The 57671-nt window shown below is 34.3% G+C and carries 60 protein-coding genes and 2 rRNA genes (1 of these 62 running past the window's edge); 31 read left to right on the top strand and 31 right to left on the bottom strand.

All coding sequences use genetic code 11. The features are described from left to right. From proS to A9G07_RS10320, 3 genes are all read left to right on the top strand, one after another. Positions 1-1518 carry the 3' portion of a proline--tRNA ligase gene (gene proS, locus A9G07_RS10330; protein ID WP_065735039.1) on the top strand. The gene continues 198 nt to the left of window position 1, outside the view, so only the last 1518 of its 1716 coding nucleotides appear in the window; its start codon lies beyond the left edge, outside the window; the stop codon is at positions 1516-1518. 33 nt (positions 1519-1551) lie between these two features. Continuing rightward, complete coding sequence (locus A9G07_RS10325) at positions 1552-2103, top strand: tyrosine-protein phosphatase (protein WP_065735038.1); 552 nt, start codon at positions 1552-1554, stop codon at positions 2101-2103. 134 nt (positions 2104-2237) lie between these two features. Then, positions 2238-3692: a M48 family metalloprotease gene (locus A9G07_RS10320; protein WP_065562019.1), complete on the top strand. Its 1455-nt coding sequence runs from the start codon at positions 2238-2240 to the stop codon at positions 3690-3692. Between the two features lie 61 nt (positions 3693-3753). Here A9G07_RS10320 and A9G07_RS10315 read toward each other — a convergent pair whose 3' ends face one another. Further along, on the bottom strand, positions 3754-4413 hold the full coding sequence (locus tag A9G07_RS10315; RefSeq protein ID WP_141677511.1) for a histidine phosphatase family protein: 660 nt from the start codon (positions 4411-4413) through the stop codon (positions 3754-3756). Positions 4414-4439: 26 nt separating this feature from the next. Continuing rightward, positions 4440-5414 carry a 23S rRNA pseudouridine(955/2504/2580) synthase RluC gene (gene rluC, locus A9G07_RS10310; RefSeq protein ID WP_065735036.1) on the bottom strand — a complete coding sequence of 325 codons (975 nt, stop codon included), beginning with the start codon at positions 5412-5414 and terminating at the stop codon, positions 4440-4442. Between the two features lie 148 nt (positions 5415-5562). On the opposite strand from rluC, the gene dsbB reads away from it, so the two are divergent. From dsbB to rapZ, 4 genes are all read left to right on the top strand, one after another. Next, complete coding sequence (gene dsbB / locus A9G07_RS10305) at positions 5563-6096, top strand: disulfide bond formation protein DsbB (RefSeq protein ID WP_065735035.1); 534 nt, start codon at positions 5563-5565, stop codon at positions 6094-6096. Positions 6097-6171: 75 nt separating this feature from the next. After that, positions 6172-6828, top strand: a complete 657-nt coding sequence (gene rluA / locus A9G07_RS10300; protein ID WP_065562015.1) for a bifunctional tRNA pseudouridine(32) synthase/23S rRNA pseudouridine(746) synthase RluA — start codon at positions 6172-6174, stop codon at positions 6826-6828. Between the two features lie 74 nt (positions 6829-6902). Next, on the top strand, positions 6903-7499 hold the full coding sequence (locus tag A9G07_RS10295) for an XTP/dITP diphosphatase (RefSeq protein ID WP_065735034.1): 597 nt from the start codon (positions 6903-6905) through the stop codon (positions 7497-7499). 93 nt (positions 7500-7592) lie between these two features. Continuing rightward, positions 7593-8441 carry an RNase adapter RapZ gene (rapZ, locus tag A9G07_RS10290; RefSeq protein WP_065735033.1) on the top strand — a complete coding sequence of 283 codons (849 nt, stop codon included), beginning with the start codon at positions 7593-7595 and terminating at the stop codon, positions 8439-8441. A 6-nt stretch (positions 8442-8447) separates the two neighbouring features. On the opposite strand, the gene A9G07_RS10285 is transcribed toward rapZ, so the two are convergent. Both A9G07_RS10285 and envC read right to left on the bottom strand, forming a co-directional pair. Then, positions 8448-9245: a divergent polysaccharide deacetylase family protein gene (locus A9G07_RS10285; protein WP_065735032.1), complete on the bottom strand. Its 798-nt coding sequence runs from the start codon at positions 9243-9245 to the stop codon at positions 8448-8450. Next, positions 9242-10405: a murein hydrolase activator EnvC gene (gene envC, locus A9G07_RS10280; RefSeq protein WP_176713971.1), complete on the bottom strand. Its 1164-nt coding sequence runs from the start codon at positions 10403-10405 to the stop codon at positions 9242-9244. Before envC ends, A9G07_RS10285 begins: the two co-directional genes overlap by 4 nt. Before the next feature lie 247 nt (positions 10406-10652). On the opposite strand from envC, the gene glyQ reads away from it, so the two are divergent. The 4 genes from glyQ to ybaK all read left to right on the top strand — a co-directional run bounded on the left by glyQ (position 10653) and on the right by ybaK (position 15136). Next, positions 10653-11585, top strand: a complete 933-nt coding sequence (gene glyQ, locus A9G07_RS10275; RefSeq protein ID WP_065562010.1) for a glycine--tRNA ligase subunit alpha — start codon at positions 10653-10655, stop codon at positions 11583-11585. A gap of 10 nt (positions 11586-11595) precedes the next feature. After that, entirely contained in the window at positions 11596-13668 is a 2073-nt protein-coding gene (glyS, locus tag A9G07_RS10270) for a glycine--tRNA ligase subunit beta (protein WP_065735030.1), read from the top strand. Between the two features lie 60 nt (positions 13669-13728). Then, positions 13729-14553: a hypothetical protein gene (locus tag A9G07_RS10265; protein ID WP_065735029.1), complete on the top strand. Its 825-nt coding sequence runs from the start codon at positions 13729-13731 to the stop codon at positions 14551-14553. Between the two features lie 97 nt (positions 14554-14650). After that, a complete protein-coding gene (gene ybaK / locus A9G07_RS10260) occupies positions 14651-15136 on the top strand; it encodes a Cys-tRNA(Pro) deacylase (RefSeq protein WP_065562007.1) in 486 nt (161 codons plus the stop codon). A gap of 120 nt (positions 15137-15256) precedes the next feature. On the opposite strand, the gene A9G07_RS10255 is transcribed toward ybaK, so the two are convergent. The 4 genes from A9G07_RS10255 to A9G07_RS10240 form a co-directional block, all read right to left on the bottom strand. Continuing rightward, a complete protein-coding gene (locus tag A9G07_RS10255) occupies positions 15257-15529 on the bottom strand; it encodes an HU family DNA-binding protein (RefSeq protein ID WP_065562006.1) in 273 nt (90 codons plus the stop codon). A gap of 175 nt (positions 15530-15704) precedes the next feature. After that, a complete protein-coding gene (locus A9G07_RS10250) occupies positions 15705-16298 on the bottom strand; it encodes a YjaG family protein (protein WP_065735028.1) in 594 nt (197 codons plus the stop codon). Beyond that, positions 16295-17365 carry a uroporphyrinogen decarboxylase gene (hemE, locus tag A9G07_RS10245; protein WP_065562004.1) on the bottom strand — a complete coding sequence of 357 codons (1071 nt, stop codon included), beginning with the start codon at positions 17363-17365 and terminating at the stop codon, positions 16295-16297. Before hemE ends, A9G07_RS10250 begins: the two co-directional genes overlap by 4 nt. A 76-nt stretch (positions 17366-17441) precedes the next feature. Continuing rightward, positions 17442-18347 carry a LysR family transcriptional regulator ArgP gene (locus A9G07_RS10240; RefSeq protein ID WP_065562003.1) on the bottom strand — a complete coding sequence of 302 codons (906 nt, stop codon included), beginning with the start codon at positions 18345-18347 and terminating at the stop codon, positions 17442-17444. 208 nt (positions 18348-18555) lie between these two features. Between A9G07_RS10240 and rpiA the strand changes: the two genes are divergently transcribed. Continuing rightward, positions 18556-19215 (top strand): ribose-5-phosphate isomerase RpiA, encoded by a 660-nt coding sequence (rpiA, locus tag A9G07_RS10235; protein ID WP_065562002.1) that lies wholly within the window; start codon positions 18556-18558, stop codon positions 19213-19215. 70 nt (positions 19216-19285) lie between these two features. Then, positions 19286-20527 carry a phosphoglycerate dehydrogenase gene (gene serA / locus A9G07_RS10230; protein ID WP_065735027.1) on the top strand — a complete coding sequence of 414 codons (1242 nt, stop codon included), beginning with the start codon at positions 19286-19288 and terminating at the stop codon, positions 20525-20527. 178 nt (positions 20528-20705) lie between these two features. Here serA and srlR read toward each other — a convergent pair whose 3' ends face one another. From srlR to srlA, 6 genes are all read right to left on the bottom strand, one after another. Next, positions 20706-21485 carry a glucitol operon DNA-binding transcriptional repressor SrlR gene (gene srlR, locus A9G07_RS10225; RefSeq protein ID WP_065735026.1) on the bottom strand — a complete coding sequence of 260 codons (780 nt, stop codon included), beginning with the start codon at positions 21483-21485 and terminating at the stop codon, positions 20706-20708. A gap of 100 nt (positions 21486-21585) precedes the next feature. After that, positions 21586-21954: a transcriptional regulator GutM gene (locus tag A9G07_RS10220; RefSeq protein WP_065561999.1), complete on the bottom strand. Its 369-nt coding sequence runs from the start codon at positions 21952-21954 to the stop codon at positions 21586-21588. Positions 21955-22028: 74 nt separating this feature from the next. Further along, positions 22029-22808 carry a sorbitol-6-phosphate dehydrogenase gene (gene srlD, locus A9G07_RS10215; RefSeq protein ID WP_065561998.1) on the bottom strand — a complete coding sequence of 260 codons (780 nt, stop codon included), beginning with the start codon at positions 22806-22808 and terminating at the stop codon, positions 22029-22031. A gap of 10 nt (positions 22809-22818) precedes the next feature. Next, the gene (srlB, locus tag A9G07_RS10210) at positions 22819-23187 is read right to left on the bottom strand and encodes a PTS glucitol/sorbitol transporter subunit IIA (protein ID WP_065561997.1); all 369 of its coding nucleotides are present in this window, start codon (positions 23185-23187) and stop codon (positions 22819-22821) included. A gap of 95 nt (positions 23188-23282) precedes the next feature. Then, the gene (gene srlE / locus A9G07_RS10205; RefSeq protein ID WP_065561996.1) at positions 23283-24272 is read right to left on the bottom strand and encodes a PTS glucitol/sorbitol transporter subunit IIB; all 990 of its coding nucleotides are present in this window, start codon (positions 24270-24272) and stop codon (positions 23283-23285) included. Between the two features lie 31 nt (positions 24273-24303). Continuing rightward, a complete protein-coding gene (srlA, locus tag A9G07_RS10200; protein ID WP_065561995.1) occupies positions 24304-24852 on the bottom strand; it encodes a PTS glucitol/sorbitol transporter subunit IIC in 549 nt (182 codons plus the stop codon). 268 nt (positions 24853-25120) lie between these two features. On the opposite strand from srlA, the gene A9G07_RS10195 reads away from it, so the two are divergent. From A9G07_RS10195 to A9G07_RS10145, 11 genes are all read left to right on the top strand, one after another. Then, positions 25121-25717 (top strand): Dps family protein, encoded by a 597-nt coding sequence (locus A9G07_RS10195; protein ID WP_081299444.1) that lies wholly within the window; start codon positions 25121-25123, stop codon positions 25715-25717. 79 nt (positions 25718-25796) lie between these two features. Continuing rightward, positions 25797-26345 (top strand): NADPH-dependent FMN reductase, encoded by a 549-nt coding sequence (locus A9G07_RS10190; RefSeq protein WP_065735025.1) that lies wholly within the window; start codon positions 25797-25799, stop codon positions 26343-26345. Positions 26346-26414: 69 nt separating this feature from the next. After that, a complete protein-coding gene (mutH, locus tag A9G07_RS10185; RefSeq protein WP_176701504.1) occupies positions 26415-27092 on the top strand; it encodes a DNA mismatch repair endonuclease MutH in 678 nt (225 codons plus the stop codon). A gap of 214 nt (positions 27093-27306) precedes the next feature. Then, a complete protein-coding gene (locus A9G07_RS10180; protein WP_065735024.1) occupies positions 27307-27726 on the top strand; it encodes a PTS sugar transporter subunit IIA in 420 nt (139 codons plus the stop codon). Next, positions 27727-28221, top strand: coding sequence for a PTS system mannose/fructose/N-acetylgalactosamine-transporter subunit IIB (locus A9G07_RS10175; RefSeq protein WP_065561991.1), 495 nt, complete (start codon positions 27727-27729; stop codon positions 28219-28221). Positions 28222-28245: 24 nt separating this feature from the next. Continuing rightward, entirely contained in the window at positions 28246-29052 is an 807-nt protein-coding gene (locus A9G07_RS10170; RefSeq protein ID WP_065561990.1) for a PTS mannose/fructose/sorbose transporter subunit IIC, read from the top strand. Positions 29053-29069: 17 nt separating this feature from the next. Further along, a complete protein-coding gene (locus A9G07_RS10165; protein ID WP_065561989.1) occupies positions 29070-29906 on the top strand; it encodes a mannose/fructose/sorbose PTS transporter subunit IID in 837 nt (278 codons plus the stop codon). Positions 29907-30063: 157 nt separating this feature from the next. Beyond that, positions 30064-31308, top strand: coding sequence for a zinc-binding dehydrogenase (locus A9G07_RS10160; protein ID WP_065735023.1), 1245 nt, complete (start codon positions 30064-30066; stop codon positions 31306-31308). 102 nt (positions 31309-31410) lie between these two features. Further along, on the top strand, positions 31411-32382 hold the full coding sequence (locus A9G07_RS10155) for a sugar-binding transcriptional regulator (RefSeq protein ID WP_065561987.1): 972 nt from the start codon (positions 31411-31413) through the stop codon (positions 32380-32382). A gap of 156 nt (positions 32383-32538) precedes the next feature. Continuing rightward, positions 32539-33951, top strand: coding sequence for a glycoside hydrolase family 28 protein (locus tag A9G07_RS10150; protein ID WP_081303421.1), 1413 nt, complete (start codon positions 32539-32541; stop codon positions 33949-33951). Positions 33952-34569: 618 nt separating this feature from the next. Next, a complete protein-coding gene (locus tag A9G07_RS10145) occupies positions 34570-35823 on the top strand; it encodes a PTS ascorbate transporter subunit IIC (protein ID WP_065735022.1) in 1254 nt (417 codons plus the stop codon). 41 nt (positions 35824-35864) lie between these two features. Here the strand turns inward: A9G07_RS10145 and argA are convergent, their stop codons facing one another. From argA to aroE, 4 genes are all read right to left on the bottom strand, one after another. Then, the gene (gene argA / locus A9G07_RS10140; RefSeq protein ID WP_065735021.1) at positions 35865-37193 is read right to left on the bottom strand and encodes an amino-acid N-acetyltransferase; all 1329 of its coding nucleotides are present in this window, start codon (positions 37191-37193) and stop codon (positions 35865-35867) included. Positions 37194-37359: 166 nt separating this feature from the next. Beyond that, positions 37360-37875: a shikimate kinase AroL gene (gene aroL / locus A9G07_RS10135; protein WP_065561984.1), complete on the bottom strand. Its 516-nt coding sequence runs from the start codon at positions 37873-37875 to the stop codon at positions 37360-37362. 201 nt (positions 37876-38076) lie between these two features. Continuing rightward, the gene (locus A9G07_RS10130) at positions 38077-38430 is read right to left on the bottom strand and encodes an Aca2/YdiL-like domain-containing protein (RefSeq protein ID WP_065561983.1); all 354 of its coding nucleotides are present in this window, start codon (positions 38428-38430) and stop codon (positions 38077-38079) included. A 133-nt stretch (positions 38431-38563) separates the two neighbouring features. After that, a complete protein-coding gene (aroE, locus tag A9G07_RS10125; RefSeq protein ID WP_065735020.1) occupies positions 38564-39394 on the bottom strand; it encodes a shikimate dehydrogenase in 831 nt (276 codons plus the stop codon). 382 nt (positions 39395-39776) lie between these two features. Between aroE and rpmB the strand changes: the two genes are divergently transcribed. From rpmB to A9G07_RS10090, 7 genes are all read left to right on the top strand, one after another. Further along, positions 39777-40013 (top strand): 50S ribosomal protein L28, encoded by a 237-nt coding sequence (rpmB, locus tag A9G07_RS10120; protein WP_025314527.1) that lies wholly within the window; start codon positions 39777-39779, stop codon positions 40011-40013. Between the two features lie 15 nt (positions 40014-40028). Then, positions 40029-40196 (top strand): 50S ribosomal protein L33, encoded by a 168-nt coding sequence (rpmG, locus tag A9G07_RS10115; RefSeq protein WP_034884348.1) that lies wholly within the window; start codon positions 40029-40031, stop codon positions 40194-40196. Between the two features lie 401 nt (positions 40197-40597). Beyond that, positions 40598-41386: a DeoR/GlpR family DNA-binding transcription regulator gene (locus A9G07_RS10110; protein WP_065735019.1), complete on the top strand. Its 789-nt coding sequence runs from the start codon at positions 40598-40600 to the stop codon at positions 41384-41386. A gap of 57 nt (positions 41387-41443) precedes the next feature. After that, on the top strand, positions 41444-42127 hold the full coding sequence (gene alsE / locus A9G07_RS10105; protein WP_065735018.1) for a D-allulose 6-phosphate 3-epimerase: 684 nt from the start codon (positions 41444-41446) through the stop codon (positions 42125-42127). 15 nt (positions 42128-42142) lie between these two features. Beyond that, positions 42143-43066 carry a ribokinase gene (locus A9G07_RS10100; protein ID WP_065735017.1) on the top strand — a complete coding sequence of 308 codons (924 nt, stop codon included), beginning with the start codon at positions 42143-42145 and terminating at the stop codon, positions 43064-43066. A gap of 39 nt (positions 43067-43105) precedes the next feature. Then, on the top strand, positions 43106-44407 hold the full coding sequence (gene fucP, locus A9G07_RS10095; RefSeq protein ID WP_081303420.1) for an L-fucose:H+ symporter permease: 1302 nt from the start codon (positions 43106-43108) through the stop codon (positions 44405-44407). Position 44408: 1 nt separating this feature from the next. Next, positions 44409-44822, top strand: coding sequence for a VOC family protein (locus A9G07_RS10090; RefSeq protein ID WP_065735016.1), 414 nt, complete (start codon positions 44409-44411; stop codon positions 44820-44822). Between the two features lie 87 nt (positions 44823-44909). Here A9G07_RS10090 and gltP read toward each other — a convergent pair whose 3' ends face one another. The 13 genes from gltP to A9G07_RS10025 form a co-directional block, all read right to left on the bottom strand. After that, positions 44910-46220, bottom strand: coding sequence for a glutamate/aspartate:proton symporter GltP (gltP, locus tag A9G07_RS10085; protein WP_176713972.1), 1311 nt, complete (start codon positions 46218-46220; stop codon positions 44910-44912). A gap of 91 nt (positions 46221-46311) precedes the next feature. Then, positions 46312-49005, bottom strand: coding sequence for a DNA topoisomerase (ATP-hydrolyzing) subunit A (gene gyrA, locus A9G07_RS10080; RefSeq protein ID WP_065735014.1), 2694 nt, complete (start codon positions 49003-49005; stop codon positions 46312-46314). A 97-nt stretch (positions 49006-49102) separates the two neighbouring features. Then, the gene (locus A9G07_RS10075) at positions 49103-49681 is read right to left on the bottom strand and encodes an SIS domain-containing protein (RefSeq protein WP_065561979.1); all 579 of its coding nucleotides are present in this window, start codon (positions 49679-49681) and stop codon (positions 49103-49105) included. Positions 49682-49697: 16 nt separating this feature from the next. Continuing rightward, a complete protein-coding gene (locus A9G07_RS10070; protein ID WP_065735146.1) occupies positions 49698-50072 on the bottom strand; it encodes a YraN family protein in 375 nt (124 codons plus the stop codon). Beyond that, on the bottom strand, positions 50035-51888 hold the full coding sequence (locus A9G07_RS10065; protein ID WP_176713970.1) for a penicillin-binding protein activator: 1854 nt from the start codon (positions 51886-51888) through the stop codon (positions 50035-50037). The genes A9G07_RS10070 and A9G07_RS10065 overlap by 38 nt, the downstream gene beginning before the upstream one ends. Positions 51889-51908: 20 nt before the next feature. After that, positions 51909-52991 carry a 23S rRNA (cytidine(2498)-2'-O)-methyltransferase RlmM gene (rlmM, locus tag A9G07_RS10060; RefSeq protein WP_065735012.1) on the bottom strand — a complete coding sequence of 361 codons (1083 nt, stop codon included), beginning with the start codon at positions 52989-52991 and terminating at the stop codon, positions 51909-51911. 38 nt (positions 52992-53029) lie between these two features. Beyond that, positions 53030-53974: an LpxL/LpxP family Kdo(2)-lipid IV(A) lauroyl/palmitoleoyl acyltransferase gene (gene lpxL, locus A9G07_RS10055; RefSeq protein WP_065735011.1), complete on the bottom strand. Its 945-nt coding sequence runs from the start codon at positions 53972-53974 to the stop codon at positions 53030-53032. Positions 53975-54214: 240 nt separating this feature from the next. Continuing rightward, positions 54215-55009 carry a thymidylate synthase gene (thyA, locus tag A9G07_RS10050; RefSeq protein WP_065735010.1) on the bottom strand — a complete coding sequence of 265 codons (795 nt, stop codon included), beginning with the start codon at positions 55007-55009 and terminating at the stop codon, positions 54215-54217. Continuing rightward, the gene (gene lgt, locus A9G07_RS10045; RefSeq protein ID WP_065735009.1) at positions 55006-55875 is read right to left on the bottom strand and encodes a prolipoprotein diacylglyceryl transferase; all 870 of its coding nucleotides are present in this window, start codon (positions 55873-55875) and stop codon (positions 55006-55008) included. The genes thyA and lgt overlap by 4 nt, the downstream gene beginning before the upstream one ends. After that, complete coding sequence (gene rppH, locus A9G07_RS10040) at positions 55872-56444, bottom strand: RNA pyrophosphohydrolase (RefSeq protein WP_065735008.1); 573 nt, start codon at positions 56442-56444, stop codon at positions 55872-55874. The genes lgt and rppH overlap by 4 nt, the downstream gene beginning before the upstream one ends. Positions 56445-56542: 98 nt before the next feature. Further along, complete coding sequence (locus A9G07_RS10035) at positions 56543-57103, bottom strand: YgjV family protein (RefSeq protein WP_065561971.1); 561 nt, start codon at positions 57101-57103, stop codon at positions 56543-56545. Between the two features lie 116 nt (positions 57104-57219). Next, positions 57220-57335 (bottom strand): 5S ribosomal RNA (gene rrf, locus A9G07_RS10030). A gap of 153 nt (positions 57336-57488) precedes the next feature. Further along, positions 57489-57671 (bottom strand): 23S ribosomal RNA (locus A9G07_RS10025); the annotation flags it as partial.

Here is a 57671-nt window from a genome sequence, read left to right as displayed (position 1 = left end):
ATTGAAGTGTTAATGCCAGTTGTGCAACCTGCTGATATTTGGCAAGAGAGTGGTCGTTGGGAACAATATGGTCCAGAGCTATTACGTATCAAAGACCGTGGCGACCGTGATTTTGTATTAGGCCCAACCCATGAGGAAGTGATCACTGACTTACTTCGTAATGAAGTCAGTTCGTATAAACAATTACCGCTTAATGTTTATCAAATTCAAACCAAATTCCGCGACGAAGTCCGCCCACGATTTGGGGTAATGCGTTCGCGTGAATTTATTATGAAAGATGCTTATTCGTTTCATACTTCACAAGAATCTTTACAAGAAACCTATGATGATATGTATAAGGCTTACAGTGCGGTATTTACTCGTGCTGGCTTAAATTTTAGAGCTGTGCGTGCTGATACGGGTTCTATTGGTGGCAACTGGTCGCATGAGTTCCAAGTATTAGCCGATAGTGGTGAAGATGATATTGTCTTTTCAACTGAATCTGATTACGCTGCTAATATTGAGATGGCACAAGCATTAGCACCAACGCAAAGCCGATCAGCACCAACTAAGGCAATGGAACTGGTTGATACACCTGATGCCAAAACAATTGATGAATTAGTTGCACAATTCAATTTACCGATTGAAAAAACAGTTAAAACACTCATGGTCAAGGCGACTAAAGAGAGTGGGCACCAACTTGTAGCTTTATTAGTCCGTGGTGATCACACGTTGAATGAAATCAAAGCGGAAAAAATTGATATTGTGGCATCACCGCTTGAATTTGCAACTGAAGAAGAAATTCGCGCGGTAGTGAATGCAGGACCTGGCTCTTTAGGACCAGTAAACCTTAATATGCCAATCATCATTGACCGTGATGTGGCAGTAATGAGTGATTTTAGTGCTGGCGCCAACATTGATCATAAACATTATTTCAATATCAATTGGGAAAGAGATGTCGCTTTACCTCGCATTGAAGATATTCGTAATGTGGTTGAAGGCGATATTAGCCCAGATGGTAAAGGGACATTACAAATTAAACGTGGTATTGAAGTTGGGCATATTTTCCAACTTGGTACTAAGTATTCAGAAGCAATGAAAGCAACTGTCCAAGGTGAAGATGGACAAAACCATGTGATGATCATGGGCTGTTATGGAATTGGGGTTAGCCGAATTGTTGCAGCTGCAATTGAACAATGCCATGACGATCGAGGGATTATTTGGCCAGAAGCGATTGCACCATTTAGTGTTGTCATTATTCCAATGAATATGCATAAATCAGAAAAAGTACAAGCCACTGCTGAAAAACTTTATGCCGATCTCCAAGCTCTGGGTATTGAAGTATTATTTGATGATCGTAAAGAGCGTCCAGGTGTGATGTTTGCAGATGCCGAACTTATTGGTATTCCTCATACTATCGTTATTGGTGAACGTAACCTTGATAATGGTGAAGTGGAATACAAACATCGTGCGGGTGGCGATAAAGAATTAATTAAAGTTGATGATATCGTTGAATTTATTAAAAAACGTCAACAATAAACTTAAGAATTAGATTTTAATATTGGAGCACAAATGGCCTGTAATAAAATATCCAAAATAACTAATATTTTCTTATTGTGTTACTTGTGCTTTATCATTAGTGGTTGCCAATCTAATATCAATTCTTTACATCTCCCCGATAATTTTTATCAAGTTTCTAATGATGTCTATCGCTCTGAGCAACCCAGTGTAGAGCAGATAGCGCAGCTTGATAAACTTGGCTTTAAAACCATTATAAATTTACGGCTATTTCACAGCGATCGAGAGTTAGTCGAAAATGCACAGATATCAGAAGTTTGGATTCGAATGCGGGCAGGTGATATTACTGATGAGAAAATGATCCAAGTAATGAAAGCGATTCATACCTCTCCTAAACCGATATTAATCCATTGTTGGCAAGGCAGTGATCGTACCGGCGTCACTATTGCTATGTACCGTTTGGTTTTTGAGAATTGGACTAAATCTCAAGCAATTAATGAGTTAATGCAAACTGAATTTGGTCATCACTACAATGTTTATCCTAACATACGAAAATACATTGAAAACGTTGATGTAGAATATATTCGCCATGCTGTATTTGAATAATTTCATTATTTAATTTAATAAACTAAATAGTCTTTATCAAATAAATAGCTCAATTTGATAAAAAATTCAAAGTGATATTGTCTTTTTTTTAAGCTAAAATGTTTCATAATCAAATTTTTTTATGAGTCATAAATATGTTAAAAAAAGCAATCGCATTGGTACTATCGACATCACTATTCTTACAAAATACACCTATTGTTTATGCAGCAGATAATATAACACTACCTGAGATGGGAACCGCAGCTGCAACCACATTAAGCATCGGGCAAGAAAAAGAGATGGGTGATTATTATGTGCGATTGTTACGAGGCAGTGCTCCTATAGCCAATGACCCTGTCTTAAATCAATATATTAATAATTTAGGAAAAAAATTAGTTTCTAAATCTGAATCAGTTCAAACCCCTTTCCATTTTTATATAATGAAAAGTAATGTGCTCAATGCCTTTGCTTTTTTTGGCGGTAATGTTGTCATTCATTCAAGAATAATTATGGATACTGATAATGAAAGCCAATTAGCTTCGGTTATGGCTCACGAAATTGGGCATGTTACTCAACGCCATTTAGCTCGCGCTATGGAGGCTCAAAATAAAAATAGTCCTTATGTTTGGGGGGGAGCCTTAGGTTCATTACTATTAACATTAGCTAATCCAGAAGCGGGTATGGCGGCAATGACAACCACCATGGCAAGTTCGACACAGAGTATGATTAGTTTTACTCAATCAAATGAACAAGAAGCCGATAGAGTTGGGCTTAGAACCATAGCAAAAGCCGGATTTGATCCTCATGCATCTTCTGAATTTTTACAAAAACTTGCTGATCAAAGTCGCTTCAGTAGTAAACCGCCTGAAATTTTAATGACTCACCCATTACCGAATAGCCGTTTATCGGATATGCGCAATCGCTCTTTGCAATATTCTAAAAAAAATGTACCTTCCTCATTAAGTTATTATTTAGCTAAGGCCCGAATAGCAATACTTATGGGAAATAATAATACCGCTAAACTATTACTTGATAATTATCGCAAATTGAATACCGATCAGGGTAAAAAGGCGCTAACCTATGCCGTCGCACTAAGTAATTACAAAAGTAAAAATCTTGTTCAAGCAAAAATTCAATTGCAACCGTTATTAGATAATGATCCAGATAATATTTGGTATATTGATTTAATGACAGATATCAATTTAGAAAGTAATAATAATAAAGAAGCCATAGCTCGTTTACAATCTGCCTTAAAACGATCACCTGATAATGCTGTATTACAATTAAATCTTGCTAATGCTTATATAAAAGATGGCCAATATCAGCAAGCGGTGAGTTTATTACATCGTTATACATTTGATCACAATGATGATACTAATGGTTGGGATTTACTGGTTACCGCTTATGGGGGAATAAAATCGAGAGCCCAAGAAATGAGTGCAAGGGCAGAATCAATCGCGCTTGAAGGACGTTTCCCTGAAGCAATTCAATTATTAACCAATGCTAGAGCTCAAGCTAAAGGTAATCAAACATTAATTTCAAAAATTGACGCAAGAATTAATCAATTGAAACAATTACAAAAACGTTACGCTGCTTATAGCAGAAGGTAGTCTGAATATTACTCGGCTAATAACTTAATTAGCCGAGTATACATGACAGAATTAACGGTAATTAATTATTTAAATGATCGACATTATTATAAAACTTAACTGAAAATTCCCCCTCAGGCTTATCATCAGTTTGCTTATAGTTAACTACACTTATACTGGTATTTAACACTCGTGGGAAATAATCTTCATCACGATGTCTACGCCAATCTCCACCATTTAAAACACAAAGTAATATTCTTAAAACCGTACCATGTGATACAACTAAAATATTTCCTTCATCTTGCGGTGCATTTTTTACGATAACATTTAAAGCTTCTTTCATACGAGAAAGTATATCAAGGTAGTTTTCACCTTGGTTAATAGATGAGTCAAAGTTTTCAGGGTCGGTTAAATAAGTCGTGAATTCAGGTATTTCTTTTCTTAATGAAGGGACATGTTTGCCTTCCCAAAGACCAAAATCCATTTCTCTTAGATTATCAAGTTCAAAAGTCGGAATGACATTGTCATTTTCATGAATGATATAATCTCGAGTCTCTTTAGCCCGTTGTTGTGGGCTTGAGTAGGCTTGTATAAAAGGTATATTTTTCAGATGCTTTCCAGTGATTTGAGCGCCTAAAACACCATTTTCTGTCAAAGGCGAATTTTTCGATCCTTGCATTTGATCTTTAATATTCCATTCGGTTTGACCATGTCTAATTAAATATAAATTAAGATCTTTCATTATTGTTGATTACCTTCTCATTTAAATCATTGTTGATATTTATCATTTCTAATCTGGATTAAACAGTTTTGCAATATATTATCCATCGGGGCATGTAATTGCATCTCTTGTAAAGTTTTTGGATGAATAAATTTCACATTAGCTGCATGTAAAAATAATCGATTAAGTTTGCTTTTAGCTAATAATTCATCAAATTGGCTATCTCCGTAACGATCATCAAATGCTATTGGATGATTAACATATTGAGTGTGTACACGAATTTGATGCGTTCGTCCAGTTACGGGACTAGCTTTTATTAATGTTGCAAAACCAAAGCGTTCTTCCACTTTGAATCGTGTCTCAGATGGCTTACCTTCTGTATTTACCTTAACCACGCGTTCACCACTTTTAAGTACATTTTTTAATAGTGGTGCTTGTACAACTTTACATTCAGAAGGCCAATTACCTTTCACTAAAGCTAAATAATTTTTTTGCATCTGTTTTAAACGAAGTTGTTCATGTAATGCTTTTAGTGCAGAACGTTTCTTAGCAATAAGTAAAACACCAGATGTTTCACGATCGATACGATGTACTAATTCTAAAAATTTGGCTTCAGGTCTTAATGCTCTTAATCCTTCAATAACGCCAAAACTTAAGCCACTTCCACCATGTACGGCAATGCCAGATGGTTTATTAATCGCAAGAATCACATCATCTTCATAAATAATTGATTTTTCTAAATCAGCAACTTTATTCAGTTTTTTTGAAATTTCAGGAACTGTTTTTTCTGAAACACGAATAGGTGGAATTCGAACTTCATCACCAACAGCTAATTTATATTCTGGCTTAATCCGCTTTTTGTTGACACGCACTTCCCCTTTTCTAAGTATGCGATAAATCATACTTTTAGGCACACCCTTGAGGTATGTTATTAAAAAGTTGTCAATTCGTTGTGTCACATTTTCTTCAGTGATTGTGACAAATGAGACTTGTAATTTTGTTTGTTGAACGTTTGAGTCCATAAGAAAAGATTAATCCACCCTTAATAAATAAAAGTCGTTTTACATTACTTAAAAATAAACTACACTAATGGTAAAAAGAATAAGATTGGTTAATTTTAATAACCTTAATATAAAATGATTATAGCGGAATATGGAGGAATAAAATAGTATGTTGTATTTACTCAACCAATACTCTCGAGGAAGATTTGCTTGGTTTTTATTGTTTCTTTCCACCGCTATTTTTGAATTGACCGCTCTCTATTTTCAACATGGTTTAGGCCTAGCCCCTTGTACTTTATGTATTTATCAGCGCTGTGCAATTTACGGTATTATGTTTGGCAGCATCGTTGGACTTATCAACCCCAAAAAATTAATATTTAGACTAGCTGGCATATTAATCTGGCTATTTAGCGCTTTTAAGGGGTTTGAATTAGCAACTTTTCATGCCCATTTGCAGTTCGAACCGGATTTAAGTGATACCTGTGCAATTAATGTCCAATTCCCTTCTTGGTTACCATTAAATGAATGGTTACCAAGCATGTTTAATGCTTATGGTTCTTGTTCAGAAAAAATCTGGTCGTTCTTAACTATTGAAATGTCGCAATGGATGATAATCATTTTTGCTTGCTATCTTTTTGTTAGTTTAATCATACTATTTTGCCAATTGTTTTCAGCTAATAAAAAGTCAATCTGGAGTAAATAAGTTTATTTCAACTGGCACTTTTTACCGAGTTTGTTAGAATGTGTGACAATTTAATTTGACAAATTATCACACTAAATGCTTTTGGAATATCATCCCCCCATTGATCCTTGGTTAACTATTTTATATCAAGATGATCATATTGTTGTGGTTAACAAACAACCTGGTATTTTGTCGGTATCAGGAAATAAACCACAATTTATAGATAGTATTATTCATCGTTTACAACAAAAATATAGTTATGTTGAATCAGTCCATCGTCTAGATATGGCTACGAGTGGCATTATGGTTGCTGCTTTATCTAAATTAGCAGATAGAGAAATTAAAAAGCAGTTTAGAGAGCGTATACCTAAAAAAACATATATTGCTGTGGTCCACGGTCACCTTAAGGATGACGCAGGCCAAGTCGAACTCCCATTAATTTGTGATTGGCCTAATCGCCCAAGACAGATGGTAGATCATGAAAATGGCAAATACGCATTAACACATTATCAAGTTATCTCACGCAATAATGATAATACAACTCGGGTGGCATTGTTTCCATTTACAGGGCGCTCTCATCAATTAAGAGTGCATATGCAAGCTATAGGGCATCCTATTTTAGGCGATAAATTTTATGCTCATCCTGAAGCATTTTCAATGTCAAAAAGGTTATTGTTACATGCTCAACATCTAACAATAAATCATCCTAAAACCGGTGAAACTCTGACATTCCGTTGTGAACCTGATTTTTAAAATTTAAGCGTACATCTACTTGCTATACTTGATTAACTAATTACGATATAAAACTAATATCATGGAGTCATTAAATGCAGAAAATTGTTTTAGCCACTAATAACCAAGGAAAGGTCAATGAATTACAAACGCTTTTAGCCGATGCTGGATTTGATGTTATAGCCCAAAATAGCTTCAATGTTCCTGATATAGAAGAAACAGGCCTAACATTTATTGAAAATGCCATCTTAAAAGCAAGACATACCGCAAAAGTGACTCAACTACCGGCGATAGCAGATGATTCAGGTTTAGTTGTTCAAGCACTAAACGGGCAACCTGGTATCTATTCCGCTCGTTATGCGGGAGAACATGGTAATGACAAAAGCAATAATGAAAAGCTATTACTTGAATTAAAAGATGTGCCTAAAGAAAAAAGGACAGCATACTTTTATTGTGCACTCGCTTTTATGCGACACGAAAATGATCCTACACCAATCATCTGTTTAGGGAAATGGAATGGATTAATTATGAATGAACCTCATGGAAGTGGTGGTTTTGGTTATGATCCATTATTCTATATTCCTGAGCTTAATTGCAGTGCAGCAGAGCTAACTAAAGAACATAAGAGCCAAATTTCTCATCGTGGACAGGCTTTAAAACAGTTAATAGCTAAAATAAAAACAGATTATTAGAGAATTTATTTAGCTTATTGTTTCTTTTCATGAATTGCACATGTTGAACTAAACAGTATATACTAGTGCACCAATTATTTTGGAGTCGATATTGTGATATTGTTGATAGTAAGTGGCCGTTCCGGTTCAGGAAAATCAATTGCATTACGCGCATTAGAAGATATGGGTTTTTATTGCGTTGATAATATTCCCGTCGCATTATTACCGCAACTTGCAGAATCATTAAAAGATAACAATACACCTGTTGCGGTTAGTATCGATATTCGCAATTTACCAGCTAACTTTAATTTTGATCATGATATTTTTCAGCGATTACCATCATCTGTTACTCCTGAAATCATCTTTTTTGATTGTAGTCGTAATACTCTGATCCGACGTTATAGCGAAACAAGACGAATACATCCACTAACCAATCAAAAATACTCTTTAGAAGAAGCCATTGATCTTGAAGAGAAGTATTTAGAGCCTTTAAAATCACACGCAAGTTTAGTTATAAATACTGATAATCTTTCAGTTCATGAGTTATCTAATATTCTTCGTTCACGGATTTTAGGAAAAAAAGAGCGGGAATTAACCATGATTTTTGAATCATTTGGCTTTAAACATGGTTTACCTGTCGATGCTGATTTCGTGTTTGATGTAAGATTTTTACCTAACCCACATTGGGATATATCTTTACGTCCATTAACTGGCTTAGATGAGCCTGTTAAAAATTTCTTACTAAAACATGATGAAGTTACTAATTTCATTTATCAAACAGCCAATTATTTACAACAGTGGTTACCAATGTTAGAAAAAAATAATCGTAGCTATTTAACGATAGCCATCGGTTGTACAGGCGGGCAACACCGTTCTGTTTTTATTGCAGAACAATTAGCCGGGTTTTTTAAAGCGCAAAATAAACAAGTGCAAATTCGTCATCGAACACTTGAAAAAAAATAATTACTACTACTCTGAAAGTTCAAAATTTGGTAACTCCTCAAATCGTTTTTTATATTTTTCAAAAATATCTTTCAGAGTTAGCTTAGGTTTAGCCGGTTTAATTAATTCACTGACTTTAACTAATTCGATATTGTCAGGCAAATTAGCTAATTTTGCTCTTAAAACATTAACGGTTTGAGGATGTGGATGGCCAATGGCGATAGCATAACCATTTTTTTGCGCAATTTTAACTGCCAGATCAAACTGCTGACTAATAGCACTTTCTATCTGCTTATCATCTAAAAATACATCACGCCCAATTACAGTTATATTATAATCAGTTGCGGCATTTTTTACTTGAGTTTTACCTATCGTTTTACTATCCAAAAAAAACATTGAGTGATGACTTAATGCTTTCATAACATTGTGCATACCATTGAAATTTGATGTCATCAAACTGCCCATATGATTATTTACACCTATTGCATATGGAACTAGAGATACTGCATCATCAACAATTCTTTTTACTTCTGCTTCATCCATATAAGGAAATAGAGTATCTTTTTCTAGAGGTTGTTTCCCCATAGGAGCCATAGGTAAGTGAATAATCACATCATTACCATGTTGATGAGCAAAGGTTGCGATATGTTTGGCATTTGGTGAATGTGGTAAAACAGCAATTGTAATGTTGGGTGAAAATAAAATAATCTGTTCTTCATTATGTTGACGATAACCAAAATCATCAATCACTAACGCTAGTTTCGCAGCATATGCACTATTTACATTTAATAATAATATCCCTATATATAATATACGTTTAATCATTTTAACCAACCACTAGGATCTAATGCTTTACCATCTCGGCGAATTTCAAAATAAAGCCCAGGAGTATTTTGACCTCCGCTTGAACCAACAATTGCAATCGGCTGATCTGTCCTAACATTATCACCGACTTCTACTAAAACACGTTGGTTATAGCCATATAAACTCATATCGCCTTTACCGTGCTCAAGCGCAACCACAAAACCATAACCTTGCAGCCAGCTGGCTAGGATAACTCGACCATCAGTAATTGCTTTGACTTGTGTGCCATCTTTGGCATTTATCACCATTCCCTTCCAACGAAGTTCACCTTGCAAAGCCTCACCAAATCGATGAGCAATACTACCATTTACAGGCCAAAGAAATTGATTCTGTGGTTTACCAATACCACTAACTCGAGCCATTAATGCACGTTCATCCGCGTTAGGTGTATAATTTGTATTCTTTTGTTTTTCTTGGATATTTTTGGCTTGTCTTGCTTCTTCTTCCGCAATTCGACGGTTTTCTCTTTCTGCTTGAGCAATCTTAGCCTGTAATTTCGCTTCATTATCTTTAAGTTGAGCTAATTTTTGTTGATTTTTTTGCATTGATGATTCAAGAGAATTGATAGTTTTTTGGCGTTTTTGGTGATTTTTTTCTAAGGCTATTTGCTCTTGTTTTTGCTTGTTATGTAGTGTTTTTTGAGTGGCTTGCTTTTTTTGCAAAGCATTTTTCTTTTCATTGAGTTGTAATTGCGTTTCACGAAGCTTATTTATTTGTTGTTGTCTTGCTTCATTAATATAACGAAAATAAGTAATAAGGCGTTCATTACGCTCACTTTGTTCGCTAGCAAAGATCAACTTAAAGTTGGTATTTTTTCCTAATTTAAATGCGCTTTCAAGCTGTTTGGATAACTCATCTCGTTGTTGATTTTGTTTAATGGTTAATTCATCAATTTGCTTGATTAAATGAGTAATTTCCCCATCTAATTTTTTTAGAGTAAGACCATTTTTTTCAATCGATGTAAGTAAATTAGCAATTTCAGTTTCTTGGTTTTTAAGATCATTGACCAATTGAGTCCGTTCTTTTGTTTGTTCTGCTAGGCGCTTTTCATGCTCTTTAATTGAACGACGCAATGATTCTAATTGTTGATTATCATCAGCATACACAAAATGTGTATTCATTAATCCAATAAATAAAATAATCAATAGATTACGATAAATAGACATGGCCTTTTTATTTATGATTTATTACCAAGCAATAAAGATAACTTTACTATACCTACAAATGTGTAAAGATGCAAAATGAAAACTATATTATGTAACTTTATTAATAAAAGTAATTAGGCATTTCACAAGCACTAATAAAAAGTATAAAATGTAGCACTATTTAATTTGTAGTAAAAATTAATTTAACCACAAAGATAACATCATGCAAAAGTTTAATGTCAAAACCTTTCAGGGTTTAATACTTACGTTACAAGATTATTGGGCTAATCAAGGTTGTACAGTGATTCAGCCATTAGATATGGAAGTCGGCGCAGGTACTTCTCATCCAATGACCTGTTTAAGAGCACTTGGTCCTGAACCGATTAATGCTGCTTACGTTCAACCTTCTCGTCGCCCTACTGATGGTCGTTATGGTGAAAATCCTAATAGGTTACAACATTATTACCAATTCCAAGTTATCTTAAAACCATCACCAGATAATATCCAAGAACTTTACTTAGGATCACTAAAAGAGCTTGGTCTTGATCCAACTGTTAACGATATCCGTTTTGTAGAAGACAATTGGGAAAATCCAACATTAGGTGCATGGGGATTAGGTTGGGAAGTTTGGTTAAACGGTATGGAAGTGACCCAATTTACCTATTTCCAACAAGTTGGTGGTCTTGAGTGTAAACCGGTGACAGGCGAGATTACTTATGGTTTAGAACGCCTTGCTATGTATATTCAAGGTGTAGATAGCGTTTATGATTTAATCTGGAGTGATGGCGCATTTGGTAAAACCACTTATGGTGATGTTTTTCACCAAAACGAAGTTGAACAATCCACTTATAATTTCGAGTACGCTAATATTGATTTCTTATTTTATTGTTTTGAACAACATGAAAAAGAAGCAAAAATGTTACTTGAATTAGAAAAACCTCTACCGCTACCTGCTTATGAACGTATTTTAAAAGCAGCTCACTGCTTCAATTTACTTGATGCCCGCAAAGCTATTTCAGTAACTGAGCGACAACGTTACATATTGCGTATCAGAACATTAACAAAAATGGTTGCTGAAGCATATTACGCCTCTCGTGAAGCACTTGGATTTCCAATGTGCCAAAATAAACGTTCTAACCAAAATGCATCAAAGTAGGAATTGATATATTATGCAAAAAACATTTCTAGTAGAAATCGGTACTGAAGAGTTACCACCGAAATCACTCCGCACTTTGGCTGAAAGCTTTGCAGCTAATTTTATTGAACAACTTGATAATGCTAACTTAGAACATGGTGAGGTACTTTGGTTTGCATCGCCGCGCCGTTTAGCTTTAAAAGTATTGAATTTAAATGACACTCAACCAGATAGCCAAGTTGTTAAACGCGGTCCTGCGGTAAGTGCCGCATTTGATGCAAATGGTAAACCAACAAAAGCAGCAGAAGGCTGGGCTAGAGGATGTGGCATCGATATCTCTCAAGCAGAGCGCATTCAAACAGATAAAGGCGAATGGTTATCTTATACTCATAATCAAAAAGGACAGCCTGTTGTTAATTTATTATGTGATATGGTTAAAAATGCATTAAATAAATTACCTATTCCTAAACCTATGCGCTGGGCAGCTCGCCAAGTTGAATTTATCAGACCAAGCCATACTGTAACTATGCTATATGGTGATCAACTTGTACCGGGCGTCATTTTAGACATTCAATCAGATCGTATTATTCGCGGACACCGCTTTATGGGTGAACAAGAATTTACCATTGATAATGCTGACCAATATCCTGAAATCCTTGAACAACGAGGCAAAGTTATTGCTGACTATAACAAGCGAAAATCAATCATTAAGCAGCAAGCTCAAGAAGCTGCTGAAAAACTTAATGGTAAAGCAGATTTAACTGAAAGCTTACTTGAGGAAGTTTCATCATTGGTTGAATGGCCTGTAGTATTAACAGCAAAATTTGAAGAAAGATTTTTAGAAGTTCCAGCCGAGTCATTGGTATATACGATGAAAGGCGATCAAAAATATTTCCCTGTCTATGATAAACAAGGAAAACTATTACCAAACTTCATCTTCGTTGCAAATATTGAATCAAAAGATCCTCAAGTTGTTATTTCTGGTAATGAAAAAGTGGTTCGTCCTCGTTTAGCTGATGCCGAATTTTTCTATAGAACAGACTTAAAACAACGTTTGGAAGATCGCCTTCCTCGCCTTGAGACGGTTTTATTTCAACAACAACTTGGTACAGTTAAAGATAAAGCACTTCGTATTGAGGCCTTATCTGGCTTCATCGCCGAAAAAATTGGTGCTGACACTGAACAAGCCAAACGTGCAGGGAAATTAACTAAATGTGATTTAGTTACTAACACGGTGTTTGAATTTCCTGAAACACAAGGCATCATAGGTCGATATATAGCGATCAAAGATGGTGAAAGTATTGAAGTCGCTACCGCTATTGAAGAACAATATAAACCTCGTTTTTCAGGCGATGAACTACCAAGTACTCCTGTGTCTAGTGCGGTATCTATTGCCGAAAAAATGGATACATTAGCCGGTATTTTTGGTATTGGTCAACATCCTAAAGGTGATAAAGATCCATTTGCACTTCGCCGTGCAGCTATTGGTGTATTACGTATTATTGTTGAAAAAAGCTTACCTCTTGATTTAGTTGAGCTAGCAAGTTTTGCCACATCTTTATATGGAAATAAATTAACCAACAACAATGTTGTTATAGATATTGTTAATTTTATGCAAGGTCGATTCCGAGCATGGTATCAAGAAAAAGGATTTGCGATAGATACCATTCAGGCTGTCTTGGCAATTAATCCAACCAAGCCTGCAGATTTTGATACCCGCGTTAATGCGGTAACACATTTTAGAACGTTACCTGAAGCTTCTTCATTAGCAGAAGCAAATAAACGTGTATCAAATATTTTGTCTAAATCTGAAAACGCTATCCCTGAAAATATTAACGCCTCACTTCTTGAAACGGGTGCAGAAAGCGAATTAGCTATGCAAATAGCAATATTGACAGATAAGTTAGCACCTTACTTTACTGAAGGTCGATATCAAGATGCCTTAATTGAATTAGCATCACTTAAAGCACCTATTGATACATTTTTTGAGAAAGTAATGGTAATGGTTGATGACGAAAAAATTAAACTAAACCGATTGGCTCTTTTGAAAAAATTACAAAATTTATTTTTGAAGGTTGCCGATATTTCTATACTACAATCATAACTTTTGAATTAAATATAAAGACCGTGGTAATACTAGTATTACCACCCATAAGGAAAAACGATGGACTCACAAAACAATTTATCATTTTTAGTTACTTTTGAAAAAACAGTTAACTTTATTCGCAATAGATTCCCAATAATCGCAATCGCAAGCGTAGTGCTTGCATTAGCTAATTCAGTATTATCGTATATTATTTTTGATCCAGCTGCTCTTGCAGCAAGCATGGTCTATTACGCAAATCCAGCTCAAGTTCTTAGTTCATTATTTGGAAAAGTATTGCTTTTATCAATTGTCTTTCTCTTTATTGCTGCCGTGACAATTGGTATTATTTATAATTTAACTACTAGTGACAAATTTGATATGAAATTAGTGTCACAACGCATATTACCTGCTTTTCTAAATCTTGCAGGATTTACCGCTATTTATTTTATTATTTCAATTATAGGAATAATTTTGCTTTCTTTAATTATGTGGATTATCGGAATGATATTACCCCAACAGTTAATTGCTTTATTAACTTTATTGATAGCTTTTGTTATATTTCTTGTATTAAGCATCATTGCGAATTACTTTAGTGCTTCATTAATCGTTCCTGATTCAATGGGATTTTTTCAAAGATTTGTTGGTAGCCATAAATTAGCTGTAACAAAATGGAAAGCACCTTTACTAATGATATTAATTTCTTGTGGTATTACTATCGTTCTAGGGCTTATTAATTACTTATTGGGTAATAATATTATTGTAACGACTATTACTTCAATAGTATCTATGTTTGTTAGTTTCTTTGTATGTAGCTTCTTCTATCGCTTGTACAACGCATCTAATAATGTTGAATTACCGAAACTAGATGATAATAATCAAAACAATCAACAAATCATCTCTTAATTTTTTTAATGTAGTATAGTTTAGTTTAATCCTAAAAATCCCTATTAATGGCAATTAATAGGGATCATCATTCTCACTTATAATAATTCTTACTATTATGACGCCAGCCATTAGATTGCTCAAAAAACATAAAATTAAATTTAATATCCATCAATATCAACATGACGCACAACAAACCCATTATGGACAAGAAGCTGCGGATAAACTTGGATTAGAACTAAATGTTGTTTCAGGTCAGATATTTAAAACACTGATTGTATGCATAAATGGGGACAATAAATCATTAGCAGTCTGTGTATTACCGGTTGATTGTACATTGGATCTTAAACAAGCCGCTAAAATTCTTGATTGCAAAAAAGTAGCATTAGCTGACCCGAATCTAGCACAAAAAACAACAGGTTATTTAGTCGGTGGGATAAGTCCTCTCGGGCAAAAAAAGCTATTACCTACACTTATTGATGATAGTGCTAAACAATATGCAACGATGATGGTATCAGGGGGTAAAAGAGGATTAGAAATCGAAATATCACCGCAAGATTTAGCTGATCAATTAAATGCTAAATTTGCTAAATTAACGGTTTAGATAATAAGTAAAATCGTTTCTAAAAACTCAAGAAAAAATAGATTAAAAAGTTGGAGTTAAAAATAAAGCCATAACGATTAGTTATGGCCTTAAAAAATTCTCTAATAGAAAGCAATAAAATTATTTGATTGCTTCTTTTAAGCTTTTACCAGAAACAAATGCTGGTACTTTGCTTGCTGCAATTTTGATTTCTTTACCAGTTTTTGGGTTACGACCAGTACGAGCTTTACGAGCATTAACTTTAAATGTACCGAAACCAACTAATTGAACTGGCTCACCAGATTTTAATGATTCAGTGATAGAAGCTAAAGTTGCTTCTAAAGCAGTTTTTGCTGCAACTTTAGTAATATTAGCTTTGCTAGCAATAGCATCTACAAGTTCTGTTTTATTCATGGAATATCCTTACATATTTATTTTATTGTTAAAGTTAACATTAATAAACAAAGTTAAAACCCAACTTTGCTTCTGTAAACGTGATTTAGATTACATTGTTGTTAAATGTAGTCTATATTTGCCTAATGTTAAAGAAAAATTTAATAAAAATTAAAAAAATCACGCTTTAACCGCTTTAATTGCTCAAAAAAACACCAATATTGCTAGTTTCTGCAGACCGAATGTCCATTTTCAAGCCTTTAATCAAGTCTAACATTTCATTATTTTCATCACTTAATAAGCGAAAAATTTCCCACTGCAAATCAAATTCCTCAATTACACTAGGCAAAGTTACTTGTTCATCTTCTGAAAGTTCAATATTATCTTTTGTCATTTCAAATTCAGCTACAGTAGTTGCGGAAATAGAGCTAACTTTAGCTGAGTGTTCATCTATTTCACCACTTATATAAGAGTGTAGAATTTCACTAAGAGCCTGACAAGCATCAATAGCAGGGTAAACCATATATGGGCTATCTTCCTTGATGACTGGTATTAACGATTCAAGTTTCTCAAGTTGTAAATCATAATTAATTTTCACATTCTCAACCAATAGTGATTCCCAAATAAGATCTAGAATTTTTTTATATCCTACTGCTGATTGTTCATCTTGTTGTAAATTGCAATAATAAATAAAGTTTGGATACATTCGTTCGCATAGACAAGCCATAAATAAACGCTGCTTCCAAACTGGCAATTTTGCTATTCTTAATTGAATAGGATTTTTAATCATGAATGAAACCTTTTTGACCGTGTGTGTACTGATTCAACTAAATATTGTACATGCTCAATGGGAATATCTTGGTGAATACCATGACCTAAATTAAAGACATGACCATTATGATAGCCAAATTCACTTAGAACTGACTCAACGTTAGACTCAATCGTTTCCTTATTGGCATACAATATAGAAGGATCTAAATTACCTTGTATGGCAATCTTACCTTTTTGTTCTATCTGATTCAAATCCACTGTCCAATCAACACCGATGGCATCAGCCCCTGATTTAGAAATAGTATCGAGCCATAAACCGCCACCTTTTGTAAATAGCGTCACAGGAACATAAGAAGTGATATTCTGGCTTTTCTTACCCCTTTTTAGTTGAGATAAGATAAGTTCCATATAATGCAAAGAAAACGCTCGATAACTTTCATGGCTAAGCACCCCGCCCCAAGTATCAAATATCATAATCGATTGGGCGCCAGCTTCAATTTGAGCATTTAAATACAATATTACACTGTTAGCTAATTTTTCTAGCAGCAAATGTAATGCTTTAGGTTCACAATAAAGCATCTTTTTTATTTTAGTAAAGGTTTTACTACTACCGCCTTCAACCATATAAGTTGCTAAAGTCCATGGACTACCAGAAAAGCCAATTAATGGAACTTTGCCACCTAACTCTTTTTTCGTTAACCCAATAGCATCCATTACATATTTGAGAGATTGTCCTGGATCAGGTATAGGCAATTGTGCAATATCATCTAAACAAGAAATCGTTTTTTTAAATTTAGGCCCTTCGCCTGTTTCAAAATATAAACCAAGTCCCATTGCATCGGGAATGGTTAAAATATCTGAAAAAATAATGGCAGCATCAAGATCAAATCGCCGAATGGGTTGTAAAGTTGCTTCACAGGCAAGTTCTGGTGTTTGACACATCGTCATAAAATCACCAGCTTTAGCCCTAAGCTGCCGATATTCAGGTAAGTATCGACCGGCTTGGCGCATCATCCAAATTGGCGTGTAATCCACAGGTAAACATTGTAATGCACGTAAATAACGATCGTTTTTCAATTGGCTCATCTTTTTAGCTCTATAAATTGTGAGATAGGGTAAATGGGACAGTTCTACATTTAGCTCAAAATAGCTAATTTGATAATTATTTCCGATCTTGAGGCTGCGACAATATACGTTGAGCGTAACAAATCAATGTTTCAGAAATATTTTGCATCACGCTACTTTCTGGAGCAAAGCGATGCCAATACAGCATACGTCTTTGAAATAAGCCTTCCGTTAAATTAACCAATTCACCATTTTTTAACTCTTGTTCAACTTGTAACATTGGTATCATACAACATGCAGAACCTTGTTTAGCCAATTGGACAAAAGCTTCAGATGAACTAGTAATATGGCAAATAACACTACCTGGTGTAAGATTAAAATTTTCTTGCAAAAAGGCTTGGTGCATATCATCCAAATGGTCAAATGCCACTGCAGGCGCTTTTAAAAGCGATGACCGAGTAACACCATTAGGAAAGTATTTTTTAGCAAACTCAGGAGAAGCAACAAAAATATAATCCAATGCCCCTAATAAATCAGATAAACATCCCGGTAAAGGATTGGGTTGAATGCTAATTGCAGCAACGACAGTACCTAAGCGTAGAAGTTCTAACGTATGCTCTTCATCTTTGACTTGAATATCAAAGCGTAAAATATTTTTATCTAAAACTGGTTTTAAAGCGGGTAAAAACCAAGTTGCTAAAGAGTCAGCATTAATTGCAATTGATAATGACAATGGCGTAGTATTTTGCTCATTGTCACCTAACCATTGTTGTTCTAATAATTCAACTTGATGCAATAATCCTAAAAGATGTTCACCTTGTTTAGTCGCTTTTGGAGGAATCGTTCTTACTAATAGTTGCTGACCAAAAAAGCTTTCTAATTGCTTAATGCGTTGCGATACTGCTGGTTGCGTAATACACAATTTGTCAGCTGCTCGTTCAAATCCTCGTTCTTTTATCACTGCATCTAATGCTTGTAATGCTCTATAATCTGGACGCTTCATAATCTCTTTACTAATGATTTGATCTTCGCTTGGTCATTCAAGCTATTTTAATTTTGCAAAAAATTTGAAATAGATCTAAAACCTTATAGATTTTCTTAAAATACTAATGATTTTTGCTTCCCAATTGGGTACTATGCCATATCTTAAACAATTTTGCTTTTAAAATTTTAATTTTTTGATCAAAATTATATTTACACACGGTGATATCATGACACAAGATGAACTAAAAAAAGCAGTAGGTTGGTCAGCCCTTAAATTTGTTAAACCAGATTCATTAGTAGGCGTAGGCACAGGTTCTACTGCGGCTCACTTTATTGATGCTCTTGCAACAATAAAAGATCAGATAAAAGGAACTGTCTCTAGTTCAGAAGCGTCAACCCAAAAATTAAAAAGCTATGGTATTCCAGTTTTAGACTGTAATGACGTTGATAGCTTAGATATTTATGTCGATGGAGCAGATGAAATTAATCATAATATGCAAATGATTAAAGGCGGAGGAGCCGCGTTAACACGTGAAAAAATAGTATCGGCTCTGGCAAAACAATTTATCTGTATCGTTGATGAGTCAAAAGTGGTCGACGTTCTCGGGAAATTTCCACTTCCAGTAGAAGTCATTCCGATGGCCCGTTCTTATGTTGCTCGAGAATTATTCAAACTTGGCGGCAAACCTATCTACCGTCAAGGAGTGGTCACTGACAATGGCAATGTTATTTTAGATGTTCACGACCTTGTAATAGCAAAACCAATGGAATTAGAAGATAGGATTAATAGTATCGCCGGTGTAGTCACAGTAGGGTTATTCGCTAATAAAGGCGCTGATATCGCTTTGGTAGGCACGAGTTCTGGTGTGAAAGAAATAAAAAAATAATAAATTACTTTTTTTAATTAATAACTTTGCATGACAAATTGTTTTAAATATTAAAGATAGAGAGGAAGAAATGGTTGTTCAAGCGTTAACCAAAGATGAAAACAAGTTTCTATTACTTGAAGGTGTCCACCCTAGCGCGATTGAAACACTTAAATCGGCAGGCTTTAACAACATTGAATATCATAAAGGTGCGCTATCCAAATCCGAACTTGAAGCGGCAATTAAAGATGCAAGATTTATTGGTATTCGCTCAAGAACACATTTAACAAAAGATATAATCGATGCAGCCCCAAAACTTGCAGGAATTGGTTGTTTCTGTATTGGAACCAATCAAGTTGAACTTGATGCTGCAACCGTTAAAGGAATTCCTGTTTTTAATGCACCGTTTTCTAATACGCGTTCTGTTGCAGAGCTAGTATTGGCTGAAGCGATTTTATTACTTCGCCGAGTACCTGAAGCTAATGCCAAAGCTCACCAGGGGAAATGGAATAAATTAGCCACAGGTTCTCATGAAGCGCGGGGTAAAAATTTAGGTATCATTGGTTATGGCCATATCGGTAGTCAATTAAGCGTATTGGCTGAATCATTAGGCATGAATGTTTATTTTTATGATATCGAAACTAAATTACCATTAGGCAATGCCAAACAAATTTCATCCATGAAAGAATTACTTGCCATGAGTGATATTGTAAGTATGCATGTTCCAGAAAACTCAACCACAATTAAAATGATTGGCAAATCAGAAATCGACATGATGAAATCAGGCTCTATATTGATTAATGCCTCTCGCGGTAGTGTGATTGATATTGAAGCCTTAACTCAAGCGTTGGAAAACAATAAACTTAGTGGAGCAGCTATTGACGTTTTCCCTAGTGAACCGGCAACTAATAGCGATCCATTCGAATCACCACTGTGTAAATTTGATAATGTCATTATTACCCCACATATCGGCGGTTCAACTACTGAAGCTCAAGAAAATATCGGTATTGAAGTTGCAACCAAGTTGGCAAAATATTCTGATACAGGCGCAACACTTTCAGCGGTTAACTTCCCTGAAGCATCATTACCGATTCCGGCAAAAGGATCTAGTCGATTTATTAATATTCATCACAATCAACCCGGCGTGTTGACTGCAATAAATACGCTATTTGCAGAACAAGGTCTAAATATTTCAGCTCAGTATTTACAGACTGATTCTAAAATTGGTTATGTTGTGATTGATATTGATAGAGTAGAACAAAATAAAGCAGAAGAGTTATTAGTTAAACTAAAAAATGTCACTGGTACAATTCGAGCAAGATTATTGTTCTAATCCACTTTGCTAAGGCGTTCGGGCAATTATTTCCATGTCCGAACGCATAATATTAGGTTTAGAAATTATTCGAGTGTTTCAGATAGATCGTTAATATCAAACCAATTTTAATAAAATTACCACTATTATTAACGTCAAAAACCCCGTTCCTCAACTTTTTTTATATTTTAATGTCTTTTTACTTATCTAAAGGTTTTACTTTTATAACTTTAATACCTTTTTGAATTAATGCGTCGTAATATTTATCATCTAAATTATTGTCTGTAATAATCGTATCAACTGATTCTATATCACAAACGACATTTGGGCTACGCCGCCCAAATTTAGTTGAGTCAACGAGTAAAATCAATTTTGCAGCGGCTTTACTCATCGCCACACTACCATGATAGCTTTCGTTGAATGTTGTCACACCACCAACTACATCAACACCATCAGCACCCATAAATAATTTATCAAAAGTATAAGATTCAAAGGCCGCAATTGCTGATGCATGATTACTATGGAAGGAAGCTGATTTTCGTCGAAATGTGCCACCTGTTAAAATAATGGTTTGATCGTTATCATTAGCTACCAGTTCATTAACCATATGTAAACTATTGGTCATAATAGTTAAATTATTAAACTGGGCTAACATTGGAATCATCTGTGCGACAGTACTGCCTGCATCGAAAATAATTGAATCACCTTCATGGATCAATTTAGCGGCTTCTTGAGCAATCGCTTTTTTAGCAGCAGTATTAATGTAGGTTTTATGATCAATAGCTCTGTCACCGATTTCTCGATTTAGCATTGCTCCACCATAAGTCCGTAAAACTAAGCCACTCTCATTAAGTTGAGTAAGATCTTTCCTTATAGTGGTTCCAGTCGTTTGAAAATGTGCGACTAATTCATCTACACTAACCTGTCCATGATTTTGTAAATATTCTAAAATTGCGGTTTGCCTTTGTTTAACTTTCATGCCAAGATTCCATTATTTTCACAGTAAATAAGATCATTTACTTTGCAAGATAGTATACTTCAATATAAAAGAAAATACTTTTCAAAATAAAAGTTAAATACTATTTATTGCTCGCGGTTAACGCAACTGATAATGCACTTCGCGAAGCAGGATCGTTTGGGTAAATCGTTTCAGGTATAATCTCTTTTGCATTAAGTCCATGTAATTGAGGAATAGTCTTAGGTAATGCAAATACTGTAATGCCCTTCATTTTTACTGAATCAATTACATTTTGGTTTTCATCTAATGAGATAGCAATTAAGACTCTTGGCTTAAACCATTTAGTTTGACTACGACCAACCCCCAAATATCGCCCTTTTTTCATCGCTAAAAAGGCTTGATTAAATCGGCGAATTTGCAACCAACTAAATATGATTTGGACACACCAAGCCATAAGCGCAAAAATAATTAAAGTTGTCGTCATGTTCATGGCTATCTCCATTAATAATTTAGGCTAAATAAAAATGCGAAAGTGATAACAAACACTTTCGCACTTTATTTTAATTAGAACATTACTTGGCCACCAGTAATATTAATTGATTGTCCAGTACAATATGAAGCCTTATCACTTGCATAAAATAATAAGACATTAAGCACATCTTGATAATCACAACCACGTTTAAGTGGCACCTTATCAATATAAACTTGCTCAACTTCGTTTTCTGGAATACCTAATTTTTTAGCGTATTGAGGAATTAATGATTGGAACATTGGTGATTTTAATAAATTACCTAACATTAATGAATTTACAGTAATACCATAATCTGCAAGATCAAGTGCTAATGATTGAGTTAAACCAACACCACCAAATTTAGCAGCACTATAACCAGAATTATGTTTACTACCAACTTTACCTGATTTTGAATTTATTTGAATAATTCGTCCAGCCGTTTTATGTTTGAGCATTAATTTAGCAAACTCACGAGCACACAAAAAGTAACCAGTAAGATTAACATTTACTGATAATTGAAAATCGCTTAAAGCAAAGTTTGTAATAGGAGCTGCTTTAGCAACACCTGCACTATAAACCATTAAATCAGCTCGGTTAAATGTATTATCAACATCTTGTGCAAGCTTAATCACACTCTCTTCATTTGTTGCATCAACACCAAAGCCTTTTGCGGTACCGGCTCCATGTTTCTGATTGATAGCATCTGCTACCTTATTTGCATTTTCAATATTTAAATCAGCAACAGCTACATTATAACCAGCATCAGCAATCCCTTTACATAAAAACTCACCTAAAGTTTGTCCTCCACCTACAACAACTGCAACTTTTTTCATTCTTTGTTCCTTAATTAGTTAAAATTTTAATTTCATCACCCACAAAAAGTTGATTTGGAATGTCACCTTTTACATGGATAGTTCCCGGTAATTCTGCTTGGCTACTACCGTCAAACCTTAATGTGATATGCCCTAATTCACGAAAATTAGTGCTAGCAACATCGCCAACGGAGGTAATTTGAAAAGTATGTTTGCCAATTTGAAATACTTGCCCTACTTGTAGATCTTGTTTTAAATCATCATGACTATGTACAAAACAGTAATCAGCTAAGTCTGATGGCGCGCCATTTTTAAATAGTATTAGCATGCCATCAGCCAATGCATCTGGGGCAAACTCACCAATTTGATTAATTTTTGATTGATAGATAACATTCGACATCGTTAACCTTCTTTAATTTTTAGTTGAAGCGAAATTTTCAAATTTCACTGTTTGCTAAAGAGGGATGATGTTCATCCCTAAATACTTAAATATGTCTATTGATAGATAAATAATGACACTGCCCAAGCGATTAATACGGTTGGTGCACCAGTTAAAAATCGACTTACTAGAACCGAAGGAACACCTACACGAACAGTATCTTGTTTTGCTTCTGCTAGTGATAAACCGACAGGGATAAAGTCACATGCAGCTTGAGCATTTATGGCAAACAATGCTGGTAGTGCTAAATGAGGTGGAATATTACCTAACCCAATTTGTACACCAACTAATGTACCGATAACTTGCGCGATTACCGCGCCAGGACCTAAGAACGGTGAAAGTAATGGGAAAGAACAAATTAATGCTAATATCACTAAACCAAGTGGATTATCTGCTAAAGGAACTAATCCATGGGCAATGAAGTCACCTAATCCAGATGCAATAATGATCCCGATTAAGGCTGAAACAAATGCCATGAAAGGTAAAATCGTTTTGAGAACAGTATCAATAGTATCTCGGCCAGCTTGGAAAAAAACTGCTACACCAGACCCCATACCGATACCAATTTTGGCTAATAAGCCATCACTTTGTTCAGTGATTTTTTTACTACTGTCATAATCTTTAAATTCTGACGCTTTAGTATTTGCTTGAGCTGTTTCTCCTACAACATCACCTTCCTTTTCAATTAGTTTGATATTGTTTGGCTTAACAGCAGAAACATAAATGTCTTCGACAATATATTGTGCAAGTGGTCCTGATTTACCAGTTGCGTGGATGTTGATAGTTGGTATTCGATTTTTTGGATAAATACCACAACGGAGAGTACCACCACAGTCAATTACAGCAACGCCTATTTCGTCTTTTGGTGGTTCACCTTCTTTAAAACCATCAATTGCTTCCCAACCAGTTAGTTCAACTAAAGTATCGACTATTGCTGGTCTAGTACCAGCTGCAATGTAAACAATTTTTTTACCAGCAACAATTGGAAGCTCTAATGGACCACCCCAACCTGCTTCACCTTTTTCAATATGAATATATTTAGCCATTTTATTTTCCTTATATCGTGATAGATAATTGTTATAAATGAACTTTTCTATCTAGTTTAATTCCCATTTTTTTCTCAAAAATGGCTGTACAAAAGTCAGTAATCCAACCTCTAAAGAAGTTAGTAACTAAACCGACAAGGAAATAACTAACAGCTAATGGACCTAATGGTAAATTTAATGTAGTTAATCCAGCAGCAACCCCTAAATAAACAAAAAGTTCGCCAGGATTTACATGTGGAAATAAACCATTCATTGAGTGGCAGCTATAAGAGGATGCTGCATAATAGCTAGGTTTGTAAAACTCTGGCATAAAGCGGCCTAAGCTTAGTGTCATCGGATTACAAAATACAAATGTACCAATTAAAGGAAGTAATAAATAACGTGAAACAGGGTTACCCGCACAAGCTTGAGCTAAACGTTCAATACGGTCTTGTCCAATAAATTTAATGACCGCATTCATAACTACTAACAATGAAATTAATAAAGGTAAAATCGAGGTGACCATCCCGACTAACACTTTACCGCCTTCTTGGAATAAACCGATAAACCACTCGGCTCCAAATGAAATTGTATCAATCATATTTTCTCCTATTGATTTAAATTGCAAAGAAATATTAGCAATTATGAAATCAAAAAAACTTTAACTGGATCACAATTTGAAACATTTTCTTTTATTTTGAAAGAAATATTTTAAACAATAGAAAAAAATGGGGTAATTAATCATTCATAGATAGTTGATATAGCAGTAATAGTTAAAAATAGCTCATTTTGATTGGACTTTAATAAAGAGTTGGCGTAATTTGGTGTTAGTTAAATAATCATTTAATTCACCTATAGGAGAATATTACATGGCTAAAAGTACTACAAAAAAAAGCACAACGGCTTCGAAATCATCAACAGCTCCAAAAGTTTTAAAAAATGTAAGTTCTGCCAAAAGATTACAACAATCTGCAATTTTATTTCCAACTGATTTAGGCCAAAAAGCTTCAAAAGATATTTCTGGCGCAATGAACTCTGTATTAGCAGATGTGTTTGCTCTATATTTAAAAACTAAAAACTTCCACTGGCATGTCAGCGGTCCACATTTCCGTGATTATCATTTAATGTTAGATGACCATGGTGAAGAACTATTTGCAATGACAGATCCAATTGCTGAACGTGTACGTAAATTAGGTGGAACGACTTTACGTTCAATTGGTCATATTTCTAAATTACAAAGTATTTCAGACAACAATGCTGATTTTGTTGAACCATCAGATATGCTTGCTGAACTTTGTCAAGATAACATCAAACTTACAGAACGTATGCGCGTAGCACATGATATCTGTGACAAATATAACGATACCGCAACAGCTAGTTTAATTGAAGAGTGGATTGATCAAACTGAAAGACGCGCATGGTTCCTATTTGAAACAGGTCGTAGAATGGACTCATCAGGACACTAAAGCTCTGTGAAGTTCTGTAATTATCATAAATAAGAGACACTCATGGTGTCTCTTATTTTCAATTTAAGAGGAACCAAAAATGAGTAAAAAAATTGCAGTACTTGTTGGTAGTTTACGTAAAGATTCCTATAACTTAAAAGTAGCCAAAGTTTTTCAACAAATTGCGCCATCATCACTTTCACTAAATATCATCCAAATCGGTGATTTACCTTTATATAACGAAGATATTGATACTGATACACCGCCACAATCCTATAATCGTTTTCGCCAAGAAATTGCCAATTGTGATGGTGTGATTTTTGTTACACCAGAATACAATCGCGGATTACCCGCTGTCATAAAAAATGCACTTGATGTTGGATCACGCCCTTATGGTAAAAGTGTTTGGTCTAAAAAGCCAGCCGCTGTGGTTTCAGTATCACAAGGCGCTATTGGTGGCTTTGGTGCTAATCATCATTTACGACAATCTTTAGTTTTTCTTGATATGCCTACCCTACAACAACCGGAAGCTTATATCGGTAATATTGGTACAGCTTTTGATGAAAGTGGCAATATTAACGAAAAAACCAAGTCTTTTCTTTCATCAATCATTGAAAGTTATGCTAAATGGGTTGAACAGCTAAGTTAATAATGATTTATTTTAATATCCACAACCAATATAATTGATTGTGGATATTATTAAATTTATTCGAAACAGATGCTAAACTTTTATCCTTCTAATGAACAAGAGTTATTGAATCGAGCAGAAATGGCCGCTGGCTATAGCTTTGCTGAGATAGCTCAATATGTCAATATTCCTATCCCTGCTAATCTTAATAAACAAAAAGGATGGGTAGGCAATCTGATTGAAACTTATCTTGGTGCGAATGCCGGCAGTAAAGCAGAACAAGACTTTTCTAATTTAGGCATTGAACTAAAAACAATTCCAGTCAATAAAGAAGGTAAACCATTAGAAACTACTTTTGTTAGTGTTATTCCTTTAATGGCTAATCATGGTGTGATTTGGGAAACCAGCCATGTTAAATACAAGCTTAGCAAAGTACTTTGGATCCCGATTGAAGGGGAAAGAAGTATACCTCTTGCAGAAAGAAAAGTTGGAAAACCAATACTTTGGACACCAACTTTAGAACAAGAGCAACAACTTAAACAAGATTGGCAAGAATTAATGGATATGATAGCACTTGGTCAAGTTGAAAAAATCACCGCGCGGTATGGCACCTATTTACAGATCAGACCTAAAGCTGCCAATGGAAAAGCTTTAACTGAAGCCATTGGTGAAAATGGCGAGATTATTTTAACTCGCCCAAGAGGGTTCTATCTTAAAAAGTCATTTACTTCACAAATCCTACAGAATTCCATTGATCATTTAAGTTAAGAAGAAATGATCATTTAATTTCAATCACCCTTATTTTTTTAGCCTTACAAAATACTCCTTTTTTCGTTAAGAAAAAAACCATTTCTTTTATTTTGCAAGAAAATCAAATCTACGTCACATTTTTGCACATTAGTGATTTACTTTGAGCATTTGTGCATATAAATTCATTTAAACATTTGTGAAGCAACAAGAGAATTTGTGAAAGAGGTGTGAGATGAACTTTATATTAGCGGGTCATGGAAACATTGCCGTGGAAATGAAAAATAGCATTGAAATGATAGCTGGTGAGTACCCAAATGTACGGGCTATCACTTTTCAATTAGGTGATGGTATTGAGACATTAAAAGACAAATATCTAAAAATTATTAATCAATCAACTGAGCAACCATTCATCATTATTACTGATATTTTTTCAGGTAGCCCTTATAACGCAGCGGCAATATTGGCAATGCAATCAGAAAACATCGAAGTCATAAGTGGTTTATCCTTACCACTTTGTTTAGCGTTATTACATCTTGATTACTCCTCAATTAGCCTTGAAGAAACTTTTGAACAACTTAATGACATGAAATCCGATTTCATCAAATCTTTCAAAAAAATAGCTAAAAATATCGCTGAAGAAGAGGAACTTTAAATGATTATAAATTTAGTACGCATTGATGACCGTTTAATACATGGTCAAGTCACAACAGTTTGGACCAAAGAAGCAAAAGCAGAAAGAATCATTGTTGTTAGTGATGAAGTTGCTAATGACGAAATCCGAGCCACATTAGTTAAACAAGCTGCACCTCCTGGAATTAAAGTTTCTGTTGTGAGTATTGAAAAAGCGGCAGCGGTTTATAAAAACCCAAAATATGAAAACGATACCGTGTTTTATCTTTTTACCAATCCAACCGATATTCTGCGATTAATCGAACAAGGTGTACCAATTAAGAGTATCAATATTGGTGGTATGTCTTTCAAAGCAGGTAAAAAGCAGATTACTAAAGCGGTGTCAGTGGATGAAAACGATGTATCGGCATTTAGAAAGATGCATGAGATGGGAGTTGATCTTTGCTTAAAAGTGGTAATTACCGATCCTAACGTCGATTTTATCAAGCTGCTTGAACAAGAATTCCCTATTAATTAATAGGAATAAACAAGGAGGCAAAAAATGGAAATTTCATTATTTCAAATTGTATTAATATTCATCTTCTCTTGTATAGCAGGTATGGGAAGTGTGCTTGATGAGTTTCAAACTCATCGCCCATTAATTGCCTGTACCGTCATAGGCTTAATATTAGGTGATATAAAAACAGGTATCATTTTAGGTGGTACGCTTGAATTGATTGCATTAGGCTGGATGAATATTGGTGCGGCACAATCACCTGATTCAGCACTGGCTAGTGTTATATCCGCGATATTAGTTGTAGTAGGTAAACAAGATATTCAAACTGGAATCGCAATCGCCCTCCCCGTTGCAGCAGCGGGTCAAGTTCTAACGGTATTTGCAAGAACAATCACGGTTGTCTTCCAACATGAAGCTGATAATGCCGCAGAAAAAGTTCAATTCAAAAAAATAGAACTTTTACATTATAGCGCACTTTTTGTACAAGCTTTACGAGTAGCAATACCAGCAACATTGGTCGCCATTTATGTTGATGCCAATACCGTTAACACCTTATTAAGCATGTTGCCAGATATTGTTACTGGTGGTCTTGCTGTTGCGGGTGGATTTATTGTGGTAGTTGGTTATGCAATGGTATTAAACATGATGATGGTTAAATATTTAGCACCTTTCTTCTATTTAGGCTTTGTTCTTGGAGGTTACTTAAACTTCAGTTTACTCTCATTCGGTATTTTAGGCGTTATTTTTGCCACCATTTATGTCCAATTAAATTCAAAGTTTAACACGACTAAAAATAGCGAAAAAAGTATTGTGGCAAATTCAATCATTGCTGATGACGAGTTAGACGATTAATAAATAAGGATTCTATTATGAAAGAAATGTTAAATACCATTCAAAAGAAAGATATTGTTAGTACATTTATTCGATCTAATTTTCAACAAGCATCTTTCAACTATGAACGAATTCATGCCTTAGCTTTCTGTGTGGATATGATTCCTACAATCAAACGAGTATACAAAACCAAAGAGGAGCAACGTGAAGCATTAAAAAGACATCTAACGTTTTTCAATACGACTCCAGCAATGTGTGGACCCGTTATAGGCGTTACCATGGCAATGGAAGAAGCTAGAGCAAATGGTGCTGATATCTCTGATGGCACAATTAACAGTTTAAAAGTTGGTTTAATGGGACCGTTAGCGGGAGTGGGTGATCCATTAGTATGGGGAACCTTACGTCCAATAACTGCAGCGCTTGGGGCATCACTAGCACTAACCGGAAATATAGCTGGGCCATTACTGTTTTTTATCTTATTTAACTTAATTCGACTTGCCATGAAATGGTATGGATTAACGTATGGATTATCTAAAGGAATCGGAATTGTTAAAGATCTTTCAGGTAATATTCTTCCAAAATTAACAGAAGGCGCAACAATTTTAGGCCTATTTATCATGGGTGTCTTAGTCACAAAATGGACCTCCATAAATGTCCCACTTATTGTATCCCAAACGACCGGCATGAATGGAGAAGAGGTCATTATGACAGTACAAGGCATTCTCAATGACCTTGTACCAGGATTATTGCCATTAGCGTTAACACTTTTAATGATGAAATTGTTAAGGAAAAAAGTCAGTCCAATAATTTTAATCTTTGCATTATTTGCGGTAGGTATTATTGGCTATGGTTTAGGTATTCTTGCTAAAGGTTAAAGCGTTAAAGAAATAAAAAATTGACCGTTGAAAATGAATAAAAAGGTTTAAAGCAATTACCGAGAACTTTATTAATAGTAATTTGATTTCTTGAAATAAAAACGCTTTAAACCTTTTCCTAAATAAATTTAACCAAATTAGAGAATTAGAGGAATATATGAAAACTCAAGCAGTTAGACTGTATGGAAAAAATGATTTGCGATTGGAGTCATTTCAACTTCCTGAAATTACTGATGATGAAATTCTAGTTACAGTCATTGTAGATAGTATGTGTATGTCTTCATTAAAATTAGTCAATCAAGGTGAAAATCATAAAAAAACGCCACCCGACTTAAAAAATAACCCCATTATTATTGGACACGAATGCTGCGGTGAAATTATACAAGTGGGTAAAAAATGGCAACATAAATTCAAACCAGGACAAAAATATGTCGTTCAGGCCAATTTACAACTTTCTGATAGCCCATATTGCGTAGGTTATTCTTATCCTTATACTGGTGGTTGTGCAACTTACATGATAATTAACCATGATGTACTAAAACAAGACTGTTTGATTCCTTATGATGGACAAACTTATTTCGAAGGTGCGTTAATTGAACCATTGTCGTGTATCATTGGGGCATTCAATGCTAATTTTCATTTAAAGCCAAATAGTTATGAACATATTATGGGCATTAAGCCTAATGGTAATCTGATTATTTTAGGTGGTACGGGCCCTATGGGTATGCTAGCAATAGATTATGCATTAGGGGGACCCATCGCACCTAAAAAGGTTGTCGTAACTGGTCGTAGCAAAGAGAAAATAGAACATCTAAAAAACCTTTATCAATCTCGTAATGGTATTGAATTAGAATTTGTGGATATTTCTAATGTCGATGATCAAGCGAAATTATTAAAAGATAAATCCACCACAGGAAGTTTTGATGATGTTTTTGTTTTTTTACCTTCTCAAGAGTTAATTCAACTCGCCTCTCAACTATTAGCGATTGACGGTTGCCTTAACTTTTTTGCTGGACCCCAAGATAAAAACTTTTCGGCTGAAATTAACTTTTACGATGTCCATTATAACTTTACCCATATCGTTGGCACTTCAGGCGGTAATACTAATGATATGCGAGAAGCGGTGAAACTAATCGAATCAGGTTCGGTAGATGTGGCAAAAATCGTAACTCACATTATGGGTATAGACCAAGCAAGTAAAGTCACTCAAATACAGGATCAGATTAAAGGTGGAAAAAAATTAGTTTATACCCATAAAAAGTTTGATCTTAAATGCATAGAATCATTAGATAAAAATGCGGATGATATTACTTTACAAAAAATACTCTCTAAAAATAATGGTATTTGGTCAAAAGAAGCTGAAGATTATGTTTTAAATTATTTTCCTGATATTGATTCTTGATTTATACTTTATTCAAATCAAGATGACATTTATTTGTGACATCTTGATTTGAATAAAAATATGGAGTTTTTTAATAACTAAAGATAATAAGATAACGCTACTATGATTAATCAAAATTTTAGCAACGACGAGTTTGAACAGCATAAGATGTTAATTAAGATTGCTCAATTGTATTATGAAGAGAATAAAACACAGTCCGAAATAGCAAAAATAGTTAACATACATCGCTCAAGCATTAGTCGAATGTTAAAAACAATACGCGAGCTAGGCATTGTTTCAATTTCGATTAATTATAATCTGTTACCTGATATAGCGTTAGAAGAAAAAATTTGTAATAAATATCATTTAAAACAAGTCATTGTTGTACCGGTCAACACTGATATAGACAATGAAAGTAAAAATCAGATTGTTTGTAATGTGGCAGCAAGTGTCCTACTCAAAAATATTACCGATAATGATGTGATTGGTGTGTCCTGGGGACGCTCGATCAATTATATTGTGAATAGTTTAAAAAATGATAATGCTACATTTGAAAATGTTACCATCGTACCAATGATTGGTGGCCCTTCTGGCAAGATCGAAACAAAATACCACGTAAATAATATAGCTTGTAAACTTTCCGATAAACTTAAAAGTAAAGCAATATTAATTGATTACCCCGCTATCGTTGATACCGCTAATTTAAAAACTGAAATTGAAAAAACTCAACACATGAAAGAACTCAATGATTGGTGGAATAAGATCACAGTTGCTTTATTTAGTATTGGTTGTCCAGCTATATCCAAAAGCTCAATTTGGTATGGTTTTTATGGTGAACTTTTTCAAAAAATTACTAACAGAAAAATTGTCGGCGACATTTTATCGCGATTTTATGACAAAAATGGTAAAGAATTACAAACGCCATTCCATGATCAAATTATTGGCGTGACGTTAGAAAATTTAAAAAAAATCCCTCTAAAAATATGTGCAAGTGGCGACGCTGAAAAACTTAACAGTTTAATCGCTGCATTAAATGCAAATTATATTGATGTATTAGTCATTAGTGATGAAATGGCAAATCAATTAGTTAATTGATCTCATAAAAAGCTGACACTTGCGTAAATTAAAACGTCATTTCAATTTTTATAAATTATTTTTTAAATTTGTGACTCTATTAACAGATTCTTAGACTATTAACCTAGATAATCATTTTTATACTTCATCTTTTTTATTCTTCATTAAGGAAAAAACATGTATCGTTTAATTATAAAAAATGGATTATCTATTAGTTTACTCACCCTTACCGCTAGTTTCGCTGTGATAGCTTCACCACCATTTGTTCCAGTTACTTTGGACAAACTCAATATTCCTAATAAACAATGTAATGTCAGAGATTATGGCGCTGAAGCAACAGGCATTTGGTATGATACAAAAGCATTTCAAGCCGCTATCGATGATTGTGCACAAAATGGCGGTGGTAAAGTTATTGTTCCTGCGGGTTATTACCTATCTGAACCGCTATTTTTAAAAAGTAATATTGAATTTCATTTAGAAAAAGGGGCGGTAGTACAAGCTTCAGCAGAGGAAAGTGCATATCATCCTTCAGAAGAACAAAAAAAATGGTCATCATCAGCTGAATCATTACCACTAACAAAACAATGGATTGGGTTTATTAATATTGCAGAAGAGAAAAATATTGCTATCACCGGTGAAGGAATTATTGATGGGCAAGGTTCAACGCTTTTAGAAAAATACCGCGCCGAGACTCGTCAAGCCGGAAAAAAGGGACCAACAAATCGCCCACGTCTACTTTTATTTAAAAACGCTAACAATATTTTAGTTGAAGGCGTCACAATACAAAATTCGCCAAGTTTTCATATTGTTTTTAAAAATGTGGAAGATATTACAATTAATAAAACAACAATATCCGCTCCAGCTTGGTGGCAAAACACGGATGCCATTGATCCAATGGATAGTAGAAGAGTCAGTATTACAAAAAACACAATAAGTGTGGGTGATGACCATGTTGCCATTAAATCAACTGTAAAAAACCTTAGCCATGATTTTTATATTGCAGATAATAACTTTATGCTCGGTCGTGGATTATCTATTGGTTCAGAAACATATGGCGGTGTGAGCAATTTACTGGCAGAAAATAATACCTTTACCGATGCGATGTATGGTATTCGAATCAAATCGCCAAGAGGCAAAGGTGGTGAAGTTAAAGATATTGAGTATAACAATACAACAATGGTCAATGTAAAAACGCCAATTGTTTTGTCAGCTTATTATAAAGGCGGCCCAACAACAAAAGATGCAAAAATTAAAGCGTTGCAAGAAGGTGAATTTGCTGGTGGATTTATGTTAGGCGATCAGATTTATCCTGCGGATACTGAACAACCAAAAGAGCATAAACAAACCCCATACTTCAATAACATTAGCTTCAATAATCTTACTGTAAAAGGTAAAAGTAATTACGCTGGTTTTATTATTGGAACACCAGAAAAGCCATTCAATAATATTAGATTTTCAAACATCAATATTGAAGCGGAAAACGGTTTTAAAATTCGTAACGCATCAGTTGAGTTTAGCCACACTAAAATTAATGTAGAAAAAGGATCAGATATTATTAAAGAAAAAGGAAGTCATATTACTCATCAATAGTAATTTGGTGGCTCAGATTTGAGCTAATAAAAAATTCACAAACTAGAGCGTTACCAATTGAAACTGTCAAACCGACAAACAAAACAGGTAACGCTTATATTTCTGACTCAAAATTAACGCAATAAATAATCTTATTAAATTTACTTGAAGAACTACAGAATATTTCATTGATCTTCGCTAAAAAGTGCATTATCTATCATTAATTTCCGTGAAATCAATACCGACTAAGCGCAAGCAAGATATCACGCTTTTGTTCATTATGCTGTTTTTTAATTTTTCTTTTTACCACAACGTGATCTCTCATTAATCGTTTTGACTTTAAAAGCTCGCCTCTAAAATGATTTTTATCCGTTCAATGTAAATTAAGTAAATCAATATAGAACTCAAAACTTAATGAAATGGTATAGACTCCTCAATTATTTTTACAAATAAACGTCAATCAACCCAGAAAATCATCAACTAAAAAGTTTAATTAATGTTCCATAATCAAGATCAATAATTTGCTACCAATTGATTATTTACATATTTCATTTGTTAATTTGTGATCCAAAACACAATTTGGAACGCTGTTTTAATTATAATGATCTTTAGTTTTGTTATCAAAATTGGAGCAAAAACATGGATCTTTTTCTAAATATATTTGGTCAGCCTGCTATCATTATTGCATTAGTTGCGTTCATAGGATTGGTACTACAGAGAGCAAGACTTTCTAAAATTATTACTGGCACACTACTTTCATTTATTGGTTTTGTGTTAATTAAAACGGGTGGAAAAATCTTAGGTGGCGTGTTAATTATGTTCAGTAACATGTTTACTCATGCATTTGGAATGCATGGGGTAGTACCAAGTAATGAAGCCATTACCGCATTGACGATGGAATCACTTGGTACTAGTGCCGCCTTTATCCTCTTTTTTGCGATGATAATTAATCTACTATTAGCAAGATTTACCCGCTTTAAATCGATTTATTTATCATTGCATTTAGTGCTATTCATGGCATTTTCATTTACCGCAGTTTTACAAGGTATGGGCTATAATGGCTATATCATTGTTGCAACTGGCGCAATGATTATTGGCCTTTATATGGCGATATTTCCAACTTTACTCTCTAAATTTAGCCGTACAATAATAGGGAATAATGATTATTGTATTGCCCATGCTGGTACAGTTTCATACTTATTAGGTTCCTATTTAGGTAAATGGCTAGGAAATAAAAAAAATGATATCGAAAAGATTAAAATAAATGATCGTTTTAGCTTTTTAAGGCAATCAGATGTTGCGACTTTTATTACCATGTTTGTTTTACTATGCTTATCCGGTGCTTTTTCATCCGCTGAGTATTTGAATGAGATACTTAAAAACAATACGTTTATTATTTTTGCGTTGGAACAATCAGCTATTTTTGCCGGAGGACTCTATATTGCCAAAAAAGGGGTCGCTATTTTTACTGAAGAAATCATCCCAGCTTTTAAAGGATTTGCCCAAGTTGTCGCACCTGGTTGTGTGCCGGCGGTCGATCCAATGGTATTATTTGATAAAGCACCAAATTGTGTATTAGTTGGTTTTATTGTGAGTTTCTTTACTGAAATAGCTTGTGTGGTTGTTTTCCCTTTTATTGGTTTACCTATTATCATTCCCGGAATTATGGCAAGCTTCATCACTGGTGGAACAGCAGCAATATTTGGTAACTCAACAGGTGGAGCAAGAGGAGCGGTTATTGCCTCTTTCGTTAATGGTTTACTTTTATGTGTGTTGCCAGCCCTCGCATTACCTCTCTTTAAATTTTTAGGTGTTGAAGGTGTAACCTTTGCTGATCCTGATTTCACATCCTTATCGTTAATCACTGAATTTATTGTTAAGCTATTTAGTTAATCAAAAAGTCCGTTGCTATAACGGACTTTTTCTCGATAAATTTAAATTAAATCAAACATTAATATTTTTGAGTTTCTTTGATAATTATAGAGTTGTTTCTTTTTAATCGGTAGATCATCCACTTCAGCTGGATTAAAACCTTTTTCACGAAACCAATGAATGCTTCGAGTGGTAAGCACAAAGATTTTTTCTAATCCTAAATTATTAGCACTTTCTGAAATTTTTTCTAATAATAAATCACCGCGTGATGAGTTTCTATATTGCGGATGAATAGCCAAACAAGCCATTTCACCCATTTTTTCTTCTGGATAAGGGTAAAGCGCAGCACAACCAATTGTCATATTATCACGTTCAATAATAGTGAATTTGTCAATTTCCATCTCTAATTGTTCTCGTGAACGTTTAACTAAGATACCCTGCTCTTCAAGTGGTCGAATCAGCTCCAATATCCCACCTATATCATTGATTGTTGCCAAGCGAACTTGCTCTGAATGTTCCATTGCAACTTGTGTACCAATACCATCGCGAGAAAACAATTCTTGCAAAATAGAGCCATCTACTAGATAGCTAACTAAATGGCTACGACGGACGCCATTACGACATGCTTTGGATGCCGCACGCAAAAAACGAGCCTCACTAGATAGGTGTTTACCACATTCTTCTTTGCGATTAACATAATTATCAGCATCCACTGGGAACAGATCAGTTATTACATGGTTTTGTTCATCAAGTACACCTTGTTCTGCACAAAAACTGATTAGTTTATCGGCTTTAAGTCGAATAGCTACTTCGGCGGCAACATCTTCTGACGATAAATTGAAACTTTCACCTGTAACTGACACACCTACAGGACCTAATAGTACAATCGAACCACGATTTAATTGCTCATCTATTGCTTCGTTATTAATTCGACGTATTTTACCTGTATGGCAATAATCAACACCATCATCAACACCTAATGGTTGTGCTATAACAAAATTACCACTAACCACATTAATATGTGCGCCTTGCAAAGGTGTATTATTTAAGCTCATTGATAAGCTAGCGGTAATATTAAGTTGTAATAACCCTGTTACCTGTTTAACTACATCTAGAGTTGGGCCATCAGTGATCCGAGTATTTTTATGGTATTTAGGTTTAATATTATGATTTTTCAGTGATTCATCTATTTGGTTACGCGCACCATTAACAATGACCAGTTTAATACCCAAGCTATGCAATAAACCAATGTCACTAATGATACTTGCATAATTATTACTTTTTAAAACTGCACCAGTTAATAAAATAACGAATGTTTTTCCTTGATGTGCATTAATATAAGGTACTGAATGCCTTAAACCATCAACGAGTTCAGTTGTTCTTTCTTTCATCGCACCACCATCCAAAATGAATATTTATTCATATTTTTTGTATTTTTATTTATTTTTTATCCAATGGCAAGTCTTTTTTGAAAAATTCAAGAACATAAAATGGATAAAACTATTTTATAAAAATAGCTTAGCGAATAGTTAATGGAAGATAATGAAAAAAGTAGAGTTAATGATTTTTCAGTTTTTCAATCATTTGATTTAGAATTAAATTTTCATCTTGATCAACATCTACAATATGATGAGCAGCATCATGATATAAAGGCAAACGTTCAGCAAGAACTTTCTCCATTTCGTCAGAAATTGATAAACCCGTTAATGATGGTCGTTGAGCAATATTAGGATCTTTCATCAAGCGAGCTGCTAATATTTCAGCAGGCGCAGATAGAAATATGACGACACCATTTTGCTTCATAAACTGTCGATTTTTCTCAGCTAATACCATACCGCCACCAGTTGCAATAACGCGATTTGGCTTAGCGGTATCAATAAGGACTTGGCTTTCTCTAGCACGAAAACCTTCCCAACCTTCTTTTTCTACAATCTCAGCAACCGTTTTTTGCGTGGTTTCAAGTAAATGACAATCTGTATCGATAAAAGAAAATGATAACTCTTTGGCTAACATTTTACCCATTGTTGTTTTGCCAGCAGCTCTTGCGCCAACTAAAAAAATTATTTTTTTCATTTTGGGCCCTTCTTGATATACAGATCTTAAAATAAGTTATTTATGTATGCTAGTGATTCATTTTTATTTTTGCAATATTTTTTTACAATTTGATTTTATTATCCATATGATTTAATGAATAATAATATCCAAAAAAGTGTAAATAATTTAATGCAATTTACCTAGCATTCTTTAAACATAATCTAGCGTTGAGCATAACAATCAACACAACTTTTCTAAACCTCTAAAATAAAGTTCAGTAGCAATCGATTGATGCAATCGCCATTGAATCACATCTAATTCAGGATTCACTTTTTTAAACTCTTGGTATGTCATGAAATATCGAATGGTATTACTTCCAACACGATCATTAATACTATTGATAATCAGTTTTATTTTTTCACTACGAAGATTTTTTAATTCTTTCATTGTAGTTGCGACATTTTCAGGAACAGGTAAAACTCCGTTTTCCCAATCATGCCAAGTTTTTACGTCCGTTTTACCAATATACTCACTTGCCTCTGATACTTTTAGCATCAGAAAACGGCGAAATGCTTGTAACTCTAAATTAGTCATAAATACTCCCTTTTAATCACATTTTAAATTTATTAATCACTTTAACAATCTTAGCCGATTTAATAAATTTTTAAGATGAAGATTAAATATTTAGTCACCATCCCAATTGAATGAGATGGTTAATTTTAAGCTTTTATTTACCTGATAAAGCATCAATCACAGCTTGTTTTGCTCTATCTGAAAGCTCTTTTCCTGTCCAAATTTTAAATTGAGCATTTGCTTGACCAATAAACATCTCACGTCCAGAAATCGATTCCCATCCTGCTTTTTCAGCTTCTTGTCTAAACTTCGTGTTATATGGTGTGTACACAATATCGTAAGCTATGCCTTTACCTTTAAACCATGCTTGTTCATAAGGAGTTTGATCTTCAAATTTACCTTGCATACCTAATGGAGTAGAGTTGACAATAATCTGTGCTTCAACTTTATCTCTATCTGCCCAAGCTACCGTTTTAAGATTAAATTCTTTAGCTAATGCTTCGGGTAAATCAGTGACAATATCGGTAACTGTTATATCACTATATCCAAGATCTTGTAATCCAACAACCGCCGCACGTGCTGCACCGCCCGCCCCAAGTATTAACACTTTTTTATATTCAGCTGGTAATTTCTTTTGCGCTAGTGGTTGCATAAAACCAATAATATCGGTGTTATCGCCACAAAGCTTATCACCATCCCAATAAACTAAATTAGCTGCACCCGCTTTTTTAACATGATCAGTGACTTCATCTAAATAAGGAATAATAGTTTGTTTGTGAGGGATCGTAACGCACAAACCACGGATATTTAGTAATCGTACTGATTTAAAAAGTGTCGCAATTTCCTCTGGTGGTGTAGGAAAAGGTACAAGTACGGCAGGAATACCATAATCTTGGAAAGATGTAGTATGAATAAGTGGGCTCATACTATGCCCCAAAGGATAACCGATAATGCCATAAATGCTATATGGCGTAAACTGACTCATACTATCTCCTTGAAAGTAAATAAATTCAGACTAATAGATGAAATTTAAAATCCATAGTATTAAAACACAGTTATTATAAGATTAAATCGTTTTATATTGAACAAAAACAATCTAAATTATGAGATAATTATTTCGTCATAATAATGCATTTAGAATTATTAATCTTTTTCAATTAAAAACTTATTTTTAAGCTTAGATAAGATAATGCTTGAGAATTTACCTGTAAAAGCGTATACTTCGCTACCTCATTATTATGGGTGTAGTGTGAGAGGTTAGACTGCTTCTCAAATAGAACTGCAGCAAACTAAAAGCCTGACGAGGTTAATTCCATTAACATATTACGCCCAAGGCTTAAGCATAGAAATTTCGGAGAATTATTGACATGTCACGAGTATGCCAAGTAACAGGAAAAGGTCCTTTAGTGGGAAATAATCGTTCTCATGCGATGAATGCTACTAAACGTCGTTTTCTACCAAATCTTCAAACTCACCGTTTTTGGGTTGAGAGTGAAAAACGTTTTGTAAAATTACGTATATCTGCTAAAGGTATGCGAACTATCGATAAAAAGGGTATTGATGCAGTTTTAGCTGAACTTCGTGCCCGTGGTGAAAAGTACTAATAAGGAAACCATATCATGGCTAAAGGTGTACGTGAGAAAATTAGATTAGTTTCTTCTGCTGGTACCGGTCATTTTTATACCACTAGCAAAAATAAAAGAACAATGCCTGAAAAGATGGAGATCAAAAAATACGATCCTGTTGTTCGTCAGCACGTTGTTTATAAAGAAGCTAAAATTAAGTAATTTTACTTTTAAATAAAAAACCCAGCTAAGCTGGGTTTTTTATTACTACAAGAAATCATATCTCCATACAAATAAAAAAGTACTTCGCTCACATTTTTAGCAAAAATAATCCCTATTAATAAGCAATACATTTCATAATAGACTACCATTAGTTTACCAAAAAAGATTCGGTCAAATTCAGTCAAAAACAAACATTATCTTATTTACCGATTTTGACCGATTTGTTTTGTTTCAGGTAATAATATGAATAAATTTAATCAAGTATAGAACTATTCAATAAGATAAATGTGTCCTTTATCACATTTTATTGATAATGAAACAAAACAAATGACAAAACAGATTCCATCCACAAAATGTTAAATTTCACAAAGCTAAAATGGTAAGGCAGTTAAGGAGATATTATGTTAATACTAGAACGGCAACAAATGATCATTCAATTATTAAGTCAACATAATAGTTTGACAGTAAATGATATGGCTAAACTATGTTCCGTATCTAAAGAAACACTACGCAGAGATTTGAGAGCTTTAGAGGAAAAGGATTTAATTCGTCGCAGCCATGGAGGAGCAGTACTAGCCTCAACTCTCTCTAGTGAACCTATAGTGCCTTCCATATTAAATAGTAATCGTTCCTTCCGCCAACGGATTTTAGTAAATACTGATGTAAAAACCCGAATCGCTAGAAAAGCACTACAATTTGTAAATAATGCAGATCGTATTGCTTTAGACAGTAGTTCATCTTGCTGGTTTTTAGCTCGACAACTTCCAAATGTGGATATGACAGTTATCACTCATTCCATAAATGTTATTCAAACATTAGCAGCTAAAAGTCAAATTCAAATTTTCGTTTTAGGCGGTGCTTATTTTGCCAAAAATGAAGATATGGTTGGAACATTAACCGAAAAGATGTTGGCAGAATTTACTATAGATACATTATTTATTTCTTGCGATGGATTGGATTTTGATAATGGTTTAAGTGACAACAATGAATATCATGCTCATTTGAAAAAACAAATGATTTTAACAGCAAGAAAAGTCATCGTATTAGCTGATTCAACCAAATTTAATCAAAATGCCTTCGCCAAAATATGTAATTTAGGCGATATTGATGTACTAATTACCGATAAGAAAATCGATAAACTACTACAAAAAGAAATGGATTGGCACAGTGTCGAAGTCGTATTAGCTTAAATAAATATCTCTTCTTAACTAGATAAAAATGAGGTTCTAGTAATAAGGAGAATAATTATGCAGTATAAAATTTCCCCATCACTAATGTGTATGGATTTAATTAATATAAAGGAACAATTAACATTTTTTAATCAACATGCTGACTTTTTGCATGTTGATATCATGGATGGACATTTTGTTAAAAATATCACGCTTTCAGCTTTTTTTATTGAACAGATAAAACCCCACACATCGATACCAATCGATGTCCATTTAATGGTAGAGCACCCTACAGATTTTATTGATCAAATGGCAACTGCAGGTGCGGATTTCATTTGTCCTCATGCAGAAACAATAAATACTAATGCTTTTAGAATCATTAATCATATTCATCAATTAGATAAAAAAGCAGGAGTTGTTATAAATCCAGCTACGCCTATTGAGTATATATCACAATACATTCATCTACTCGATAAAATCACCATAATGACGGTAGATCCCGGTTATGCTGGTCAACCATTTATTCCAGAAATGTTACAAAAAATAAAAAAACTTTCTGATTTAAAACACCAAAATAATTTTAAATTTCTAATTGAGGTTGATGGTTCTTGTAATGTCAATACTTATCATCAACTGCTCTCATGTGGAGCAGAAATACTGATCATGGGAAGCTCGGGGCTATTTAAGAAGAATCTATCTTTAGATGCGGCATGGAAAAAAATGACGGCCGATATCAATAACGCTATTCAAACTATCAAATAGTAAAAGGATATTTAAATGAAAGGAAAAGTTTGTGTTTTCGGATCTTTTAATCTTGATATAACAGCATTTTTAGATCGCTTTCCTGAGCCCGGTGAATCATTAGTTGCCAAATCAAGTAAAATTTCTGCAGGTGGAAAAGGTGCGAATCAAGCAACAGCAGCATTAAAAGCAGGAGCAAATGTACATTATATAGGAAAAATAGGAGAAGATGATTTTGGTTATTTTGCTCGTCGACATCTCAAAGAAGTAGGGTTTAATGCAGTAACTATATTAAGCTCAAATGAACGGGCTACAGGTAATGCATTAATTTATGTTGCTGGGGAAAATGCTGAAAATATGATTTCTGTCGATCCAGGAACAAATATGATTGTTACTGAAGAAGAAATTAAAAAATGTGAACCAACAATAAAATGTGCAGATGTTGTACTAGTTCAACTAGAGAATAATCTCTCAGCTATCAACCAAGTAATTGATATAGCAAGCAATGCATTTACTATTTTAAATCCAGCACCATTTCAACCCGTTAGTGATGAATTATTATCAAAAGTTGATTTACTAACACCAAATGAAACAGAAATTTACCTACTCACTGGACAAAAGGTCACCGACAAAGAAAGCGCTGAACGTGCAGCAGATTATCTCCACCAAAAAGGCGTTAAGCAAATCATCATCACTATGGGAGCTAAAGGTTCACTGCTTTCAGATCATTGTAGTAAAACTTGGATCCCTTGTTTTCCTGCGAATCCTGTTGATACAACTGGTGCAGGTGATGCTTTTAACGGAGCTCTAGCCGCTCAAATTGCTAATGGTCAAGATATTAAACAAGCTGCGTTATTTAGTTCTGCTTTTGCAGCAGTAAGTGTTGAATATATTGGAGCTGCTTGTATGACTACTTACCAACAAGCAATTGAACGAATGAACAAATTTAGTGGTAATTAATCAATTATTACTAATTATTTTTAAATATTAGGTTTTATTATGAATATGAAAAATAAATCATCTATTTTAGATAGTAGTACTTATTTAACAAAAACGCCATGGGCAAAATTTATTTTAGTTTGTTGTTTATTTGCACTATGGGGAATGGCTGTTAATTTAAATGATATTTTAATTGCTCAGTTTAAAAAAGGGTTTGATCTTACAGATACACAAACCGCTTTAGTTCAATCAGTATTCTTTTTAGGATACTTTTTTATCGCTTTACCAGCAGCAGCTATAATTAAGAAATTCTCTTACAAATTAGCGATTGTTATTGGGTTAATGTTATATGCGACAGGCTGCTTTTTATTTATTCCTGCGGCCTCATCCATGACCTATTATGCATTTCTTGGTTGCTTAGGTATTATTGCATGTGGTTTGTCATTTCTTGAATCATCTTGTAATACTTATTCAAGTTTATTGGGGCCTATAGAAACATCAACACAACGGATTAATTTTTCACAAATATTTAATTCAGTTGGTGTCATATTAGGTGTACTAATCGGCCAGAAATTAGTGTTTGGAAAAGATGATCCTAGCCATGCTGAATTATTGCAAATGACACCTGAAGCTGCGAATGCGGCAAGGCATCAAATGGTTGGGCAAGTAGTTACACCTTATATAATAATTGGTTCAATATTAGTTTTAATCGCATTAATATTTATTTTTGTCAAATTCCCTGCGTGTAAAGCGAGTTCGACTGAAAATCAAGGAAATGAAAATTTAATTCATTCTTTAAAACGACTTTTTGCTATTCCTCGATTTACTTTGGGTATTATTTCTCAATTTTTATATGTTGGTGCACAAGTTGGAGTCTGGAGTTTTACTATACGTTTCGTCCAACAAGTTGAAACTGGCACATCTGAGCATAATGCTACGTATTGGTTGCTCATATCACTACTTTTTTATGCATTAGGGAAAATTGTTTCTACATTTTTAATGAAAAAAATAAGTCCTGCTAAGTTATTAAGCATATTCGCAATTCTAGCTGTAATATTATTATCAATAGCAATAATTAGCTCTGGTATTATTGCCATTGCAACATTAACTACTATTAGTTTTTGTATGGCACCAGGATGGCCAACTAATTTTGGTTTAACAATTAAAGGAATGGGTAAAGATACTCAAACAGCAGGATCAATTGTCGTTATGTCTATTATAGGCGGTGCAATTATTCCACTAGTTATGGGAATCATTTCTGATGTAAATCAAGGAAATATGCAAATAGCATTTATCGCTCCTCTATGCTGTTTTATCTACGTCGCATTTTATGGTTTCTATTGTTCGAGAAAAGGAATTTAATATGAATAATTTAATAACAGGTATTGCCCACATAGGTTTAAGAGTTAGTGATATCAATAAATCATCATCTTTCTATCAAACGTTAGGATTTGTAGTTACAGAAAAATTTTCCAAGAAAGTGGAAAATGGTGAAGTACACGTAGAGTTTTTAACTTCAGCAAAGCTGACTTTAGAGCTGTATCAATTACCTAATACAACTAACCATTTCAATTTAAGCCAATCTCACAATGGTATTGAACATTTTGCACTAGAGGTTAATGACATTGATAAAATGCTTCATAAAATAAAAGAACTTGGTTACCCAATCAATGAAGGGCCGATTTATGAGAAAAGAGAGCACTGTGAGGTGAGTTTTTTTCTTATTAGTGGCCCAGATGGTGAAAGGGTTGAATTTGATATGACAAAATATATATAACCGCTGTTTAAATAATAAAAAACTATCTGCATTTACAGATAGTTTTTTACTTTAGAATAATGATTATAGCACTAGATATTAATAGAATTATTTTAAATATTCTTGCTCATATGCTCTTGCTTTTTTATCATCAAAAGCATGTTCCCAGCGGGCTATAACGATAGCAGCCAATGCATTACCCACAACATTAACTACTGTTCTACCCATATCTAAAATACGCTCAACACCCATAATATAACCAATACCCTCGATTGGGATACCAACACTACCAAGTGTAGCTGATAACACTAAAATTGAAGCACCTGGTACACCAGCTATCCCTTTTGATGCTATCATCAATGTTATAACAATGATAATTTGATCCAGAATGCTTAAATCCATACCAAATAATTGCGCGAGAAAAATAACAGTTATACTTTGATATAGTGTTGAACCATCAAGATTAAATGAATATCCAGTAGGGATAACAAAACTCGTAATTGCTTTTGGTGCACCATAAGCTTCCATTTTTTCAATGATCTTAGGCAAAGCTGTTTCAGAGCTTGCAGTTGAAAACGCAATGACGAGTTCTTCTTTCAATATTTTTAATAAGGTAAAAATATTAAATCGGCACAATTTACAAACTAAACCTAATATGACCAAGGTAAATATAATCATTGCTGAATAAACGGTTAAAATCAATTTCAGTAATGGCAATAATGAAGCGAATCCATATTTGGCAACAGTTACCGTGATTAATGCAAATACCCCAATAGGTGCGTAACGCATAATCATATTAGTGACTTTAAACATTGTATCTGATACCACTTTTAACAAGAATAAAAATGGATCACGCTGTTTATCAGGTAGCGACATTAAGCCTAAGCCAAAAAAGACACAGAAGAAGATAACAGGTAAAACTGCACCATCAGACATTGCTTTAAAGATATTAGCTGGAATCATGTCTAAAATCATAACAATTAAACCGTGAGGTTTACCGCTAAGTTCTTCAGCTGCTTTAGTATATTTACTAATATCTGCTGAGGCTAACGTTGAAGAATCAATTCCCGCGCCAGGTGCAAAGAAATTTCCCCAAAAAAGACCTAACAAAATAGCAATAGTCGTAATAATTTCAAAATAAAGAATAGTTTTAAAACCAAGCATTCCTAAACGTTTTGAACCACCAATGCCTGCTATACCTAACGTTAACGTACTAAGAATAATTGGTAATACAATCATCTTGATTAAGCGGATAAAGATATCACCTGCTGGTTGGAAAATATTAACAATTGCAAATTGATAATATGAATGTAATTCATGATTAGGATCAGCTAATTCATATAGAAAAGCACCTGCCACTACACCTAAGACCAAGGCAATTAAAATTTGCCAAGCAAGATTAGTTACAACTTTTTTTATAGAGAAAGACATGTAATTCTATTCCTTGTCGTGGTTTTCGAAAACAAAAAAGGATTAGTCTGTGTGGCTAATCCTTTTTTATAATTAAAAATTATTCTTCGGATTCTTGAGCGGAATCATCACTATCATAAGCCTCTTGGGACAATTCCGATTCATCATCATCTTCCGTTTCAGCAATTCGTTGTAATCCGACCACTTTTTCGTTTTCGGCTGTTCGAATTAAGGTTACCCCTTGAGTGTTTCGGCCCACTATGCTTACTTCAGATACACGAGTACGTACTAAGGTACCAGCATCAGTAATAAGCATGATTTGGTCAGTTTCTTCAACTTGTACTGCACCAACTACTGCACCGTTTCGTTCACTCACTTTAATAGAGATAACCCCTTTTGTAGCGCGTGATTTAGTTGGATATAATTCTTGTTCAGTACGTTTTCCATAACCATTTTGAGTTGCAGTTAAGATTGCACCATTTCCTCGAGGAACAATTAGTGATACAACTTTATCATCACCTTCTAATTTAATACCTCGAACACCTGTCGCTGTTCGTCCCATGCAACGAACTTTATTCGCTGGGAATCGAACCACTTTACCATTAGCAGAGAATAACATAATGTCTTCGGTGTTAGAGATTTGAGAGACTTCATCATCACTATCTGTATCTTCAACAACCACATCATCGTTTAGTTCTTCATCATCAACGATATCAGATGTTTCATTACTTGTTAAATCAACACCAATAAGTTCATCATCATCACGTAAGTTAATAGCAATTATGCCACCGCTTCGAGGACGACTAAATTCAATTAGAGAGGTTTTCTTAACCGTACCTTGTGCTGTTGCCATGAATACACAATGTTCATCATCAAATTCACGAACAGGTAGAATTGCTGTAATGCGTTCATCAGCTTCTAGCGGTAATAAATTAATAATTGGACGACCTCGAGAACCTCGGCTGGCTTCTGGTAATTGATACACTTTCATCCAATATAAACGGCCACGGCTAGAGAAACAAAGTATAGTATCGTGAGTATTAGCAACTAATAACTTCTCAACAAAATCTTCTTCTTTAATTTTTGTTGCCGATTTACCTTTACCACCTCGACGTTGCGCTTCATAATCAGATAGCGGTTGATATTTCACATAACCTTGATGAGAAAGTGTAACTACAACATCTTCCTGAGCAATTAAGTCTTCAATATTGATATCAGCGCTGCTTGCAGTAATTTCTGTTCTTCTTGCATCTTGGAATTGATCGCGAACCGCTTCAAGCTCTTCACGAATAACTTCCATTAATCTTTCAGGGCTTGCAAGAATATGGAGTAAACCACTAATTTGAATTAGTAACTCTTTATATTCATCAAGAATTTTTTCGTGTTCAAGTCCGGTTAATCGATGTAAACGAAGATCTAAGATAGCTTGAGCTTGAGCTTCTGAAAGATAATAATGGCCATCTCGAATACCAAACTCTGGCGCTAAATCTTCCGGTCGAGCAGCATCATTACCAGCTTTTTCAAGCATTGCAGCAACATTACCTAGTTGCCAAGCTTGCGATAATAGTTTAGCTTTCGCTTCCGAAGGCGTAGCCGCGGCACGGATTAATTCAATTACAGGATCTATATTAGCTAATGCAATAGCTAAACCTTCCAATACATGCGCACGTTCACGAGCTTTACGAAGTTCATAAATAGTTCGACGCGTTACCACTTCACGGCGGTGAAGAACAAACGCTTCGATCATTTCTCTTAAATTTAATAGTTTTGGTTGGCCTTTATGTAAAGCCACCATATTAATACCAAAAGAAACTTGTAGTTGAGTTAATGAAAAAAGATTATTTAGAACAACTTCACCAACGGCATCGCGTTTAATCTCAATAACAATACGCATACCATCTTTGTCTGATTCATCGCGCAGTGCTGAAATGCCTTCAATTTTTTTATCTTTGACTAACTCTGCAATCTTCTCGATTAATTTTTTCTTATTAACTTGATAAGGAATTTCATTAACAATAATCGTTTCACGACCAGTGTGATCATCAACTTCAACCGTTGCTTTAGAACGAATATAAATGATACCACGACCAGTTCGATAGGCATTTTCAATACCTTTACGCCCATTAATTAATGCTGCGGTAGGAAAATCTGGACCTTTAATATACTCCATTAAACCATCGACAGAGATATTTTCATCTTCAATGAATGCCAAGCAGCCATTAATCACTTCAGCTAAATTATGAGGAGGAATATTAGTTGCCATACCAACTGCAATACCCGATGAACCGTTAATGAGTAAATTAGGAATTCGAGTTGGAAGAACATCAGGGATCATTTCTGATCCATCATAGTTTGGCGAGAAGTCTACGGTTTCTTTGTCAAGATCTGTCAACAATGCCCCTGCAAATTTTTGCATACGAATTTCGGTATAACGCATTGCAGCAGCAGAGTCGCCGTCAACAGAACCAAAGTTACCTTGACCATCAACAAGCATATAACGTAATGAGAATGGTTGTGCCATACGAACGATAGTGTCATAAACAGCAGAATCACCATGTGGATGATATTTACCGATTACATCCCCGACAACACGAGCAGATTTTCGGTAAGGTTTATTCCAGTCGTATCCAGCTTCATGCATAGCAAATAAAACTCGTCTGTGGACGGGTTTTAGTCCGTCACGTACATCAGGCAGAGCACGCCCGACGATAACAGACATTGCATAATCAAGATAAGAGGATTTTAATTCGTCTTCAATATTGACGGGAGTTATTTCTTTGGCTAGTTCGGTCATAACACCATGTTCTCTTATTAATTTAAATCTTAAAATAGCTTATAATTATAGCACAAAAATAGCTATTAATGCAGAACTAAACTGTTTTTATTTCAACTTATTCTGTATGAATAAACAAAGTATTTTCAATTAATTGGCATAAACAGTTCAAAATCATTGTGTGCATTTCGTAGGCCATCACCTTTTTGTAAGATGGAATTCTGATTTCAATATCATTCTGACCAAGCAATCCGATTACTTCACCACCATCAAATGCGGTTAATGCAACAATTTTCATATCTTTTATCACAGCTTCTTGGACGGCACGAATAATTGAACGACTATTACCTTCACAAGTGGATATAATCAAAATATCACCTTGTTGTCCTAAAGCTTGAATTTGCCGCGCATATATCTCTTCATGATTTGATATCGCACTTAACAAAACATTATCCGAAACTAAAGCAATAGCAGGAATACTTGGCCTTTCAATGTCAAGACTTGTAATTAAGCGTGAAGTAAAGCTTTGTACATTCGCTGCCGCAGCCCCATTACCACATCCCATAATTTTATTACCATTAAGTAATCCACCAACAATAATATTAGCTGCTTTTTCAATTGAAGAGCCTAGTGATTCCGCCATCACTATTTGAGTTTGAATACTTTCAGTAAAATAATTTTTTATTAAATCTTGCACGTTTTTCACCTAACCATTAAAACGCATTAACTATCCATTTTTGATCTTTGCCCGTTATGGCAAAAACATCAAATCTAAACTCTGTTTCTTCAATATTAAAGTTATTCTCTAACATCCAAAGTTGTGCAGCTTGTTTAATTTTAGATTGTTTATTAAACGATATTGTCATTTCAGCTTCACCAAAATGGGCATTTTTTCGATATCTAACTTCAATAAAGACCAAGCAGGTTTTGTCTCGCATAATTAAATCAATTTCACCAATTTGGTATAGGCTATTTTGTTCCAATAATACAAGTCCTTGCTTGGTTAAAAATTGGCAAGCTAATTGTTCATAATACTTACCAATTTTTTTACTATTCGCTTTGCTGTGAGGACTGATCAGATGCTTCATAAACATATTCTTGCCAAGAAAGTGATCGCGTTACTTCGCATTGATTACTTGTTGACAATTTACCGGTCATACCATCTAAAAAATTAGGTTGATAAGAATCCAATTGATTGAAACGATTAGCGAGTCTCCATGCATCAATACCCATAGCGTATAATCGAGTTAAAGAATAATCTTTTTGAATATTGCCAGGGATAAGGGAAGACATTCTATCAGATGACTGAATAATCAATGGAATATCAGCATACTCAGTTTTATTCATATCATAGTTAAAATCATTTGAAGCGCTTGCTACATGGCTTTTAGAACTAGAATAAAGTGTAACTGATGATGACCCATTACCAATAGTTTTGCCCGCGCCCAAATCAAGCATTGGTTTTATTAACGTTAATTCGTCATATGATGCATAAACATAAATCGCATCAAAACCAGCGGAACTTGATGATGTTGTAGCACTACCATCATCAAAAGAGACTGGACGGCCAGTTAAACTTATTCCACTATTATGATTCATATTGCCTCTCAAAGTACCGATACTACCGACATATTGGACATAAGCTTGAGAACCATTAGCAATTTGTGACCATTGTTTAGCAAAACTTTTAGCAACTCGTCTACCTAAATCAGTTTGTGGAACAATTAACAGTGGTTTTTGCTTATTTTGAGCAAAAATATGGTCAGCCGCATCTTTTGCTTCATCTTCAGGAGATAATGCGAAGAAACACATCTTATTAGAGGAAACAGTACCATCATCCACTTTATTTAATGCTAAAACAGGAATAGAAGGTGCTAACTGTTTTATTTTAATGACTTCTTCTTTCAACAATGGACCAACAATTAATTCAACATTTTGTGCTTGAGCTTGTTCAATTAAGCTTTCCATTGGTAATGATGTGGTATCTAAAACAACAACATTTTGTTGCGGTTCTTGTGGATAAAATTTAACAGCATCAACATAACCTTGACGAATTGTATTACCAAATATACGAGAAGAACCATTTAAAGGTAATAATAAAGCAACTGTTTTCGTATTTACATTATCAACAGAAAGCTTTTGGCCACCTACTAGCGCCGAAACAATCTCTTGGGCTGGATGATTTGGATATCTTGATGACCAATCTTCAATAGCTTGTTTTAATTGTGCACTTTGACTACTATTTGTTGCATCAACAACATCAGTACTATCACCTGACTGAGCTAATGCTTTTTTATTATTACTTTTATATGTATAACTTAAATCAATCCAACCCCTTAATATTACTTCATTATCAGCAGCAGAAATTTGACTTATTTGACTTGCAGATAGTTTGCTAAAGAATTTCCAAGTATTATTTAATATCTGCTTTTGATGTTTCTCAGGGGCAAATTTTTGTAAAGATAAATAATCATGAGCTTGTTCATTTATATTTCTAGCTTTGCGATCTAAAGCTAATTTTATTGAATAATAACGATATGATTGTGAATCATTTAATTTATCAGCAGATAGTTGATTAAGATTAAATGGCTGTCCTTTTCTGACCGCTATTTCGCCTTGAGATAACAATTGGTCTTTTTGTTGTTCAGCATTAAGATTCGCAGGAAGCTCAGATAATAATTTGTTTGCTTGAGACAATTTATTCTCATTTATTAAAGCCCGCACGGCTAACAATTGCCAATCGATTTTGGCATTTCCTGAACTTGATTCAGCTTGCGACAAATAATAATTGGAATCTTTAGTCTCATCATATTTACCACTTTTCGATAAGCTGAGATTACAGCCAATTAAAAGCGAAAATAATGCTAACATAACAATAGCATAAAAGGATTGTTTTAATTTCATACCCATTCTCTTATAAATTTTCATCCCCAAATTCGTTGCACATGAACAGTAACTTCCTCACGATCGTGATAAAGCTGCTTAGCCTGAATTTGTACATTGATTTGATTATTATTTAGTTCTTTTATTAGTAATTGTAAATTTTGTTTTACTTCTTCATAACGTTTTTTCATTGGCAACTTGAGATTAAAAATTGTCTCTCGGCACCAACCATTAATAAGCCACTTGGCAATTAATTCTGTTACTTTGGCTGGTTTTTCAACCATATCACACACTAGCCAATAAATATTATGCTTTTTAGGTATAAATTTGAAGCCATCTTCACGATAATGTTTAACTTGCCCTGACTCCATAAGTTTTTCATTCATCGGACCATTATCTATAGCATATACCATCATGCTTCTTTTGACTAATTGATAAGTCCATCCTCCAGGACACGCACCTAAATCAACTGCATTTAAACCACCTTTTAGTCGTTCATCCCACTCTTCATAAGGAATAAAAATATGAAAAGCTTCTTCTAGTTTTAACGTGGAACGGCTTGGGGCATCAGCAGGAAATTTTAATCTTGGTATTCCCATATAAAAAGGCGAATTATTTTGACTTAAGGAATATCCTACATAACAACTATTATTGTTAATGAATAATAGATGAATAACTGGCCGTGATGGATTTTGAACTTTTAAAAGGATGCGCTTATTTCGTAAAGCTTGTCGAAGAGGAACTGTAAATTTCCGACAAAATCCTGCTAATTGTTTACCTTCATTCGTATCAGCAACTTCGACACGCAAATCACCTGCTTTATCAACAATACCAGATAATGCCTCGATTATAGGAGTGATACGATCTTCTGTTGGTAAATTATCTAATAAATCACCTGCAACAAACATTTGTCTGGCAAAAATCAGTGTTCGAAATGAAATTTCTTTAATCAATAATTGAGCATCACCATCTTGGTAACATTCAAATATTATATAACCACTATTTTCTTTAACTTTCGCAAATCCAAATATCTCTTTTTGTGCGGCCCTATCTGTTATTTCTGCCGCACATTCTTTTTCGAATCCAGGCCGGCAATACAAAATTATTTTATTTAGTTTTTGCATATCGTATCTTATCGTTTTTCACAATCGAATTTGTTAAATTAATCTGATTGAACTTTATCAGTATATAAAGGTGCATCCCCTTTGGGACGAGTTTTAAATCGTCGATGCAACCACATATATTGTTCTGGTGCTTTAAGAATTTCTTGTTCAATTGCTTTATTCATAAACGTGGCTGCTTGAACATCATCATCGATAGGATATCCCTTAAGTTCAGGAGTCACATAAACGGTATAATGACCTTTTGTTTCACGTTTAGGGGTGAAAGGTATAATTGCTGGTTGGCCTAATTTAACTAAAATTCGAGTCCCTATTGTGGTTGCGGCTTTTTCGACAGCAAAAAGTGGAGCAAATACACTATTTTTAGGTCCATAATCATGATCAGGAGCATACCATAACAATTCACCATTTTTTAGTGCTCTAATCATGCCTTTAGTATTATGGCGATCCAACATATATTTGTTGGATTTTAAACGTCCTTTTAATTGAATATAATCCATAACCGGATTATCGTTTGGTCGATAAACACCAACACCAGGATGACTCATTCCTAAAATACGTGCACCTAGCTCTAACGTTAAAAAATGAATCCCAATTAATAGAACACCTTGTCCAGATTGTTGTATGCGAGTGATATGCGAATCACCTACAATTGAAGAGTGTTTAGCAAGTCTTTTATCTGACCAAAACCAAGCCATACCCGTTTCAAATATAGCAAGTCCAGTTGAAATAAAATTATCTCTTAATATTTTATCGCGTTCTTGATCGGTTTTTTCAGGAAAACATAGTTTCAAGTTCTGTTTTGCGGTTTCTTTACGCTTACCGATTAACTTCATTGAAAGCAATCCTAAGCCTTTTCCTATTTGATAAATTATTGGATATGGCAACAATACGATTAGATATAAAACACTAATACCAAACCACGTTAACCAGTAACGAGGATGTAATAACCGTTTTGTAAAAGTAGGATGAATTTCTTGACTCATATTAAGATTAAATAACAATTTAAACAAAGTGAATTATTATATACCAATCTTGAATTAAGCGGCAGAAAAATAAAATAATTAAGCATGATGGAACATCATTTTATTAATAGATTTTTTTGTAAAGATAATGTTTTAAAAAAGATGTTAGGGATTAAATTGATTAATCCCTATTCTATAATTTTTAGTAATTATTAAATTGAAATATGCTCAAAAAGGCCGCTCCTCAACTTTTTATTAATTTTAAATAGCTACTGGCGCTTTAATTGCAGGATAAGGGTCATAGCCAACAATTTCGAAATCTTCAAACTCATAATCAAAAATTGTAGGTGGCTTACGTTTAATAACCAGTTTAGGCAATGGTTTCGGCTCACGACTTAATTGTAAATGGGTCTGTTCCATATGATTAGAATAAAGATGTGTGTCTCCACCAGTCCAAACAAAATCACCGACTTCTAAATCACACTGCTGAGCTATCATGTGAACGATTAACGAATAACTGGCAATGTTAAATGGTAATCCTAAAAATACATCACATGAACGCTGATAAAGTTGACACGAAAGTTTACCTTGAGCAACATAAAACTGAAAAAAAGCATGACATGGCGCTAATGCCATCTGATCAAGTTCGCCAACATTCCATGCAGAAACGATCATTCGTCTTGAATCAGGATCATGTTTAATTTGTTCAATTACTTGAGAGATTTGATCTATCTGACGACCATCGGCGGCTCCCCAAGCACGCCATTGTTTACCATAAACTGGGCCAAGATCACCATTTTCATCCGCCCATTCATCCCATATCGTTACTTTATTATCTTTTAAATAATTAATATTGGTATCACCTTTAAGAAACCAAAGCAATTCATAGATAATTGAACGTAAATGACATTTTTTTGTTGTTACCAACGGAAAGCCATCTTGCAAATTAAATCGCATTTGATGACCAAAGATCGATAATGTACCTGTCCCTGTTCGATCTGATTTAGGTGTTCCCTCATCTAAAATTTTTTGCATTAATGCTAAATATTGTTTCATTTTGAGATAACCTTATTGTTAAATCTATATGCATATAAAAGGATCAAAATTCCACCGATAATCATTGGTAGACAGAGAATTTGCCCCATACTAATAAAATTCAAAAATAATCCTAACTGTTCATCTGGTTGTCTGAAGAACTCTATGATGAATCTGAATATTCCATAGCAAACCAAAAATAGCCCTGACACAGCACCTGTTGGACGTGGTTTACGGATAAAAAGGTTCAAAATAATAAATAAGACTATGCCTTCAAATACCATTTCATAAAGTTGTGATGGGTGTCTTGGTAAAACACCATTTAATTGGCTATATAAAGAAAACCATTCGGGATGTGATTGTACAAACATAAAATCGGCATGAGTCGAAGTCGGAAATAACATACCAATTGATGAGTTAGTTACACGTCCCCAAAGTTCACCGTTGATAAAATTACCAAAACGGCCAAACATCAAACCGATCGGAACTAACGGTGCAACAAAATCGGCTACTTGCATAAATGTTTTTTGGTTCTTTTTAGCAAATATAGCAATAACGCAAATTGCACCAATCAATCCACCATGGAAAGACATGCCGCCTTCCCAAACTCGAAATAAGATTGCAGGCTCATCAATAAAAGCATCAAAGTTATAAAATAATATATAGCCTAATCGTCCACCAATGAAGAGACCTAAAAATCCCCAGAAGAGTAAATTTTCAACTTGTTGCGATGTCCAATTACTATTTGGTTTGTTTGCTCGTCGCTTAGCTAAATATAAGGCGCCAAGTATGCCAAATAAATACATTGCACCGTACCAGTGTAAGGAAATAGGTCCGATTGAAAAAGCAATTGGATCAAAATTGGGGAATTGTAAAAATTGATTCATTTTTTAACACGCTGTTTATTTTTTCGTTTATGAGTAAAGAAGTTAAATCGTTTTTTCTTAGAAAGATTTGTTATTGGATCTTCTATGTCAGATTGTATAGTAAAAACAGGCAAAGAAAACTCTTTCATCGCCTTACGATATACATCACGCTTAAAAGCAATAACCTGCCTTATAGGATACCAATAACTTACCCACTTCCAATCATCAAATTCTGGCGTTGGTGAAATATTTAAGTTTATTACCGATGTATCAGAAATTAATTCTAATAAAAACCACTTCTGCTTTTGGCCGATACATACAGGCTGATTATCCCAACGAATCATTCGTTTAGGTAGTTTATACCTTAGCCAGCCATTGGTAACCGACAAAATTCTTACATCTTTGGGTTGTAATCCTACTTCTTCATTAAGTTCACGAAACATTGCTTGTTCAGGTGTTTCGTTTAGTTTTATTCCGCCCTGAGGAAATTGCCAAGAGTTTTGCCCATAACGTCGAGCCCAAAGTACTTGACCATACCTGTTACAAATAACGATTCCTACATTTGGACGGTAGCCATCATTATCGATCACTGACTACCTCAAAAATTTATTTTTTTATATAGCTGAATTGTTTCATACATACACTAATAAATAAATAGGAAAATGATATTAATCGTCTAAATCTAATATTATATGCGAGATTTTTGGGATAATTTAATAATAGTAATAATATTAATTAGCGCAAATGTAATCTCTATCGCTAGGCTTCCTAAAGAGCCTATCCATAAACTATAAATGATCCATAAAGCACTACTCAATAATATAAGTAATCGCATCTTTTGTTGTTCAAATCGAAATAGCGCAATGGTTACTAATGTCGTTCCAATAACCGAGAAATAATTAATGAATTGCTTCCAATCCGGCGTTGTAAAAAAATAAAATATCCACATCAATGCAATAAAGAAAAACATTGCTAAAAAATTCTTAGTATAAGTAGAAGTCACATTCCTAAAAATATTTACAATATTGAGTATAGCAGCAGGATAGGATTCAGGACCTAATAAATAAAAATGCAGCGTCATAATGACGTTAACAATCGTTAATTGCCATCGGAATGCATTATCATTACGTTGCAAAAAGGCACTAACACCGACAAGATAACCTAATATACCAATTAGTTGAGGAACTGTTGTGTATTTTTCAATAAAATCTGAACCAAAAAATTGATATAAAAAGTTTAAATTATCCACTGTTTACTCCTTAGACAAATGGATCTGAATAATAAATGATTCATGAATATACTTTTACTAATTGTAGAATGCAAAAAAGCCCAGCATTGCTGCTGGGCTTTCGCTCTAATTTAAAAGTCTGGCGGCACCCTACTCTCACATGGGTAATACCCACACTACCATCGGCACTACGGCGTTTCACTTCTGAGTTCGGCATGGGGTCAGGTGGGACCACCGCGCTATTACCGCCAGACATATTCTGTCTTCTCTTTTTCAACTGATGATGATTATCACATATCTTCACCAATCGCTCAATCCGGAACAAACTGTTTTATTAATCTTTCACCATCTTTCGATGATTTCTTAATCTCTCAACTTCGCGTATCCCAAAACAACTCCGAGTTGTAAGGTTAAGACTCTCGGTTCATTAGTATCAGTTAGCTCAATGTATCACTACACTTACACACCTGACCTATCTACGTCTTAGTCTCAAACGGACCTTACTGAATCTCTTCAGGGAAAACTCATCTCGAGGCTAGTTTCGTGCTTAGATGCTTTCAGCACTTATCTATTCCGCACGTAGCTACCG

This window comes from Gilliamella sp. wkB72 (assembly GCF_001693745.1).
Taxonomy (GTDB): domain Bacteria; phylum Pseudomonadota; class Gammaproteobacteria; order Enterobacterales; family Orbaceae; genus Gilliamella; species Gilliamella apicola_E.
Note: the sequence above shows the minus strand (reverse complement) of the source record. Positions and strands in the feature narration are given on the sequence as shown.

What these genes read in the sequence shown, in the direction of transcription:
- A9G07_RS10325 (WP_065735038.1), top strand. Translation starts at nt 1,552, where the DNA reads ATGGCCTGTAATAAAATATCCAAAATAACTAATATTTTCTTATTGTGT.
- A9G07_RS10320 (WP_065562019.1), top strand. Translation starts at nt 2,238, where the DNA reads ATGTTAAAAAAAGCAATCGCATTGGTACTATCGACATCACTATTCTTA.
- A9G07_RS10315 (WP_141677511.1), bottom strand. Translation starts at nt 4,413, where the DNA reads ATGAAAGATCTTAATTTATATTTAATTAGACATGGTCAAACCGAATGG.
- rluC (WP_065735036.1), bottom strand. Translation starts at nt 5,414, where the DNA reads ATGGACTCAAACGTTCAACAAACAAAATTACAAGTCTCATTTGTCACA.
- dsbB (WP_065735035.1), top strand. Translation starts at nt 5,563, where the DNA reads ATGTTGTATTTACTCAACCAATACTCTCGAGGAAGATTTGCTTGGTTT.
- rluA (WP_065562015.1), top strand. Translation starts at nt 6,172, where the DNA reads ATGCTTTTGGAATATCATCCCCCCATTGATCCTTGGTTAACTATTTTA.
- A9G07_RS10295 (WP_065735034.1), top strand. Translation starts at nt 6,903, where the DNA reads ATGCAGAAAATTGTTTTAGCCACTAATAACCAAGGAAAGGTCAATGAA.
- A9G07_RS10285 (WP_065735032.1), bottom strand. Translation starts at nt 9,245, where the DNA reads ATGATTAAACGTATATTATATATAGGGATATTATTATTAAATGTAAAT.
- envC (WP_176713971.1), bottom strand. Translation starts at nt 10,405, where the DNA reads ATGAATACACATTTTGTGTATGCTGATGATAATCAACAATTAGAATCA.
- glyQ (WP_065562010.1), top strand. Translation starts at nt 10,653, where the DNA reads ATGCAAAAGTTTAATGTCAAAACCTTTCAGGGTTTAATACTTACGTTA.
- A9G07_RS10265 (WP_065735029.1), top strand. Translation starts at nt 13,729, where the DNA reads ATGGACTCACAAAACAATTTATCATTTTTAGTTACTTTTGAAAAAACA.
- ybaK (WP_065562007.1), top strand. Translation starts at nt 14,651, where the DNA reads ATGACGCCAGCCATTAGATTGCTCAAAAAACATAAAATTAAATTTAAT.
- A9G07_RS10255 (WP_065562006.1), bottom strand. Translation starts at nt 15,529, where the DNA reads ATGAATAAAACAGAACTTGTAGATGCTATTGCTAGCAAAGCTAATATT.
- A9G07_RS10250 (WP_065735028.1), bottom strand. Translation starts at nt 16,298, where the DNA reads ATGATTAAAAATCCTATTCAATTAAGAATAGCAAAATTGCCAGTTTGG.
- hemE (WP_065562004.1), bottom strand. Translation starts at nt 17,365, where the DNA reads ATGAGCCAATTGAAAAACGATCGTTATTTACGTGCATTACAATGTTTA.
- A9G07_RS10240 (WP_065562003.1), bottom strand. Translation starts at nt 18,347, where the DNA reads ATGAAGCGTCCAGATTATAGAGCATTACAAGCATTAGATGCAGTGATA.
- rpiA (WP_065562002.1), top strand. Translation starts at nt 18,556, where the DNA reads ATGACACAAGATGAACTAAAAAAAGCAGTAGGTTGGTCAGCCCTTAAA.
- serA (WP_065735027.1), top strand. Translation starts at nt 19,286, where the DNA reads ATGGTTGTTCAAGCGTTAACCAAAGATGAAAACAAGTTTCTATTACTT.
- srlR (WP_065735026.1), bottom strand. Translation starts at nt 21,485, where the DNA reads ATGAAAGTTAAACAAAGGCAAACCGCAATTTTAGAATATTTACAAAAT.
- A9G07_RS10220 (WP_065561999.1), bottom strand. Translation starts at nt 21,954, where the DNA reads ATGAACATGACGACAACTTTAATTATTTTTGCGCTTATGGCTTGGTGT.
- srlD (WP_065561998.1), bottom strand. Translation starts at nt 22,808, where the DNA reads ATGAAAAAAGTTGCAGTTGTTGTAGGTGGAGGACAAACTTTAGGTGAG.
- srlB (WP_065561997.1), bottom strand. Translation starts at nt 23,187, where the DNA reads ATGTCGAATGTTATCTATCAATCAAAAATTAATCAAATTGGTGAGTTT.
- srlE (WP_065561996.1), bottom strand. Translation starts at nt 24,272, where the DNA reads ATGGCTAAATATATTCATATTGAAAAAGGTGAAGCAGGTTGGGGTGGT.
- srlA (WP_065561995.1), bottom strand. Translation starts at nt 24,852, where the DNA reads ATGATTGATACAATTTCATTTGGAGCCGAGTGGTTTATCGGTTTATTC.
- A9G07_RS10195 (WP_081299444.1), top strand. Translation starts at nt 25,121, where the DNA reads ATGGCTAAAAGTACTACAAAAAAAAGCACAACGGCTTCGAAATCATCA.
- A9G07_RS10190 (WP_065735025.1), top strand. Translation starts at nt 25,797, where the DNA reads ATGAGTAAAAAAATTGCAGTACTTGTTGGTAGTTTACGTAAAGATTCC.
- mutH (WP_176701504.1), top strand. Translation starts at nt 26,415, where the DNA reads ATGCTAAACTTTTATCCTTCTAATGAACAAGAGTTATTGAATCGAGCA.
- A9G07_RS10180 (WP_065735024.1), top strand. Translation starts at nt 27,307, where the DNA reads ATGAACTTTATATTAGCGGGTCATGGAAACATTGCCGTGGAAATGAAA.
- A9G07_RS10175 (WP_065561991.1), top strand. Translation starts at nt 27,727, where the DNA reads ATGATTATAAATTTAGTACGCATTGATGACCGTTTAATACATGGTCAA.
- A9G07_RS10170 (WP_065561990.1), top strand. Translation starts at nt 28,246, where the DNA reads ATGGAAATTTCATTATTTCAAATTGTATTAATATTCATCTTCTCTTGT.
- A9G07_RS10165 (WP_065561989.1), top strand. Translation starts at nt 29,070, where the DNA reads ATGAAAGAAATGTTAAATACCATTCAAAAGAAAGATATTGTTAGTACA.
- A9G07_RS10160 (WP_065735023.1), top strand. Translation starts at nt 30,064, where the DNA reads ATGAAAACTCAAGCAGTTAGACTGTATGGAAAAAATGATTTGCGATTG.
- A9G07_RS10155 (WP_065561987.1), top strand. Translation starts at nt 31,411, where the DNA reads ATGATTAATCAAAATTTTAGCAACGACGAGTTTGAACAGCATAAGATG.
- A9G07_RS10150 (WP_081303421.1), top strand. Translation starts at nt 32,539, where the DNA reads ATGTATCGTTTAATTATAAAAAATGGATTATCTATTAGTTTACTCACC.
- A9G07_RS10145 (WP_065735022.1), top strand. Translation starts at nt 34,570, where the DNA reads ATGGATCTTTTTCTAAATATATTTGGTCAGCCTGCTATCATTATTGCA.
- argA (WP_065735021.1), bottom strand. Translation starts at nt 37,193, where the DNA reads ATGAAAGAAAGAACAACTGAACTCGTTGATGGTTTAAGGCATTCAGTA.
- aroL (WP_065561984.1), bottom strand. Translation starts at nt 37,875, where the DNA reads ATGAAAAAAATAATTTTTTTAGTTGGCGCAAGAGCTGCTGGCAAAACA.
- A9G07_RS10130 (WP_065561983.1), bottom strand. Translation starts at nt 38,430, where the DNA reads ATGACTAATTTAGAGTTACAAGCATTTCGCCGTTTTCTGATGCTAAAA.
- aroE (WP_065735020.1), bottom strand. Translation starts at nt 39,394, where the DNA reads ATGAGTCAGTTTACGCCATATAGCATTTATGGCATTATCGGTTATCCT.
- rpmB (WP_025314527.1), top strand. Translation starts at nt 39,777, where the DNA reads ATGTCACGAGTATGCCAAGTAACAGGAAAAGGTCCTTTAGTGGGAAAT.
- rpmG (WP_034884348.1), top strand. Translation starts at nt 40,029, where the DNA reads ATGGCTAAAGGTGTACGTGAGAAAATTAGATTAGTTTCTTCTGCTGGT.
- A9G07_RS10110 (WP_065735019.1), top strand. Translation starts at nt 40,598, where the DNA reads ATGTTAATACTAGAACGGCAACAAATGATCATTCAATTATTAAGTCAA.
- alsE (WP_065735018.1), top strand. Translation starts at nt 41,444, where the DNA reads ATGCAGTATAAAATTTCCCCATCACTAATGTGTATGGATTTAATTAAT.
- A9G07_RS10100 (WP_065735017.1), top strand. Translation starts at nt 42,143, where the DNA reads ATGAAAGGAAAAGTTTGTGTTTTCGGATCTTTTAATCTTGATATAACA.
- fucP (WP_081303420.1), top strand. Translation starts at nt 43,106, where the DNA reads ATGAATATGAAAAATAAATCATCTATTTTAGATAGTAGTACTTATTTA.
- A9G07_RS10090 (WP_065735016.1), top strand. Translation starts at nt 44,409, where the DNA reads ATGAATAATTTAATAACAGGTATTGCCCACATAGGTTTAAGAGTTAGT.
- gyrA (WP_065735014.1), bottom strand. Translation starts at nt 49,005, where the DNA reads ATGACCGAACTAGCCAAAGAAATAACTCCCGTCAATATTGAAGACGAA.
- A9G07_RS10070 (WP_065735146.1), bottom strand. Translation starts at nt 50,072, where the DNA reads ATGAAGCATCTGATCAGTCCTCACAGCAAAGCGAATAGTAAAAAAATT.
- A9G07_RS10065 (WP_176713970.1), bottom strand. Translation starts at nt 51,888, where the DNA reads ATGAAATTAAAACAATCCTTTTATGCTATTGTTATGTTAGCATTATTT.
- rlmM (WP_065735012.1), bottom strand. Translation starts at nt 52,991, where the DNA reads ATGCAAAAACTAAATAAAATAATTTTGTATTGCCGGCCTGGATTCGAA.
- lpxL (WP_065735011.1), bottom strand. Translation starts at nt 53,974, where the DNA reads ATGAGTCAAGAAATTCATCCTACTTTTACAAAACGGTTATTACATCCT.
- thyA (WP_065735010.1), bottom strand. Translation starts at nt 55,009, where the DNA reads ATGAAACAATATTTAGCATTAATGCAAAAAATTTTAGATGAGGGAACA.
- lgt (WP_065735009.1), bottom strand. Translation starts at nt 55,875, where the DNA reads ATGAATCAATTTTTACAATTCCCCAATTTTGATCCAATTGCTTTTTCA.